This is a genomic window from Stenotrophomonas sp. SMYL86, from assembly GCF_036320025.1.
In the GTDB taxonomy this organism is placed as follows: Bacteria; Pseudomonadota; Gammaproteobacteria; order Xanthomonadales; family Xanthomonadaceae; genus Stenotrophomonas; species Stenotrophomonas maltophilia_A.
On sequence record NZ_JAWIRU010000016.1, the window covers coordinates 1 to 56,149 of the forward strand.

49 protein-coding genes, 1 tRNA gene and 1 pseudogene (1 of these 51 cut by a window edge) are annotated in these 56,149 nt (G+C 67.8%); 24 read left to right on the forward strand and 27 right to left on the reverse strand.

Annotated features, from left to right (window positions below; genetic code table 11):
- Window positions 1–88: 88 nt before the first annotated feature.
- On the reverse strand, window positions 89–553 hold the full coding sequence (locus V3B64_RS16060) for a hypothetical protein (protein ID WP_014038879.1): 465 nt from the start codon (window positions 551–553) through the stop codon (window positions 89–91).
- 184 nt (window positions 554–737) lie between these two features.
- On the opposite strand from V3B64_RS16060, the gene V3B64_RS16065 reads away from it, so the two are divergent.
- The 4 genes from V3B64_RS16065 (at window position 738) to V3B64_RS16080 (ending at window position 3,337) form a co-directional block, all read left to right on the forward strand.
- On the forward strand, window positions 738–986 hold the full coding sequence (locus V3B64_RS16065; RefSeq protein ID WP_006475755.1) for a hypothetical protein: 249 nt from the start codon (window positions 738–740) through the stop codon (window positions 984–986).
- 122 nt (window positions 987–1,108) lie between these two features.
- Window positions 1,109–2,026 carry a bestrophin family ion channel gene (locus tag V3B64_RS16070; protein ID WP_121504166.1) on the forward strand — a complete coding sequence of 306 codons (918 nt, stop codon included), beginning with the start codon at window positions 1,109–1,111 and terminating at the stop codon, window positions 2,024–2,026.
- Between the two features lie 19 nt (window positions 2,027–2,045).
- Window positions 2,046–3,035, forward strand: a complete 990-nt coding sequence (gene hemB / locus V3B64_RS16075; protein WP_032129123.1) for a porphobilinogen synthase — start codon at window positions 2,046–2,048, stop codon at window positions 3,033–3,035.
- 32 nt (window positions 3,036–3,067) lie between these two features.
- A complete protein-coding gene (locus tag V3B64_RS16080; RefSeq protein ID WP_049400875.1) occupies window positions 3,068–3,337 on the forward strand; it encodes a hypothetical protein in 270 nt (89 codons plus the stop codon).
- A 150-nt stretch (window positions 3,338–3,487) separates the two neighbouring features.
- Here V3B64_RS16080 and V3B64_RS16085 read toward each other — a convergent pair whose 3' ends face one another.
- On the reverse strand, window positions 3,488–4,360 hold the full coding sequence (locus V3B64_RS16085; protein ID WP_329914466.1) for a hypothetical protein: 873 nt from the start codon (window positions 4,358–4,360) through the stop codon (window positions 3,488–3,490).
- Between the two features lie 48 nt (window positions 4,361–4,408).
- Between V3B64_RS16085 and aroE the strand changes: the two genes are divergently transcribed.
- The 3 genes from aroE to dinG all read left to right on the forward strand — a co-directional run bounded on the left by aroE (window position 4,409) and on the right by dinG (window position 7,881).
- Complete coding sequence (gene aroE / locus V3B64_RS16090) at window positions 4,409–5,254, forward strand: shikimate dehydrogenase (RefSeq protein WP_071228545.1); 846 nt, start codon at window positions 4,409–4,411, stop codon at window positions 5,252–5,254.
- A 3-nt stretch (window positions 5,255–5,257) separates the two neighbouring features.
- The gene (locus tag V3B64_RS16095) at window positions 5,258–5,611 is read left to right on the forward strand and encodes a hypothetical protein (RefSeq protein WP_279912895.1); all 354 of its coding nucleotides are present in this window, start codon (window positions 5,258–5,260) and stop codon (window positions 5,609–5,611) included.
- A 167-nt stretch (window positions 5,612–5,778) separates the two neighbouring features.
- Entirely contained in the window at window positions 5,779–7,881 is a 2,103-nt protein-coding gene (gene dinG / locus V3B64_RS16100; protein ID WP_094001302.1) for an ATP-dependent DNA helicase DinG, read from the forward strand.
- 154 nt (window positions 7,882–8,035) lie between these two features.
- On the opposite strand, the gene V3B64_RS16105 is transcribed toward dinG, so the two are convergent.
- Window positions 8,036–8,653, reverse strand: a complete 618-nt coding sequence (locus V3B64_RS16105) for a hypothetical protein (RefSeq protein WP_329914467.1) — start codon at window positions 8,651–8,653, stop codon at window positions 8,036–8,038.
- A gap of 138 nt (window positions 8,654–8,791) precedes the next feature.
- Complete coding sequence (gene ilvD / locus V3B64_RS16110) at window positions 8,792–10,630, reverse strand: dihydroxy-acid dehydratase (RefSeq protein WP_121504169.1); 1,839 nt, start codon at window positions 10,628–10,630, stop codon at window positions 8,792–8,794.
- A 312-nt stretch (window positions 10,631–10,942) separates the two neighbouring features.
- Here ilvD and V3B64_RS16115 point away from each other — a divergent pair, with 312 nt between their 5' ends.
- Together V3B64_RS16115 and V3B64_RS16120 are read left to right on the forward strand one after the other, a co-directional pair.
- The gene (locus V3B64_RS16115) at window positions 10,943–11,515 is read left to right on the forward strand and encodes a DUF1190 domain-containing protein (protein ID WP_014038869.1); all 573 of its coding nucleotides are present in this window, start codon (window positions 10,943–10,945) and stop codon (window positions 11,513–11,515) included.
- Between the two features lie 7 nt (window positions 11,516–11,522).
- The gene (locus V3B64_RS16120) at window positions 11,523–12,701 is read left to right on the forward strand and encodes a glutathionylspermidine synthase family protein (RefSeq protein ID WP_049400870.1); all 1,179 of its coding nucleotides are present in this window, start codon (window positions 11,523–11,525) and stop codon (window positions 12,699–12,701) included.
- Between the two features lie 676 nt (window positions 12,702–13,377).
- On the opposite strand, the gene V3B64_RS16125 is transcribed toward V3B64_RS16120, so the two are convergent.
- From V3B64_RS16125 to V3B64_RS16165, 9 genes are all read right to left on the reverse strand, one after another.
- Window positions 13,378–14,676, reverse strand: coding sequence for a DUF58 domain-containing protein (locus V3B64_RS16125; RefSeq protein ID WP_329914468.1), 1,299 nt, complete (start codon window positions 14,674–14,676; stop codon window positions 13,378–13,380).
- Window positions 14,673–15,659: a MoxR family ATPase gene (locus tag V3B64_RS16130; protein WP_005411535.1), complete on the reverse strand. Its 987-nt coding sequence runs from the start codon at window positions 15,657–15,659 to the stop codon at window positions 14,673–14,675. Before V3B64_RS16130 ends, V3B64_RS16125 begins: the two co-directional genes overlap by 4 nt.
- Window positions 15,656–16,840, reverse strand: a complete 1,185-nt coding sequence (locus V3B64_RS16135) for a DUF4350 domain-containing protein (protein WP_329914469.1) — start codon at window positions 16,838–16,840, stop codon at window positions 15,656–15,658. The genes V3B64_RS16130 and V3B64_RS16135 overlap by 4 nt, the downstream gene beginning before the upstream one ends.
- Entirely contained in the window at window positions 16,837–18,453 is a 1,617-nt protein-coding gene (locus V3B64_RS16140) for a DUF4129 domain-containing protein (RefSeq protein WP_329914470.1), read from the reverse strand. Before V3B64_RS16140 ends, V3B64_RS16135 begins: the two co-directional genes overlap by 4 nt.
- Window positions 18,443–19,435 carry a stage II sporulation protein M gene (locus tag V3B64_RS16145; protein ID WP_032129115.1) on the reverse strand — a complete coding sequence of 331 codons (993 nt, stop codon included), beginning with the start codon at window positions 19,433–19,435 and terminating at the stop codon, window positions 18,443–18,445. The genes V3B64_RS16140 and V3B64_RS16145 overlap by 11 nt, the downstream gene beginning before the upstream one ends.
- Window positions 19,432–20,121, reverse strand: coding sequence for an RDD family protein (locus tag V3B64_RS16150; RefSeq protein ID WP_049400866.1), 690 nt, complete (start codon window positions 20,119–20,121; stop codon window positions 19,432–19,434). The genes V3B64_RS16145 and V3B64_RS16150 overlap by 4 nt, the downstream gene beginning before the upstream one ends.
- Before the next feature lie 123 nt (window positions 20,122–20,244).
- Complete coding sequence (locus V3B64_RS16155) at window positions 20,245–20,775, reverse strand: gamma carbonic anhydrase family protein (protein ID WP_329914471.1); 531 nt, start codon at window positions 20,773–20,775, stop codon at window positions 20,245–20,247.
- 167 nt (window positions 20,776–20,942) lie between these two features.
- The gene (gene mnmG / locus V3B64_RS16160; RefSeq protein WP_121504174.1) at window positions 20,943–22,832 is read right to left on the reverse strand and encodes a tRNA uridine-5-carboxymethylaminomethyl(34) synthesis enzyme MnmG; all 1,890 of its coding nucleotides are present in this window, start codon (window positions 22,830–22,832) and stop codon (window positions 20,943–20,945) included.
- Window positions 22,833–23,382: 550 nt separating this feature from the next.
- Window positions 23,383–23,868 carry a hypothetical protein gene (locus V3B64_RS16165; protein WP_019337023.1) on the reverse strand — a complete coding sequence of 162 codons (486 nt, stop codon included), beginning with the start codon at window positions 23,866–23,868 and terminating at the stop codon, window positions 23,383–23,385.
- Window positions 23,869–24,027: 159 nt separating this feature from the next.
- On the opposite strand from V3B64_RS16165, the gene V3B64_RS16170 reads away from it, so the two are divergent.
- Together V3B64_RS16170 and V3B64_RS16175 are read left to right on the forward strand one after the other, a co-directional pair.
- On the forward strand, window positions 24,028–24,990 hold the full coding sequence (locus tag V3B64_RS16170; RefSeq protein WP_329914472.1) for a pyridoxal-phosphate dependent enzyme: 963 nt from the start codon (window positions 24,028–24,030) through the stop codon (window positions 24,988–24,990).
- Complete coding sequence (locus tag V3B64_RS16175; protein ID WP_032127185.1) at window positions 24,975–25,619, forward strand: YdcF family protein; 645 nt, start codon at window positions 24,975–24,977, stop codon at window positions 25,617–25,619. Before V3B64_RS16170 ends, V3B64_RS16175 begins: the two co-directional genes overlap by 16 nt.
- A 205-nt stretch (window positions 25,620–25,824) precedes the next feature.
- On the opposite strand, the gene bioC is transcribed toward V3B64_RS16175, so the two are convergent.
- The 5 genes from bioC to bioB all read right to left on the reverse strand — a co-directional run bounded on the left by bioC (window position 25,825) and on the right by bioB (window position 30,662).
- A complete protein-coding gene (gene bioC / locus V3B64_RS16180) occupies window positions 25,825–26,709 on the reverse strand; it encodes a malonyl-ACP O-methyltransferase BioC (protein WP_049400863.1) in 885 nt (294 codons plus the stop codon).
- A 12-nt stretch (window positions 26,710–26,721) separates the two neighbouring features.
- Window positions 26,722–27,501, reverse strand: a complete 780-nt coding sequence (locus V3B64_RS16185) for an SDR family oxidoreductase (protein ID WP_329914473.1) — start codon at window positions 27,499–27,501, stop codon at window positions 26,722–26,724.
- Between the two features lie 29 nt (window positions 27,502–27,530).
- Window positions 27,531–28,310 carry a pimeloyl-ACP methyl ester esterase BioH gene (gene bioH, locus V3B64_RS16190; RefSeq protein ID WP_329914474.1) on the reverse strand — a complete coding sequence of 260 codons (780 nt, stop codon included), beginning with the start codon at window positions 28,308–28,310 and terminating at the stop codon, window positions 27,531–27,533.
- 17 nt (window positions 28,311–28,327) lie between these two features.
- A complete protein-coding gene (bioF, locus tag V3B64_RS16195) occupies window positions 28,328–29,551 on the reverse strand; it encodes an 8-amino-7-oxononanoate synthase (RefSeq protein WP_329914475.1) in 1,224 nt (407 codons plus the stop codon).
- 67 nt (window positions 29,552–29,618) lie between these two features.
- On the reverse strand, window positions 29,619–30,662 hold the full coding sequence (gene bioB, locus V3B64_RS16200; RefSeq protein WP_049412416.1) for a biotin synthase BioB: 1,044 nt from the start codon (window positions 30,660–30,662) through the stop codon (window positions 29,619–29,621).
- 131 nt (window positions 30,663–30,793) lie between these two features.
- Here bioB and V3B64_RS16205 point away from each other — a divergent pair, with 131 nt between their 5' ends.
- The 6 genes and pseudogenes from V3B64_RS16205 to V3B64_RS16230 all read left to right on the forward strand — a co-directional run bounded on the left by V3B64_RS16205 (window position 30,794) and on the right by V3B64_RS16230 (window position 35,256).
- Complete coding sequence (locus V3B64_RS16205; RefSeq protein WP_201117595.1) at window positions 30,794–31,366, forward strand: hypothetical protein; 573 nt, start codon at window positions 30,794–30,796, stop codon at window positions 31,364–31,366.
- On the forward strand, window positions 31,363–31,932 hold the full coding sequence (locus V3B64_RS16210) for an HAD family hydrolase (protein WP_329914476.1): 570 nt from the start codon (window positions 31,363–31,365) through the stop codon (window positions 31,930–31,932). The genes V3B64_RS16205 and V3B64_RS16210 overlap by 4 nt, the downstream gene beginning before the upstream one ends.
- Before the next feature lie 119 nt (window positions 31,933–32,051).
- Window positions 32,052–33,399: pseudogene (locus tag V3B64_RS16215) on the forward strand (chloride channel protein).
- A gap of 84 nt (window positions 33,400–33,483) precedes the next feature.
- A complete protein-coding gene (locus V3B64_RS16220; protein ID WP_329893912.1) occupies window positions 33,484–34,179 on the forward strand; it encodes a ComF family protein in 696 nt (231 codons plus the stop codon).
- A 58-nt stretch (window positions 34,180–34,237) separates the two neighbouring features.
- Window positions 34,238–34,789, forward strand: coding sequence for an HdeD family acid-resistance protein (locus tag V3B64_RS16225; RefSeq protein WP_049461697.1), 552 nt, complete (start codon window positions 34,238–34,240; stop codon window positions 34,787–34,789).
- Window positions 34,786–35,256: a hypothetical protein gene (locus V3B64_RS16230; protein ID WP_329914477.1), complete on the forward strand. Its 471-nt coding sequence runs from the start codon at window positions 34,786–34,788 to the stop codon at window positions 35,254–35,256. The genes V3B64_RS16225 and V3B64_RS16230 overlap by 4 nt, the downstream gene beginning before the upstream one ends.
- A gap of 51 nt (window positions 35,257–35,307) precedes the next feature.
- Here V3B64_RS16230 and V3B64_RS16235 read toward each other — a convergent pair whose 3' ends face one another.
- The 6 genes from V3B64_RS16235 to V3B64_RS16260 form a co-directional block, all read right to left on the reverse strand.
- Window positions 35,308–37,086 (reverse strand): MFS transporter, encoded by a 1,779-nt coding sequence (locus V3B64_RS16235; RefSeq protein ID WP_329914478.1) that lies wholly within the window; start codon window positions 37,084–37,086, stop codon window positions 35,308–35,310.
- A gap of 168 nt (window positions 37,087–37,254) precedes the next feature.
- The gene (gene nagA / locus V3B64_RS16240; RefSeq protein WP_329914479.1) at window positions 37,255–38,382 is read right to left on the reverse strand and encodes an N-acetylglucosamine-6-phosphate deacetylase; all 1,128 of its coding nucleotides are present in this window, start codon (window positions 38,380–38,382) and stop codon (window positions 37,255–37,257) included.
- Entirely contained in the window at window positions 38,379–39,155 is a 777-nt protein-coding gene (locus V3B64_RS16245) for a DeoR family transcriptional regulator (protein WP_014038836.1), read from the reverse strand. Before V3B64_RS16245 ends, nagA begins: the two co-directional genes overlap by 4 nt.
- Before the next feature lie 33 nt (window positions 39,156–39,188).
- On the reverse strand, window positions 39,189–40,523 hold the full coding sequence (locus tag V3B64_RS16250) for a D-tagatose-bisphosphate aldolase, class II, non-catalytic subunit (RefSeq protein ID WP_329914480.1): 1,335 nt from the start codon (window positions 40,521–40,523) through the stop codon (window positions 39,189–39,191).
- Between the two features lie 16 nt (window positions 40,524–40,539).
- Complete coding sequence (locus V3B64_RS16255; RefSeq protein WP_065723643.1) at window positions 40,540–41,478, reverse strand: ROK family protein; 939 nt, start codon at window positions 41,476–41,478, stop codon at window positions 40,540–40,542.
- Entirely contained in the window at window positions 41,471–42,625 is a 1,155-nt protein-coding gene (locus V3B64_RS16260) for an SIS domain-containing protein (RefSeq protein WP_329914481.1), read from the reverse strand. Before V3B64_RS16260 ends, V3B64_RS16255 begins: the two co-directional genes overlap by 8 nt.
- Window positions 42,626–42,947: 322 nt before the next feature.
- Between V3B64_RS16260 and V3B64_RS16265 the strand changes: the two genes are divergently transcribed.
- The 4 genes from V3B64_RS16265 (at window position 42,948) to V3B64_RS16280 (ending at window position 51,692) form a co-directional block, all read left to right on the forward strand.
- Entirely contained in the window at window positions 42,948–46,307 is a 3,360-nt protein-coding gene (locus V3B64_RS16265) for a TIM-barrel domain-containing protein (protein ID WP_329914482.1), read from the forward strand.
- 133 nt (window positions 46,308–46,440) lie between these two features.
- On the forward strand, window positions 46,441–49,416 hold the full coding sequence (locus V3B64_RS16270) for a TonB-dependent receptor (RefSeq protein WP_329914483.1): 2,976 nt from the start codon (window positions 46,441–46,443) through the stop codon (window positions 49,414–49,416).
- Window positions 49,417–49,481: 65 nt separating this feature from the next.
- A complete protein-coding gene (locus V3B64_RS16275; RefSeq protein WP_106469419.1) occupies window positions 49,482–50,837 on the forward strand; it encodes a Gfo/Idh/MocA family oxidoreductase in 1,356 nt (451 codons plus the stop codon).
- Between the two features lie 147 nt (window positions 50,838–50,984).
- Complete coding sequence (locus V3B64_RS16280) at window positions 50,985–51,692, forward strand: DKNYY domain-containing protein (RefSeq protein ID WP_329914484.1); 708 nt, start codon at window positions 50,985–50,987, stop codon at window positions 51,690–51,692.
- Between the two features lie 12 nt (window positions 51,693–51,704).
- Here the strand turns inward: V3B64_RS16280 and V3B64_RS16285 are convergent, their stop codons facing one another.
- The 3 genes from V3B64_RS16285 to V3B64_RS16295 form a co-directional block, all read right to left on the reverse strand.
- Window positions 51,705–52,118 (reverse strand): DUF5615 family PIN-like protein, encoded by a 414-nt coding sequence (locus V3B64_RS16285; RefSeq protein WP_032127087.1) that lies wholly within the window; start codon window positions 52,116–52,118, stop codon window positions 51,705–51,707.
- A complete protein-coding gene (locus V3B64_RS16290) occupies window positions 52,115–52,819 on the reverse strand; it encodes a DUF433 domain-containing protein (RefSeq protein ID WP_329914485.1) in 705 nt (234 codons plus the stop codon). Before V3B64_RS16290 ends, V3B64_RS16285 begins: the two co-directional genes overlap by 4 nt.
- Window positions 52,820–52,956: 137 nt before the next feature.
- A tRNA-Arg gene (locus V3B64_RS16295) sits at window positions 52,957–53,033 on the reverse strand.
- A gap of 149 nt (window positions 53,034–53,182) precedes the next feature.
- Between V3B64_RS16295 and ubiA the strand changes: the two genes are divergently transcribed.
- The 3 genes from ubiA to V3B64_RS16310 form a co-directional block, all read left to right on the forward strand.
- Window positions 53,183–54,076 carry a 4-hydroxybenzoate octaprenyltransferase gene (gene ubiA / locus V3B64_RS16300; protein WP_329914486.1) on the forward strand — a complete coding sequence of 298 codons (894 nt, stop codon included), beginning with the start codon at window positions 53,183–53,185 and terminating at the stop codon, window positions 54,074–54,076.
- A gap of 372 nt (window positions 54,077–54,448) precedes the next feature.
- The gene (locus V3B64_RS16305) at window positions 54,449–55,873 is read left to right on the forward strand and encodes a TIGR00366 family protein (RefSeq protein WP_176510700.1); all 1,425 of its coding nucleotides are present in this window, start codon (window positions 54,449–54,451) and stop codon (window positions 55,871–55,873) included.
- 272 nt (window positions 55,874–56,145) lie between these two features.
- Window positions 56,146–56,149: the start of a hypothetical protein gene (locus tag V3B64_RS16310; protein ID WP_010482135.1), read on the forward strand. 158 nt of this gene lie beyond the right edge of the window; the window shows 4 of its 162 coding nt (coding positions 1–4); it begins with the start codon at window positions 56,146–56,148; its stop codon lies beyond the right edge, outside the window.

The window sequence follows — 56,149 nt, forward strand, 5'->3', positions numbered from 1 at the left end:
CGGCCGCTGGCCGGCATTTCCCTTGGGCAGAGAGGATTCCTGAGGTTGCCGGCCAGCGGCCGGCACTACCGGCGGTGACCCTCTCGGGTCACCGCTGCGGTTGCGGCGTAATCACCTGTGTCGGCAACCGCGCGGGCGGTGCCGGATTCGGCACCCAGATCGCGACGCCGGCGGCGCGCTTCTGCGTGGTCGGAATCCCGATGCCGACGCCGCCACCGACGTGCGAACCGAACGTGCCGGCGCCGACCGACATGCCCACCGGCGAGCCACTGCTGCCCACGCCCATCAACACCACGCCATTGGCGCCGAGCGCGGCGGCCTCACGCTTCAGGCGTGCCACGGCGGCATCGGTCTGGCCCTGGGTGCCGAAGCCGACGGCGGACGCCGATTCCAACTGGGCGATTTCCTGTGAACCGGCCGGTGGCGTCGAATAGATCTGCACCAGCGCCGGATCGATCGGTGCGCGGGCGCGGCCCAGCATCACCTTGGAGGTACTGGCACAGCCAGCGGCGACCAGCAGGATGGCCGCCAACGCGGCCCAACGGATGTTCATGGCACGACCCCTGTAGGACTGGTTGCGATCATCGGCGGGCCACTCTGAATCGGCGCCAACACCCGGGCCAGGGCACGCACGACAGCACGCTAGCACGGGGCGGGTGACAGCCCCGCCAATGGCAGTAGGCGGCGGCAGCGGGAACGTCTATGGTTGGGGCAGGAACCAACTGCGGGAGAGCGGCATGGGTGTGATCAGTCTGTTGTGGGGCGTACTGGCGCTGTTGTGGATGATCCTGGCGCTGATTCCACTGCTGGGCTGGGGCAACTGGTTCCTGATCCCGTTCGCTGCGGTGGGCGCGGTCATCGCCGCGCTCGGCATCCTGTTCACCCATCCGAGCAAGCGTGGCCGGGCCTGGGCCGGGCTGGTGCTGAACGGCATCGTGGTGGTGGTCGGCATCCTGCGCCTTGGCCTGGGTGGCGGCGTGATCTGAGCCCGCACCCGGGTGCGACAGGGCGTCGCAGGCGCACGGTCCATGGCCGGGCAGGGGCGTACAATGGATGGCTGCGCGAGCCCCCCGCGTGCCTGTGAATCCGCGCCCGGCGCGGCAGCCCCATGATCATCCGACCCCGTCCCCACGGCTGGCAACTGCTCTACATCCTGCGCGGCTCGATCGTCAAAGCGATCGCGCCCAAGGTGCTGGCCATCCTGATCCTGTCCATTGCGGTGGCCGCAGTGGTGGAACTGGCGCCACCGACCGGCATCGAGCGTGTCTCGGTCACGCCGTTCACCCTGCTCGGCCTGGTGCTGTCGATCTTCCTCAGCTTCCGCAACAGCGCCTGCTACGAGCGCTGGTGGGAAGGCCGCAAGCTGTGGGGCCAGCTGGTCTACGAATCGCGCTCGCTGGCCCGCCAGGTGAACCTGCTGCTGGCCGATGACACCGGCCGCCGCCGCCGCATCGCCTACCTCACCACCGCCTTCGCCCATGCACTGGCCGGTCGCCTGCGCGGGCGCATCGTGGCGCTGATGGCCCTGCCGTGGCTGGACAAGCGCCAGCGCGAACAACTCGGGCAGCGCGAGAACGTGCCCGACGCGCTGCTCTCGATGATCGCTGGGGAACTGGCGCAGGCCCTGCGCGCCGGTGACCTCGACCCGATCCTCTACACCCAGATGGAAGAGCGCCTGCATGCGATGTCGTCGATCCAGGCCGGCTGCGAGCGCATCCTGACCACACCGCTGCCGTTCGCCTACACCCTGCTGCTGCACCGCTGCGCGTGGATGTTCTGCGTGCTGCTGCCGTTCGGCCTGGCCAGTTCACTGGGCTGGGGCACGCCGGTGCTGTCGGCGGTGCTGGCCTATGCCTTCTTCGGTCTGGACCAGCTGGGCGAAGAAATGGAAGACCCGTTCGGCCTGGAGCCGAACGACCTGCCGCTGGACGCGCTGGTGCGCACGATCGAGATCGACCAGCTCGACGCGCTCGGCGAACGCCCCTTGCCCGAACCCCTGCTGCCGCAGGGTTACCTGTTGCAATAGCCACTCCTCGGAGCCTGCCATGTCCCACCCGCTTTACCGCCCGCGCCGCATGCGCCATGACGAGTTCTCGCGCCGCCTGATGCGCGAGAACACGCTGACCACCGACGACCTGATCTACCCGGTGTTCGTGCACGAACTGGCCGGCCGCACCGCAGTGCCGTCGATGCCGGGCGTGGAGCGTCTGTCCATCGAAGAGCTGCTGAAGGTGGCCGAAGAGGCGCTGGAGCTGGGTATTCCGGTGATCGACCTGTTCCCGGTGATCGACCCCTCGCTGAAGTCGCTGGACGCGTCGGCGGCGTGGGCCGAAGACGGCCTGGCGCAGCGTGCGATCCGCGCGCTGAAGTCGCGATTCCCGGAACTGGGGGTGATGACCGACGTGGCGCTGGACCCGTACACCACCCACGGCCAGGACGGCATCATCGACGACAAGGGCTATGTGCTGAACGACATCACCGTCGAGGCGCTGGTCAAGCAGTCGGTATCGCACGCCGAGGCCGGTGTGGACATCGTCTCGCCGTCGGACATGATGGACGGCCGCATCGGCGCGATCCGTCGTGCGCTGGATGCCGACAACCACATCAACGTGCGCATCATGGCGTACTCGGCCAAGTACGCCTCGGCGTTCTACGGTCCGTTCCGCGATGCGGTGGGCAGCGCCGCCAGCCTCGGCAAGGCCGACAAGAAGACCTACCAGATGGACCCTGCCAACGGCGACGAGGCCCTGCGCGAGATCGCGCTGGACCTGGAAGAGGGCGCCGACATGGTGATGGTCAAGCCGGGCATGCCGTACCTGGACCTGGTGCGCCGGGTGAAGGAAAAATTCGGCGTGCCGACCTTCGCCTATCAGGTGAGTGGCGAGTACGCGATGATGAAGGCCGCCTTCGCCAACGGCTGGCTGGACGAACGCGCCTGCGTGCTGGAGTCGCTGCTGGGCTTCAAGCGGGCCGGCGCCGATGGCGTGCTGACCTATTTCGCGCCGCAGGTGGCGCGATGGCTGCGCGAGCGCTGACAATAGCGCCACGATAGACGGAGGATTACGCGATGGGACCCGAACTGGGATGGATGCAATGGCTGATCTGGGGCATCGGTACGCTGGTGTTCGGCGCCATCATCGTCGGTGTCTTCATCGCGGCCTGGCGGGCCGGCAAGCGCCCGCCGGAGCAGCTCTCCGCCGCCCGCCATGTCGCCCGTGAGCAGGCCCTGCCGGACAGCGTGCAGGCCGAACTGGCCGCGTTGAACCAGCGCAAGGACAATGGCCAGCTGAGCGAGATCGAGTACGAGCAGCAGCGCGCCAAGGTGTTGTCGCGCTGACGGGTGGGTGCCAACCTTGGTTGGCACTTTCCCGCATGCCAACCAAGGTTGGCATCTACCAAACGGCCATCCACGCACGGCGTGGATCTACCGCACGCACCTGGTGCCTCCATCGCCCGGGTAGCCGCCAACCTTGGTTGGCGTTTGCCGTCACCGTGCGCCCGGCACGCACCCGGCCACCGCCGCCACCTTCGGCACGGCAAACCGGTACACATCCACGCCCCCGGCACGCGGTGCCTTCGCCGCACTGCTGGCGACCATCATCTCGCCGGGCTTGGCGTTGTCGATCACCGGCGCGCCGGTCCAGCCGCTGGCCTGGTTGAACGACAGCCCCAATGGCTGCAGCGCCGCACCGGTCCACGCACAGCCGCTGCTCCACACCTGCGTGGTCGTGCCGTTGCCGCGGCTGAACACCACGGCGCCGTCATGCCCCAGCCAGTCGCCGTCGGTCTCGTCGTCGGCGCTGTTCAACGCGCTCAGTGCGCTGGCCGGGCCACGCAGTCCCTGCGCATCCAGCGTCGCCACGAACAGGTCCCAGCCGGCGCCACGGCCCTGCTGGCGGGCAAACAACAGCTGCCTGCCATCCGCGCTCAGGGCCGGCCCGCGCTCTTCCCGGCGGCCCGCGTCGCCCGCCAGCAGCTGCGCGGTACCCAGTTGGCCATCGGTGGCGAGAGCGGCCCGATACAGCGCCAGCTTGCCCTCGCGGCCGGCCGCGAACAGCAGCCAGCGGCCGTCGCGGCTGAAGTAGGGATCACGGACCTCACCGGCCACGCCTACCGGCAAGGCCTGCGCCTGCTGCCAGCGGCCGTCCACCACGCGCGCCTCCCACAGGCCCCAACCGGCCTCGCCACGGCGGGCGAAAACGATGCGCTGGCCATCGGCGCTGATCGTGGCGCGGCCCTCGTCGGCACGGGTCGAGACTACGCCCATGCCTTCGATGCCGTACTCGTTCAACGCCATCGCCACGGGGGCAGAGAGTAGACTGGCGGCAAGCACCAGCAGGGGCGGGGTGATGCGCATCATCCGGGTCCGTGCACGAAAGAGCATCAGTCTAGCCAGCTTGAGGATTCCATGACCGACCGTTACGCCGTCTTCGGACACCCCGTTGCCCACTCGAAGTCGCCGCAGATCCACGCGACGTTCGGTCGCCAGGAAGGCATCGCGGTGGATTACCGCGCGATCGACCTGGCCCCGGATGCGTTCCTGGCCGGCCTGGAAGCCTTCGCCGCCGACGGCGGTGTCGGTGCCAACGTCACCTCGCCGCACAAGGAAGCCGCATTCTCGGTGTGCACCACGCTGACTGCACGTGCGCGCCGCGCCGGCTCGGTCAACACGCTGCTGCGCAAGGGCGACCGCTGGCATGGCGACACCACCGACGGCATCGGCCTGGTGCGTGACCTGACCGACCGCCATGGCCTGGACCTGCGTGGCCGCCGCATGCTGCTGATCGGTGCCGGCGGCTCCGCGCGCAGCGTCGCTCCGGCCTTCCTCGATGCTGGAATCACCGAGCTGGTGGTGGTCAACCGCACGCCGGAACGCGCCGATGAACTGATCGACGCGATGGGCGAACCGGGCCGCGCGATCAGCCGCTACTGGGAAGACCTGCGCGAGCTGGGCGACTTCGAACTGATCGTCAATGCCACCTCGGCCGGCCGCGACCGCGACGTTGAGTTCAAGCTGCCGCTGTCGCTGGTCAACTCGATGACCACCGCCGTCGACCTGAACTACGGCGAGGCCGCCATCGCCTTCCTGGCCTGGGCGCGCGCAGCGAACTGCCGCAATACCGTGGATGGCCTGGGCATGCTGGTCGAGCAGGCCGCCGAGAGCTTCCTGCAGTGGCACGGTGTGCGTCCGCAGACCGACGAGGTCTACCAGACGCTGCGGCAGGGCTCGGCCGTGCTGGCCGGCGAGGACTGATCGATGGACAACACGACCCTGATGGTGACGGTGCTGAGCATCGTGGGCGTGCGCCTGCCGGTGCTGATCGCACTGTGCGTGGGCCTGGTCTGGGTGGTCGGCGCACCGCGCGATGCCACCCGTACCGGCGCCCTGGTCGGTCTGGTGCTGTTGCTGCTGTCCAGCCTCGGCGGCATGGCCGCCGGCATCCTGCCGATGTGGTTGATCAACAGCGGCAACTTCGACGCCATCTCGGGCATGAGTGCCATCCTTGGCGTGCTGCACTTCGCGCTGGCGATGGTCGAGGCCATCGGCGTGGTGCTGCTGGTGTGGGCGCTGGTGCGCCTGCTGCGTACCCGTTCGATCCCGGCGTCCTGACCGGTCGCGCCGGGCCATGCCCGGCGTATCTGGCCCTTGGGTGGTCCGCCCATCGGACCGTGACCGCCGCCTGGCGTCGTCGCTGGCCCGTTCAGGGTGCCAGCGACGGTGAACGCAGCCGGCCATGCGACAATGACCGGCCTGATCCAGCCACGGTACTTCCCGGCGTGACCGAAACCGTCGCCGCTCCGCGCACGCTTGATGACACCTTGAAGGACGCGATCCGCAAGGCGTACACGACGCTGCAGGCCAATACCCCCGGCTTCTCCACCCGTCGCTCGCAGAGCCAGATGATCGGCGTGGTATCGCGTGCGCTGTCGAAAAGCGGTGGCGTCGGCGTGGTCGAAGCGCCCACCGGCGTCGGCAAGAGCCTGGGCTACCTCACCGCAGGCGTACCGATCGCGCTGGCCAGCAAGAAGAAGCTGGTGATCAGCACCGGTACCGTGGCGCTGCAGTCGCAGCTGGTCGAGCGCGATATCCCGAACTTCCTCAAGGCCACCGGCCTGGAAGCGACCGTGGCGCTGGCCAAGGGCCGTACCCGCTACCTGTGCACGCGCAACGCCGCCGAGGCGCAGGGCGAGGGCTCGCAGGGCGGCATGTTCGAGGATGACGCGCCGCTGTTCGACCGGCCGCTGGCGCCGATCGAGATGGACATCGCCAAGCGCCTGACCGATGCCTTCACCGGCGGCAGCTGGGATGGCGACATCGACAACGCGCCGGAGACCATCAGCCCCGGCCTGCGCAGCCGCATCACCACGCCGGCTTCGGGCTGTGCCGGGCGCCGCTGTGCCTATTCGGCGCAGTGCGCGGTGCTGCGTTCGCGCAATACGGTGCGCGACGCACAGATCGTGGTCACCAACCACGCGCTGCTGCTGTCGGCACTGTCGATCGGTGACAGCGACAACGGCCAGCCGTTGATCGCGCCGCCGTCGGACATGCTGCTGGTGCTGGACGAAGGCCATCACATCGGCAACGTGGCGATCGACCAGGGTGCGGCCAGCCTCGCGCTGGATGAGATGGCCAAGCGTACCGGCCGCCTGCAGATCCTGATCGCCGGTGCCTACCGTGCGGTCGACAAGGACCGCCTCGGCAACCTGCTGCCCAACGAAGCGATCGAGGTGGCCAGCAACGTCGCCAAGCAACTGCGCGCGTTCCGCGACCACATCGAACGGGTGTGGATGCCGGCGCCGGCCGACGAAGAGCCGATGTGGCGCGCGGCCAATGGGCGCCTGCCCGACGCCTGGCGCGAGCCGATCGAAGCGCTGGCCGACGACACCCGCAGCCTCTACAACTGGGCGCATGCCGCCACCGCGCAGGTCGCCAAGGGCAAGCCGGACGATGCCGCGCGCGAGCGCCTGCAGCGCAACCTGGGCATGGCGCTGGAGATGATCGAGCAGCAGTACAACCTGTGGCAGGCGTGGCGCCGCGAGGACAAGGACGGCGCGCCGCCGATGGCGCGCTGGGTCACCGCCACCCGCGACGGCGACCTGGTGCTGCATGGCTCACCGGTGTCGGCCGCGCACGTGCTGCGCAAGCTGCTGTGGGATGAAGTGGATTCGGTGGTGATGACCTCGGCGACGCTGACCGGCGGTGGCGACTTCCAGTCGCTGGCGATCGACAACGGCATTCCGGAAGAGGCCGAGATGGTCTCGCTGTCGTCGCCGTTCGACCTGCCCAACCAGGCCGAGCTGATCGTGCCGAAGTTCCCGGTCACCCCGGACGACCGCGAAGGCCACCCGCGCGAAGTGGCGCGCTACCTCGACACCGAACTGGACTGGGCCAAGGGCTCGATGGTGTTGTTCACCTCGCGCTGGAAGATGGAGAAGGTGGCCGGGCTGATGTCGGCCGCGCGCCGAAAGCAGGTGTTGGTGCAGGGCGAGATGTCCAAGACCCGGCTGATCGACGAGCACCTGCGGCGCGTGGCGGCAGGCGAAGGCTCGGTGCTGTTTGGGCTGAATTCGTTCGGCGAAGGCCTCGACCTGCCCGGTGAGGCCTGCACCACGGTGGTAATCACCCAGGTGCCGTTCGCGGTGCCGACCGATCCGCAGACCGCCACGCTCAGTGAATGGTTCGAGGGGCGTGGGCTCAACGCCTTCAATCTGATCGCGATTCCGCACGCGCTGCGCACGCTGACCCAGTTCGCCGGCCGCCTGATCCGCACCTCCACCGACACCGGCCGCGTGGTGATCCTCGATTCGCGGCTGCTGACCCGCCGCTACGGCAAGCGCATCATCGACGCGCTGCCACCGTTCAAGCGCGTGATCGGCTGACCGGTAGCAAAAAGGGGACGGAGGGAATTAAGTCGTTTATGGCAAAAACGACTTAATTCCCTCCGTCCCCTTTTTTTTTGCGAGCACTGTACAGATGCCGGCCAGGGGCCGGCACTACCGCACGGGCTGACGATCGGACAGCGGCGCTTGGTGGTTACCGGGTGCCTGTTTCAGGCGTCCGGCAGCCTGGCCCATAGGCCTCCATGTAGGGTTTGCCGAAGCAGCGCAGTAATCCATCAAGCACATCCAGGTTCGGTGGCCACGGCATCTGCACCTGCTGCCCGCCCTCGGTGGTGAAGTGGTAGCGACCGTCCTTGATGTTCTCCGCCATCGCGGTGGGCGTCGGTATCGCGACCAGCCTCGCACGAGCCTTTTCCAGGGCGCTGCGGTCCTGGCGCAGGAACGCCACCATGCCGTCCACGTAGGCATTCCAGTAACCCGGGTCGCCCGCGTTCACGGGTTTGTGGCTGCGTTCCATCAGTGTGATCGCCTGCGCGGTCTGCCCCAGCTCCGCGCGCAGCTGGCCCTCGTGCCAGGTGATGATGACGTTGCCTTCTGCCTTGGGCAGAGCGCCGTAGGCGGACAGCAGGTCGGCCGCTTCGCGGGTACAGCCACGGTCGGCCAGCGGGCGCCAGCCACCTGCCAGATCCTGATCGAATCGGCCAGGTTCCATCGCCAGCATCGCGGCACGGTCGTAGCTGCAGTCCGGGGCTTTGGGCGGTTCGGCTGACGTGCCCATGGCAGCGGCCAGCGCTAAGGAAAGCAACATCATCTCAACCTCCGTGTTGGTGACTTCCTGGACCACCATAACGGATCAGGAGGGGTAGCGCCGGCCGCTGGCCGGCAACCTCATTGATGTGGGGCGTCGCAGTGCAGATGCCGGCCAGCGGCCGGCACTACCGCACGGGGGTCAATCGCCGAGCAGCGCGGTGTTGCGTACGGCACCCTTGTCAGCGCTGGTGGCCAGCAGCGCGTAAGCCTTCAGCGCGCTGGTGACCTTGCGCGGGCGGGGTGCGCGCGGCTTCCAGCCGCGGGCATCGGCGTCGGCGCGGCGCTGGGCCAGCGTGGCCTCGTCCAGCAGCAGGTCGATGCGGCGGGCCGGGATGTCGATGCGGATGCGGTCGCCGTTTTCCACCAGGCCGATGACACCGCCGCTGGCGGCTTCCGGCGACACGTGGCCGATCGACAGGCCCGAGGTTCCGCCGGAAAAGCGGCCATCGGTGAGCAGCGCACATTGCTTGCCCAGCCCCTTCGATTTCAGGTAGCTGGTCGGGTACAGCATCTCCTGCATGCCGGGGCCGCCTTTCGGGCCTTCGTAGCGGATCACCACCACGTCACCCGGCTGCACTTCGTCGGCGAGGATGCCGGCGACGGCGGCGTCCTGGCTTTCGTAGACGCGCGCGGGGCCTTCGAACATGTGGATCGACTCGTCCACGCCGGCGGTCTTCACCACGCAGCCATCCACGGCCAGGTTGCCGCGCAGCACGGCGAGGCCGCCTTCCAGCGAATACGCGTGCTGCAGCGAGCGGATGCAGCCTTCGGCGCGGTCCACGTCCAGGCTCGGCCAGCGCGTGGCCTGGCTGAAGGCCTCCTGGGTGGGGATGCCGGCCGGGCCGGCCTTGAAGAAGGCATGCAGGGTGTCGTTGTCACTGCGCACCACGTCCCAGCGTTCCAGCGCGTCGGCCAGGCTGGTGCTGTGCACGGTCGGCACCGTGGTATCGAGCAGGCCGGCGCGGTCCAGTTCACCGAGGATGCCGAACACGCCGCCGGCGCGGTGCACGTCCTCGATGTGGTACTTCGGCGTGTTCGGCGCCACCTTGCACAGCTGCGGTACGCGCCGCGACAGCGCGTCGATGTGGGTCAGGTCGAAGTCGACCTCCGCTTCCTGCGCGGCAGCCAGCAGATGCAGGATGGTGTTGGTGGAACCGCCCATGGCGATGTCCAGGGTCATCGCGTTGGCGAACGCGGCCTGGGTGGCGATGCCGCGCGGCAGCGCGCTCGGGTCTTCGCCGCCATACCAGCGGTGGCAGAGTTCGACGATCAGGCGGCCGGCGCGGCGGAACAGCGCCTCGCGGTCGGCATGGGTGGCCAGCGTGGTGCCATTGCCCGGCAGCGACAGGCCCAGCGCTTCGGTCAGGCAGTTCATCGAGTTGGCGGTGAACATGCCCGAGCAGGAGCCGCAGGTGGGGCAGGCGCTGCGCTCGAACGCCGCCACCTTCTCGTCGGAGGCGCTGTCATCGGCGGCCACCACCATCGCATCGACCAGGTCCAGCTTGTGCTCGGACAGCTTGGTCTTGCCCGCTTCCATCGGCCCGCCGGAGACGAACACCACCGGGATGTTGAGGCGCAGCGCGGCCATCAGCATGCCGGGGGTGATCTTGTCGCAGTTGCTGATGCACACCAGCGCGTCGGCGCAGTGCGCGTTGACCATGTACTCCACGGCGTCGGCGATGATCTCGCGGCTGGGCAGCGAATACAGCATGCCGTCGTGGCCCATCGCGATGCCGTCGTCCACGGCGATGGTGTTGAATTCCTTGGCGACGCCGCCGACCTGTTCGATCTCGCGCGCGACCAGCTGGCCGAGGTCCTTGAGGTGCACGTGGCCGGGCACGAACTGGGTGAAGGAGTTGGCGATGGCGATGATCGGCTTGTGGAAGTCGCCGTCCTTCATGCCGGTGGCACGCCACAGGGCGCGGGCGCCGGCCATGTTGCGGCCGGCGGTGGAGGTGCGGGAGCGGTATTCAGGCATGGCTGGCGGAACGGGCGGGCCGTACAACGTGGGGGTCAGCCGATCATGGCCAATTTTTTCGGTTGCTGCTGCAACCACCCGTTTTCGGTAGATGCCGACCTTGGTCGGCGCCGTGCCGTGTGTGCCAACCAAGGTTGGCACCTGCCAGAGCGGTGCGCCGCCCGGGGTCGGATCCCATCGCGGCGCGATGGGCTCTGACCCCAATGCCCGACGAAAATGAAAGTCCGTTCATCTTTCGGACTTTGCCGATTCCGGTTGCTGGTCCGGATTTGGCATCATTGGGGCATTGATCCGTCGACAGGGCATGAGGCCATGAAACGTTCCCGCACCACCGCGCTGCTGCTGATGAGCGCTGCGCCGCTGCTGTTCACCGCCTGCCAGAAGGAGCCGGAGGTGAAGGTGCAGGAAGGCCTGTACACCTCGGTGGAGGCCTGCACCGAGGCCACCGGCGATCCGTCGTCGTGCCGCAATGCCTTCGCCGAAGCGCAGAAGCAGGCCGCCGATGCGGCGCCGAAGTACGCCAGCAAGGAAGCCTGCGAGAAGGACTACAAGCCGGAACAGTGCGTGCAGCAGCACACCTCGGCCGGTACCTCGTTCATCGGCCCGATGATGATGGGCTTCTTCATGTCGCAGATGCTGAGCAACCGCGGCGGCCTGGCGCCGCAGGCGCCGGCGGCGTCGCCGGCCTACCAGGACAAGAGCGCTGGTTGGGCGCGTCCGGCACCGGGCGGCAGCGGCGGCCTGAACACCGCCAGCGGCATCGGCGCCGGCAAGGCGGGCCTGGCGCCGGTCACCAGCGAACCGAACCGTGCGGTCACCGCCAGCCGTGGTGGCTTCGGCAACACCAGCGCACGCCGCAGCACCAGCGGCAGCTACGGCGGCTGATCGACCCATGCAGCGTATCCGGATTGCCGAGCGTGCCCAGTGGCGGGCACGCGCGGAAGAGGCGGGTTTCCGCTTCCACACCATCGACGGCCAGCCGTACTGGGATGAAAGCGCGTATTACGCTTTCACCCTGCGCCAGATCGAGCAGGACATCGAAGATCCCAGCGCCGAGCTGCACCAGATGGCGCTGGACCTGGTCGGCGATGTCATCGGCAGCGAACGCCTGATGGACCAGCTGGCGATTCCGTCGCATTACCGCGACTGGATCGCCGACAGCTGGCGCCAGCGCCAGCCGCATCTGTACGGTCGCCTGGACCTGGCCTACGACGGTACCGGCCCGGCCAAGCTGTACGAGTTGAACTACGACACGCCGACCTCGCTGTTCGAGGCCAGCTTCTTCCAGTGGCAGTGGTTGGAGGACCAGCGCAACGCCGGTCGCCTGCCGCAGCATGCCGACCAGTTCAACGCAATCCACGAAGCGCTGGTCGAACGCTTCGGCGAACTGGCCACGCAGTTGCCGCCGCCGCTGTATTTCAGCGCCGTGGGCAGTTCGGAAGAAGACCGCGGCACCGTGGAGTACCTGCGCGACTGTGCGTCGCAGGCCGGCCTGCATGGCCAGGCCATCGCCATCGAGGATATCGGTCTGTCCGAGGATGGACGCTTCACCGCGCTGGACGATTCGGTGATCGGCACGCTGTTCAAGCTGTACCCACTGGAAGACCTGATGGCCGAGGAGTTCGGCCGCGCGCTGCCCGGCTCGGGCGTGCAGCTGCTGGAGCCGGCGTGGAAGGCGGTGCTGAGCAACAAGGGCATCCTGCCGCTGCTGTGGCAGCGCAACGTGGGCCATCCGAACCTGCTGGAAGCGCATTTCGATGACGGCAGCACGCTGGCCTCGGGCTGGGTGCGCAAGCCGCTGTTCTCGCGCGAAGGCGCCAACATCGAGATGCACCTGGCCGATGGCAGCACCCAACGCAGCGACGGTCCCTACGACGGCCCGGCGATCATCCAGCGTGCGCATCCGCTGACCCGCTTCGAAGGCGGCTACCCGCTGATCGGCAGCTGGGTGGTGGGTGACCACGCCTGCGGCATCGGCATCCGCGAGGACGACAGCGCGATCACCCGCGACAGCGCGCGCTTCGTGCCGCACGCGATCGTTGATGAGGCGCCGACGCGGATCTACGTCTGATGACGGTGCGGCGCCCCCGGGCCGGCGTGGGCAACCGACGCCGGTCGTAGAACAACCGCTGTGGGTAGTGGCCGACCTTGGTCGGCGCCGTTGATTCCGTGCCAACCAAGGTTGGCACCTACCAGAGCGATGCGTTGGTTGTTGCAGGGGTAGTGCCGGCCGCTGGCCGGCAACCGCTGTGGGTAGAGGCCGACCTTGGTCGGCGCCGCTGATTCCGTGCCAACCAAGGTTGGCACCTACCAGAGCGATACGTTGGTTGTTGCAGGGGTAGTACCGGCCGCTGGCCGGCAATCGCCGTTGGTAGAGGCCGACCTTGGTCGTCGCTGTGGGTTCGTGCCAACCAAGGTTGGCACCTACCAGAGCGATGCGTTGGTTGTTGCAGGGGTAGTGCCGGCCGCTGGCCGGCAATCGCCGTTGGTAGATGCCGACCTTGGTCGGCGCTGTGGGTTTGTGCCAACCAAGGTTGGCACCTACCAGAGCGATGCGTCGGCTGTTGCAGGGGTAGTGCCGGCCGCTGGCCGGCAATCGCCGTTGGTAGAGGCCGACCTTGGTCGTCGCTGTGGGTTCGTGCCAACCAAGGTTGGCACCTACCAGAGCGATGCGTCGGTTGTTACAGGGGTAGTGCCGGCCGCTGGCCGGCAACCGTTGTTGGCTCCCACCAGATCGATCGCTGGTATCAGAGCAGCCCTTCGCGCTTCACCGCCAGGTAGCGTTCCACCAGCGCACCGGGCAGGGCATCGGCGGTTACGTCCAGCACCATCACCTTCTCGCTGCGCAGCGCCTCATGCGCCTTCGCGCGCTGCTGCAGGTACAGCGCCGCTGCACCGGCCTGGGTGGCGTCTTCCAGTGTCTGCACTTCGCTGTCCAGCACGCCGTCCAGCTCACGCTCGCGCAGGCTGGCCACGCATACCAGGTGGCGCTGCTGCAGCAGGCGCACCGCCGCCAGCAGGTCTTCGATGTCTTCGTCGCGCACATTGCTGACCAGCATCACCAGCGCACGCCGGCGCTGGCGCAGCGACACTTCGGTGGCGGCGGCCAGGTAGTCGGTGGCCACCGCGCGTGGCTGCAGGTCGTAGCTGGCGCGCAGCAGGTGCTCGACGGTGCCCATGCCGCGCTGCGGCGCCACCCAACGGCGCTCGCCACCGGTGGCGAACAGGCCGGCGGCGTCGCCCTGGCGCAGCGCCAGGTAGGCCACCACCAGCGAGGCGTTCAAGGCATGGTCGAAGTGCGAGAGCCCGCCTTCGCTGGCCAGCATGCGCCGACCGCTGTCGAGCATCAGCAGCAGCTGCTGGTTCTTCTCGTCCTGGTATTCGCGCGAGATCAGCTTGCGCGCACGCGCGGTGGCCTTCCAGTCGAGCTGGCGCAGGCTGTCGCCGATGCGGTACTCGCGCATCTGGTGGAAGTCGGTGCCTTCGCCGCGGCGGCGCTTCACGTGTGCACCGACCAGCCGCGAGGCCTGGTCGGCACTGAACAGGGCAAAGCGGGTGAGCGGCACGAAGTTCGGATAGACCCGCACGTCCAGTGCGGGCGGCAGCGTGCGTTGCTGCCACCACAGCCGCCACGGCGAACGCATGCGCAGATGCACGCCTTCGAAGCGGAAATGCCCACGCTGCAGCGGCTGCAGGTGATAGTGGAGGGTGGAAGCACTGCCCGCCTGCAGGCGCACGCGCTGCGGCAGCGATTCCAGTGGCCAGCCGCCGGGCACCAGGTCGAACACCTGCACCGTCATCGGTGCGTCCGCTTGCAGCCGCAGTGCAGCCTCGCGGCGCACGCCCAGTGCCAGTGCTTCGGGCAGTTCGCGCTGCACCTGCGGCGACGGACGCCGCGACTGGCGCCACAGATCCATCAGCGCCGGCACGGCAATCGCCAGCGCCGCCAGCGCCCAGCTCCAGCGCGGCAGCAACCCGCCCAGCACCAGGCCGCCCAGGACAGCCCAGGCCAGCAGCAACGCCAGCAGCAGCGGGGCCGGCCTCATCGGCGCGGCGCTTCCACCTTGGCCAGCAGCGCGCCCAGCACGTCGTCGGCGTCCTGGCCTTCGATCTGCAGTTCCGGGGCCAGCGCGATGCGGTGGCGCAGCGCCGGGCGTGCGATGTCGCGCACATCATCCGGAGTGACGAAATCACGACCGGCCAGCACCGCCTGCGCGCGCGAGGCACGCACCAGCGCGATGCTGCCACGCGGGCCAGCGCCGACCGCGATACCCGGCCACTGCCTTGTGGCTGCCACAATCCGCACCGCGTAGTCGATCACTTCGTCGTCGACGGTGATCGCCGCAGTGGCGCGCTGCAGTTCCAGCAGCTCACCAGCACCGAGCACGCGTGGCACCTGGCTCAGGTCGAAATCGCTGGCGGCACGGCCGCTGGTGATCGCGGTCACCATGCGCTTCTCGTCCTCCAGCTGCGGGTAGTCGATCAGCACCTTCAGCAGGAAGCGGTCCAGCTGTGCTTCCGGCAACGGGTAGGTGCCTTCCTGTTCCAGCGGGTTCTGCGTGGCCAGCGCCATGAACGGCGGCGCGAGGGTGAAGGCCTTGCCTTCGATGGTCACCTGGCCTTCCTGCATCACTTCCAGCAGCGCCGACTGGGTCTTGGCGGGTGCACGGTTGATCTCGTCGGCCAGCAGCAGGTTGGTGAACACCGGGCCGCGGCGGATCTTGAAGCTCTCGCTCTTCGGGTCGTACACCGCGTGGCCACTGACGTCGCTGGGCATCAGGTCGGGGGTGAACTGTACACGCCCGTAATCCAGCTCCAGGGCCTGTGCCAGTGCGCGCACCAGCAGGGTCTTGCCCAGCCCGGGCACGCCCTCGATCAGCACGTGACCACCGGCAAGCAGCGCCACCAGGATCTGGTCCAGCACATCGGCCTGGCCGATGAAGGCGTGGCCGACGGCATCGCGGATGGCATCGACGCGTTCGATCAGGCGGGCGTTGGCGGCCGCCGGCAGCTCGGGGACTTCGGTCATAGCAGGGATCTCATCTGGAGCAGCAAGCGGATGCGCTCGCGCAGGGCGGAGGAATCGTGCGGCGGTGGGGGCGTGAGTGCGCTGGCGACGCGGCCCTGCGGCCACTTCAGCAGCTCGGCGATGGCCTGATCGCGCGGCGCACCATCCAATGCGGCGGCAATCGGTGCGCGCAGGCGCAGGCGGTGCAGGAACAGGGCGAGCACGGCCTCGTACAGGCGTATGCCGTGACCGAAGCGCAGCAGCAGTTCGCCACTGGCACGCACGTGCTCCAGCAGTGAACGACGTTCCAGCACCGGCGACGGCAGCAGGCTGCCGAAGCGCTGTGAACGGCCCCACAGCCAGCCCAGCAGGGCCAGCAGCAACGGCACCCACAACGGCCAGCCCTGATAGAACATGCGCGACCACAGCGACGGCGGGCGGCTGGCATAGACCAGCCAGACCGCACCCTTGCCATAGTTCGGATCGAGCAGGTAGCGGGTCAGGTCGCGATGCGACGCGTCGTGCAGGCCGTCGCTGGCCCCGCCACCTGCCGACGCCAGGCGCGCTGCCGGTGAGTCCACTTCGCTGCGCATGAACTCCATGTCGGCCAGCACGCTCACTCTGCCCTGGCCGTGGCGCAGGCGCGCGAACACCAGGTCGCGATCAGTGCCCCAGCGGCGTTCGGCCTGCGCACTGGCCGCAAACCCCAGGGTGAAGCGGCGGCCACCACAGAATTCGACGTGGCCAGGATCGTCGTCGACATGGAAGGCCTGGCAGTCGCTGCGCTGGAACAGGCTGTCCACGCCCAGCCGGTCCAGCAGGGGGCCCTGTGTGCTGCCGGCATCGTCCTCGGCCGGCGGCGGTGTACGTACCAGCAGGTGACCACCACCGTCGACCCAGTCCAGCAGTGCGCGGGCGACGGGCGGCGGCAGTTCGCTGCTGTCCTGCAGCAGCACCACCGTGTCGTGGCGCCCCAGCGTCATCTGCTGCAACTCCAGCCGCGGTCGCGAATGCACGTCGATGCCATCGGCGCGCAGGGCCTGGCCGAGCACGTACAGCGGGTTGTAGGCGGCCTCGCCCTGTGGCGGCAGCCGGATCGTCTCGGTCACCCGCTCGTGCGTGCGCAGGTAGAGGATGGTCAGCGGTACGCCGAACAGCACCAGCGCACCGAGCAGCAGCGACCAGAACAGGCGCGGACTCATGCCTGCCACCCGTACTGCTGGCGCAGGGTATCGGCCAATGCATCGAAATCGGCGCGGCTGGGCAGGCGGCCACCGTAGGCGGCGTACTGCCACATGCGCACGATGCGCGCGAACAGGTCACGGTCGCTGGCCTGGGGCATGCGTCGCGATGCGCGCAGGCATTGCGCTTCGGTGGCACCGGGTGGAAGCGCGATACCGCTGCGCTCGCCCACCGTGCGCACGCTGGCGCGGTACAGCAGGGCCAGCGCCTGCCGCGGCCGGCCCTGGTCCCAGAGCAGGCCGGCCTGGGTGGCCACGTCCGGCGGCAGCACCACCGGCAACTCCACCTGCTCCTCCAGCACCTTCGGTGCAGCGTCGGCCTTGCGCCGGCCACTGCCACGCAGCCACGGCAGCCACAGCCGCGCGGTCAGCAGCAGCACCAGCAGCAGGATGCCGAGCAGGCCCCAAAGGCCCCATTCGGCCAGCCGTGCCAGCCAGGCGATGCCGTCCTTGCGCGCTTTGCGTTCACCTTTGCTGTTGGTGTCACGCTGCAGCTGCTTGTCTTCCTTCTTTTTTTCCTCGGCCTGCTCGATCGGCTTCCAGCGGGTGACCTGGCGGGTCGGGCGCTGCAGCGGGTCTTCATAGGCGCGGTTCACTGCCTGACGGAAACCGGCGGTGTCCACCGGCGCTGTACCGAAGATCATTGCCGGCGTATTGGCGGGGTCGTTGGCCGCGGTGGCCGGTTCTTCCGCACTGTCTTCGTCCTCTTCGGCATCGCCGGCCTGCTCCGCGACCGTCTGCGCGTCCTGCGCATGCACCGGTGCGGACACCAGCGGCAGTGCCAGCCACAGCAGCAGCGCCAGCGTCGATGCTGCCGGCAGCAGCCGCTCGCGCAGGCGGCGCAGGGCGATTTCGACGTCCCAGGCTTCCATCTGCGTTCGACGGTTCAGGTACAGGCCAAAGCCCGCACCGACGAAGAACGGGCCGATCAGCACCGAGGCCAGCCAGCACGCCAGGTTGAAGCCCAGCCGTGCCCATGCCGGCGTGTCCTTGCCAATCATGTCCCACGCCGCACGCCACGATTCGGACATCAGCTCCAGTGGCATGAACATGAACACCGCACCGATCGCGCCGGATACCAACACGGCTTCGAACGCCAGGCAGGTCACCGTCAGTACCAGTGCCGCGCCCGCTGCGCCGGCTGCCACCGCACGACGGCGTGGGCCGCGCTGGCCCGGTGTGTTGCCTTCCAGCAGGTTCACCGGCAGGCACAGGCTGCGCAGCACGCTGAAGCGACGCCAGCCCAGGTAGCCCCAGAAACCGGTGTTGCCCCAGTGGCGCTGCGCGCGCAGCGCGGCCAGCGTGCCGACCGGCTCACCGAATATGCCGCGCGACAGCACGTACAGCGGCGCGCGTTCGAACAGCGGCTTGCACCACCACATCGCCAGCCAGGCCCAGCCGAAGGCATCCAGCCACCAGCCCAGCGCGTTGAAGATCACGAACAGCGGTGCACTGGCCAGCAGCCAGCTGCCCCACAGCGCACGCGCGTGACGGCGGGACAGGGCGGTGCCCAGCTCCATCGCTTCCCAGCCACTGCGGGCGCGCAGCGCCACGTCCAGGCGGTCAATGCGCATGGCCGCCCCCACGTCCGCCGCGCCACAGCCACAGCAGCACGCCGGCCCACAACACACCGGCCACGCTGAACTTGCCCCACGCCGGTACTTCGGCAAGCGAGGACCAGAAGGCTTCGATGAAGGCGGCCACCAGCAGCATGAAGGCGACGCCGAGGCACAGCCGTGCGCCGATGCGGCCGCCTTCGACCAGTGCATCCAGGCGGCTGCGCCGACCCGGTGCCAGCAGCTTCATGCCCAGCTGCAGACCGGCACCGCCGGCGATCACGATCGCGGTCAGCTCGAAGGCACCGTGGCCGACCACGAAGCGCCAGAACGGGTCGCCATGGCCGATGTGCTGCAGGTGACCGGCCACCGAACCGATGATCACGCCGTTGAACAACAGCACCAGCAGCGTGCCCAGCCCAGCCAGCAGCCCGCTGGCGAAGGTGCGCAGGGCGATGCTGATGTTGTTCATGATGTAGTGGCCGAACATCATCCAGTCGGTGCCGCTGTCACGCCCCAGGCGCTCGGCGGCGGGATCGTACATGCGCTCCATCTCGGCGATCTGGCGGTTGTCCATCAGCATGTGGATCAGGTCCGGATAGACCTGCACCAGCACGAAGCAGGCCACCGCCGGCAGCGCGAACATCGCCAGCGCCACCCACATGCTGCGCGCCTGGCTGCGCACCAGCAGCGGGAAATCGGCCACCAGGAACTCCAGGGCACCCCGCCAGCGCGTCGGCGGCGTGCGGTACAGCACGCTGTGGCCCTGCTGCATGAGCTGCTGCAGGCGCTGCACCAGCTGCGGGCTGTAGCCGCGTTCGCGGGCCAGCGCCAGTTGCTGGCACAGCCGCCGGTAGCGCTGCGGGAAGGTGGTGTCATCCAGTGCCAGGCCGCTGGCCTTGCGGCGCGTGCGGCGTGAGGCACCGGCACGCAGCAGCAGCCACTGCTCCAGGTCCTGCCATTCCTGCTGGTAGCGGGCGACGAACTGTTCCTGCTTCATCGCCGCCCCAGCAGCCAGTTGGCCATCGCATACAGGCGCAGCACCCCGACCTGGCCATGGGTGCCGGTCAGTGGCTCGGCAATACCGGCCAGCTCCTGCTGGCGCGCCGCCGACAACCGTGGCGCGCGCTCGGCGAAGGCCATCAACGCAGCCTGTTCCTCTGGTCGCAGCGGCTGTGGCGGGGCCAGCACGCTGTCGATGGTCGGCGGCGGTGGCAGGTACAGCGCGGGTGCGTGCACCACCACGGTGCCCGCCACCAGGTCGCCAAGGCGGCGGCCATGCGGATCGAACAGGCTGCTGATCAGGCCCAGCGCATAGCCGAACGGCAGCATGTCCACCGTGCGCAGCAGGTTGCGGGTGATCGCCGCCATCCAGCCTACCGGCGCGCCATCGCGGGACAGCACGCGCAGCCCCAGCGCACGCTTGCCCAGCGTGCGCCCCCACAACGCTTCGCAGACGATCGGGTAGGCCCAGTAGACCAGGAACATCAGCACCAGGTAGAGGCCGGAGCCGAACTTGTCCAGCAGCGCCAGCGGAATGGACACCAGCACCAGTGCCGCGATGCGCACGCCGAGATCGACCAGCCAGGCCATCGCCCGCGGTACCGGGCCGGCGGCAGGCAACTGCAGCGGCACACCCTCCGGCGTCACCACCTCGCGGTAGGTATCGAGCATCGGTGCGGCCATCAGCGCGATGGCCTTCGTTGTGGGCGCCGGAGTCCTCTCCGGCGGGCAGCCACAGGCATGGGGGTCTCGACAGGTCCTGGTCGGGCCAAGACTTTAGCAGAGCCGCATGGCAGCGTCGGGGGCTCAGCCCCGGTATTCGTCCTTCAGCCGCACGTAGTGGTCGGCCGAGTAATGCAGCGCCTCGATCTCCTTGTCACTGAGCGTGCGTGCCGGTCGTGCAGGGTTGCCGACCCACAGCTCGCCTTCGCCCACCACCTTGCCGGGGCCGATCACCGCACCGGCGCCGACGAAGCCATGGCGCTCCACGCGGGTGCCATCGAGGATGCAGGCGCCCATGCCGATCAGGCTGTAATCGCCGATCGTGCAGGCATGGATGATGCAGCCGTGGCCAACGGTCACGCCTTCGCCGATCAGGGTCGGGTAGCCGGCCTTGTTGTACGGGCTGTGGTGGCTGACGTGGATGATGGTGCCGTCCTGCACGTTGGTGCGTGCACCGATGCGCACATGGTTGACGTCGCCGCGGATGACCGTGCCCGGCCATACCGACACGTCATCGGCCAGCTCCACGTCGCCGATGATGGTGCAGGCCGGATCGATGTACACGCGTTCGCCGAGGACGGGCATCTTGTCGCGGAAGGGGCGCAGCGGGTTCATCGAAGTCTCCGGAAATCAGGGCGTTCACGACGATGATACGCGCTCGGCCAATGGCGACCCCGCCGACACCTGCAACTGCCGGGATGCTTCATGCATCCGTGTCGACCAAGGTCGACACCTACCAGAGCTGGTAGCGCCGGGCCATGCCCGGCGAGCGAAGCGGTGCGTTACGCCACGCGTCCCCGGCGTGCGCGCTCCAGGTGCACCAGCAGCAGCGAGATCGCTGCCGGGGTCATGCCCGGAATGCGCTGTGCCTGGCCGATGGTCTGCGGGCGTACGCGCTCCAGCTTCTGCAGCGCTTCGGCCGACAGCCCGCGCACCGTCGCGTAATCGAAGGCTTCAGCGATCGGCGTGGCTTCGTGCCGCTGCTGGCGCTCGATCTCCTCGCGCTGGCGGTCCAGGTAGCCGGCGTACTTCACGCCGATCTCCACCTGCTCGGCAACCTTGCCATCGGCCACCGCCGGGCCCAGCGAGGGCACCTGCATCAGCTTGGCGTAATCCAGCTCGGGGCGCTTGATCAGGTCCAGCACGTTGGTCTCGCGACTGACCGCCACGCCCAGCGTCTCGTTCACTTCGCGGCCCAGTGCATTGGCCGGGGTTGCCCACAGCGCACCCAGGCGTGCGCGCTCGGCAGCGACGGCGGCCTGCTTGGTCTCGAACGCGCTCCAGCGGCGATCATCCACCAGGCCCATTTCGCGGCCGGTCGGGGTCAGGCGCTGGTCGGCATTGTCCTCGCGCAGCTGCAGGCGGTACTCGGCGCGGCTGGTGAACATGCGGTACGGCTCGTTGGTGCCGTGGGTGATCAGGTCATCCACCAGCACGCCCAGGTAGGCCTCGTCGCGACGCGGGCACCAGCCGTCCAGCCCGCGCACCTGGCGTGCGGCGTTGAGGCCAGCCAGCAGGCCCTGCGCGGCGGCCTCTTCGTAGCCAGTGGTGCCGTTGATCTGGCCAGCGAAGAACAGGCCGTTGACCAGCTTGGTCTCCAGCGAGGCCTTCAGCCCGCGCGGGTCGAAGAAGTCGTACTCGATCGCGTAGCCGGGGCGGGTGATGTGTGCGTTCTCGAAGCCACGGATGCTGCGCACCATCTCCAGCTGCACGTCGAACGGCAGCGAGGTGGAGATGCCGTTGGGGTAGATCTCGACGATGCCCAGGCCTTCGGGTTCGACGAAGATCTGGTGGCTGGCCTTCTCGGCGAAGCGCACCACCTTGTCCTCGATGGACGGGCAGTAGCGCGGGCCGATGCCTTCGATCTGGCCGCTGTACAGCGGCGAACGGTGCAGCGCGTCGCGGATGATCTGGTGGGTCTGTTCGGTGGTGTGGGTGATCCAGCAGCTGACCTGCTGCGGATGCTCGTCCACCGAGCCGAGGAAGGACATCACCGGCCGCGGCGTATCGCCGGGCTGCTCGTCCATCACGCTGTAGTCCAGCGAGCGGCCGTCGATGCGCGGTGGCGTACCGGTCTTCAGGCGGTCCACCTGGAACGGGCGCTCGCGCAGCCGCGCGGCCAGCGTGGTGGCCGGCGGGTCGCCCATGCGACCGGCGGCGTACTGGGTCGGCCCGACATGGATCTTGCCGGCCAGAAAGGTGCCGGCGGTCAGCACCACCGCTTCGGCATCGAAGCGCAGCCCGGTCTGGGTGATGACCCCGCGCACGGCGTCGCCTTCGATGACCAGGTCGTCCACGGCGGCCTGGAACACGGTCAGGTTGGCCTGGCCTTCGACGATGGCGCGGATCGCCATGCGGTACAGGTTGCGGTCGGCCTGGCAGCGGGTGGCGCGCACGGCCGGGCCCTTGGAGGCATTGAGCGTGCGCCACTGGATGCCGGCGCGGTCGGCGGCATGCGCCATCGCACCACCGAGGGCGTCGATCTCCTTGACCAGGTGGCCCTTGCCGATGCCGCCGATGGCCGGGTTGCAGCTCATCGCACCCACCGTTTCGATGTTGTGGGTCAGCAGCAGGGTGCGCACGCCGGTGCGGGCCGCGGCCAGCGCGGCTTCGGTGCCGGCGTGGCCACCGCCGATGACGATGACGTCGTAACGATGGAAGGACGGGTTCATGGGGGGCTGTTCAGCTGGGGGCGGGCGCGGACCGGGGGCGGCGCCGGGGTGGCGATTTTAGCGCCATTCGGGGCCGGGACGTCGGTGCCGGCCGGCCGGCGTCGAAATCAGCCCTAAAGTTGGCAGGATTTTTGCAGATAACCCAATAGCACCCACCGTGGCTGGCGCCGTAGGCGCCCGTGACCGGAATTGGAACAGGGGCCGGTACAGGCGCACGGTGGGGGAGCAGAGGGCCGGCAGTCGGGGGACTGTCCGGCCCTGTTTTTTTGCGGCTGTCGGGAAGGCGCCATCCACGCATGGCGTGGAGCTACTGACGCTGGGGCCCTCGGCGGTTGGCGACCCAACAAAACAAACGGCCCCGCATTGCGGGGCCGTCTGTTTTCAGAGGTGCCGACATCCGACAGGGCCGGAACAGGGGGGATCCAGATGTTCCTGTCGGATATCGACGTAGAGCTTTTTGCGGCGGCCCGTGTCGTTTTTGTCACTTTGTGACGCGGGCCGTCACTGTCCGCGTAGATTGCGGCTTAGACCGTGTGAAATGCAAGACGGTTCAGCGCTCAACTGTGCGCTGCGTCGCACGATCCATGTTGCGCCAGGGGGAACCGTTCATCCTCGGCGCACTCGGTGCCGGTGCCGGACGGGCCTGCGGCGGGGGCGCCGACGGCTGGGCGTTCGATTGCGGCGGGCGGCGCATGGAGTCCATGTTCCGCCACGGCGAACCCCCGTTGTACGACGGACGCGACGGCGGCGGCGGACGGTGCTCGCCGCCATTGCCCGGACGCGGCGGCGGGCGGTGGTTGTGCGGCGGACGGTAGATCGGGCGCGAGTAATACGGGTTGCCGTAGCCGCCGTAGTAGCCGCCATAGCCACCGTAGTAGGGGCCGTAGTTGTAGGGATAGCCGGCCGGGTAGCGGTATTCCACCGACGGCGCACCGTGGTAGTAGCTGCCGCTGCGGCCGCCGCCGACATAGTCGTAGGTGGTGCAGCCGGTCAGGGCCAGCAACAGGCCACCGGCAAGCATCAGGCGCATTTTCATGGTGGGTCCCCCCAGAGGACGGGTGTGCAGTCAGCTTCGGGCGCAAGCGTTGAATCGGCCCTTAATTCCGTCGGCCAGGATGAATGGAGGCGTAGGGCTGCATGCTGGCATGACCTGTGTCCCGGTCGCCAGCGCGGGGGCATACGTTAATCTTGCGTCATGAGCGATTCACTGTTGCCCCGCGCCGACGACGTCCTGCTTGCTGCCGCGAGGATCGCCCCGCATGCCAGCGTGACCCCGGTGCTGCGCTCGCACACGCTCGATGCGCTGGCCGGGGCACAGCTGGCGTTCAAGGCCGAGCACCTGCAGCGTGGTGGTGCGTTCAAGTTCCGCGGTGCCTGCAACGCGGTGTGGTCGCTGGAGGCTGATTCCGCCAGTGCCGGCGTGGTCACCCACTCCTCTGGCAATCACGGCGCCGCCCTGGCGCTGGCCGCACGTACCCGGGGCATTCCCTGTCACGTGGTGGTGCCGGAAGGTGCGGTGGCGGCCAAGCTGGCCAATATTGCGCGCCATGGCGCCACGCTCTGGCACTGCCCGCCGACCATTGCCGACCGTGAGGCCACCTGCGCCAAGGTGCAGGCCGACACCGGCGCGACCCTGGTGCATCCCTATACGAATCCGGCGGTGATGGCCGGGCAGGGCACCGCCGCCCTGGAACTGCTGCACAGCGACGGCCCGTTCGACGTGCTGGTGGTGCCGGTGGGCGGCGGCGGCCTCGCCAGCGGCACTGCGCTGGCGCTGCAGCTCGCCAGCCCGCAGACCCGTCTGGTGCTGGCCGAGCCGGCCGGTGCCGACGATACCGCGCGCTCGCTGGCCGCCGGCGAGCGCCAGGACGCGTTCACCCCGGACACGATCTGCGATGGCCTGCGTACCCTGATCGGCGCGCCCAATTTCGAATTGCTGCGCGCGGCCGGTGCCGAGGTGATCGTGGTCGATGACGCGGCGACGATGGCCGCGATGCGCCTGCTGTGGGAGGTGCTCAAGCAGGTGGTCGAGCCGTCCTCGGCCACCGTGCTGGCTGCGGTGCTGGCGCAGCCGCAACGTTTCGCCGGACTGCGCGTGGGCCTGGTGCTGTCCGGCGGCAACGTCGACCTGCCAGCGCTGCGCTGGGGCGCGCCGTGAGCCGCGACCGGCAGCGGCCTCGCACCGGCCTGCTGGGCTGGCTGTGGCGGCTGTTTGTCCTGCTGGTGATCTGGCTGCTGGGCGTGACTGCCTGGATCGTCTGGGTCGGCGAGCGTGACCAGGCCGCCAAGGCCGACGCCATCATCGTGCTGGGTGCGGCCGCCTATGACGCCAAACCGTCACCGGTGTTCGAAGAGCGTATCCGGCATGGGCTGGACCTGTACGAGGCCCAGTACGCGCCGCTGCTGATCTTCACCGGCGGCTACGGTGGCACCGGTGCGCGTTTTTCCGAATCGCAGGTGGCGCGGCGTTATGCGCTGAAACATGGCGTGCCGGACGATGCGATCCTGATCGAAACCGCCTCGCGCAATACCGTGCAGAACCTGGTTGAAGCCAAGCGGCTGATGGACCAGCGCGACCTGCACCGGGTGATCATCGTCAGCGATCCGCTGCACATGGCGCGCGCGCTGCGCCTGAGCAAGGCGCTGGGCATCGATGCGCTGGCCTCGTCCACGCCCAGCACGCGCTTCCGCAGCTTCCACACCAGCTGGCGCTTCCTGGTGCAGGAAATCTATTTCTTCCACCGTGACCTGGTGCGCCCGCCGCTGAGTTCGCCGGCCAATACCTGAGGCGGAAGCCTGCATTTGGGTGGGTGCCGACCTTGGTCGGCACACTGCTGGCGGCACCGCGATCTGATGGGGTGTGCCAACCAAGGTTGGCACCTACCGGAGCGATTCGCGTGCGGAGTGGCATGCGGTAGTGCCGGCCGCTGGTCGGCAGATGCCCAGCATGGAATCGTGAGGTTGCCCGCCAGCGGCCGGCACTACCGGACGATCAGGTCTGCTTGCGCCGGATCGGAATTGCCGACACCGGCACCGAGGCCACGTCATGCCCGCCTTCGCGGATCGGTGCGCCCGGGTCCGGTGCCCAGGCGTGCGCATAGATCACTTCCCAGCTGCTGGGCAGCTTGCCGTCGGCACGGCGCATCGGTTCATACGCCGCTGCCGCAGCGGCGAAACGGCCACGCCCGGTCAGCGTGTGGCGTCGGTCCACCCGTGCATTGGTCGCGCCCATCGCACGCAGTTCGCGCATCAGTGACGGCAGATCGTCGTAGGTCAGGGTGAACAGGTCGCGGTCCAGCACCGGGTCGCGGAAGCCGGCCATCATCAGCGCATCGCCGAATTGCGCGATCTGCGCGAAGCGGCTCACGTGCGGGCGGTCATCGGCGGCGGCGAATGCCTCGTTGAGTTCGATCAGGGTTTCCGGGCCGAAGGTGGAACACACCAGCAGGCCACCTGGCTTGAGCACACGGCGGAACCCGGCAAACACCGCCGGCAGGTCGTCCACCCACTGCAGGCACAGGTTGCTGAAGATCACGTCCACGCTGTTGTCGGCCAGCGGCAGCGCGGCGGCATCACCGCACAGGCGCTGGAACGGCTTCCACCAGCCGGCCTGGCGCTTGGCCTGGTCCAGCATCGGCAGCGCCACGTCCAGCGCGATCACCTGCGCCTTCGGCCAGCGCTTCTTCATCAACGCGCTGGCATGGCCGGTGCCGGCACCAATGTCCAGCACCACCTCGGGCTTGCGTGCCTCCAGGTAGTCCAGCGATTCGATCAGCCGCGACTGCACTTCGCGCTGCAGGGCGGCGGCGGCGTCGTAGCTGTTGGCGGCACGGGCGAACGCGCGGCGGACGTGGCGGGCATCGAAATGGGACGGCATTGCGAAAGTCTCTTAGAACGTACCGGGGTAGGCGCCGCCATCGATCAGCAGGTTCTGCCCGGTGAGGTAACCGGCCTGTGCGCTGCAAAGGAACGCGCAGGCGGCGCCGAATTCATCCGGCGTGCCGAAGCGGCCGGCGGGGATCTGCTGGCGGCGGCGTTCGGCCACTTCGTCGGCGTCGCCGTCCTTGCCCGCACTGTGGGCGAAGTTGGCGCGCAGGCGGTCGGTGTCGAACTGGCCGGGCAGCAGGTTGTTGATGGTGACGTTGTGGGCCACGGTGCGGCGCGACAGGCCGGCGACGAAACCGGTCAGGCCACTGCGCGCGCCGTTGGACAGCGCCAGGATATCGATCGGGGCTTTCACCGCCGACGAGGTGATGTTGACGATACGGCCGAAGCCGCGCTCGATCATCGCGTCGACGGTGGCGCGGATCAGCGCGATCGGCGCCAGCATGTTGGCGTCCAGCGCGGCAATCCAGTCGTCGCGCTCGAAGGTGCGGAAATCACCGGGCGGCGGGCCACCGGCGTTGTTGACCAGGATGTCCACCTGCGGGCATGCGGCCAGCGCCGCGACGCGGCCGGCTTCGGTGGTGACGTCGGCGGCGACCGCGCGCACCTCGGCGGCACCGGCCAGCGCGCGCAGCTCTTCAGCGGCGGCCTGCAGGGCGGCTTCACCGCGGGCCACGATCACCACGTTGACGCCTTCACGCACCAGCGCACGCGCGCAGCCCAGGCCCAGCCCCTTGCTTGCGCCGCAGACCAGTGCCCAGCGGCCATTGATACCCAGATCCATGCGTCAATCCTGCGGAATTCGGAAGGCGCTCATTGTCCGCCATCGGCCGGTGACAGGCCGGCAACGAAGTGTTGCAGGGCGGCGGCGACCTCGTCGGCATGGCCGAGGAAGGGCGCATGGCCGCCGTGGGCGATGGTCAGCGCCTGCCCGCCCGGGGCCAGTGCCGCGGCGGCCTGCATCGCCGCCGGAGACACCAGCCGGTCGCGTTGGCCGGCGATCCACAGGCTGGGTTTACCCAGCGTCGGCAGTGCGCCGCGCAGGTCGGTGCTTTCCAGCAGGCGCAGGCCCTCCAGCAGCGCGCGTTCGGTGGGTGCACCGCGCTCGACCAGGCGCTGGCGCAGCGTGCGCAGCTCCTCGCGGGCGTGCGCCGAGCCCATCACGTCCAGCGCCAGGAAGCGTTCCAGCGTGCCGCCGAAGTCGGTCGCCAGCTCGCGCCCGAACTGCTCGAACACGGCCGGTTCCACCGCGTCCGGCCAGTCTTCGCCACGCACGAAGCGCGGCGTGGCCGCGATCATCGCCAGCCCGCGCACCTTTGGCAGCGTCGCGGCAGCATGCAGCGCGAACAGGCCGCCCAGCGACCAGCCGCACCACACCGCCGGCGGCGTGGCCGCAGCAATGGCATTGACCACGAACGGCAGGCGCAGCGGCGTGGTGTCCTCGCGGCTGTGGCCATGGCCGGGCAGGTCTACCAGGTGCAGGGTGAACTGGTCCGCCAGGCGCTGCACCAGTGGTGCGAACACACCGCCCTGCAGGGCCCAGCCGTGGATCAGAACCAGGTCCGGCCCACGGCCGGTCACTTCAATATGCATGGGGAACTACACGGAACTCAGGCAAAAGCGGGCAGCGGCGGTGGCGCGGCTTCACGCACGGCCAGGGTCACGCGATCGCGCGCGCTGGCGATGGCCTCCACCAGGCCACGCACCTGTTCCGGCGTATGCAGCGCGGACAGGGTGACGCGCAAGCGTGCCTTGCCTTCCGGCACCGTCGGTGGGCGGATTGCGCCGACCAGCCAGCCGGCCTGTTCCAGCGTCGTGGACATCGCAACGGCGGTATGGTCATCGCCGCACAGCAGCGGCTGGATCGGCGTTTCCGAAGCCATCAGGTCCAGCCCATGGCGACGCGCTTCGCTGCGGAACAGCGCGATCAGGTCGGTCAGCTTGGTGCGGCGCCAGTGGTCGCGACGCGCCAGGCGCACTGCTTCCAGTGCAGCAGCGGCCATCGCTGGCGGCACCGCAGTGGTGTAGATGTACGGGCGTGCGGTCTCGGCCAGGTGCTCGATCAGGTCGTCACGGCCCAGCACCAGTGCACCGGAACCGCCCAGTGCCTTGCCCAGCGTGACCAGTTGCAGCGGTACGTCGTCCACGCCCAGCCCGGCGGCGGCCACGGCACCACGGCCATCACCGACCACGCCCACGCCGTGCGCGTCATCGACGTAGAACAGCGCCTGCTGCAGGCGTGCCACAAGCGACAAAGCGCGCAGCGGTGCGATGTCGCCATCCATGCTGAAGACACCATCGGTGGCCAGCATCGCCGCGCCATCGGGCGCGTGCTTGAGTTGACGCATCGCGCCTTCCGCATCCAGATGCGGATAGCGGCGCAGGCGTGCACCGGCCAACCGCGTCGCATCGAGCAGGCTGGCGTGGTTGAGCTTGTCCTGTACGCAGACATCGTTCTCTTCGCTCAGCAATGCCTGCTGCACCGCCAGGTTGGCGGCGAAGCCACTGCCGAACAGCAGCGCACGCGGATAGCCCAGCCACTCGGCTACTTCGCGTTCCAGCGCTTCGTGCAGGACGTGGTGGCCGCAGACCAGGTGCGAGGCACCGGCGCCAGCGCCTTCGCGCGCGGCGGCGTCCTGCAGCGCATTGACCACGCTGAACTGCTGGGCCAGGCCCAGGTAATCATTGCTGCAGAAGCCGGTCAGCCACTGGCCGTCCACTTCCAGGCGCACGCCATCACGACGGCTGACCGTGCGTCGAGGGCGGCGACGGCCTTGGGCATCGCGCAGGGCGCGTTGGGCGTGGAGGCGGGCAGTCAGGTCGGGGCGGGCCATGGTGGCTGAATGCGACGACGGGGCGGCTAGGGTAGCGCGTTGCCGCGACGCCTGCTTGCGGCCCGTCTCAGGCCGCGTGAGCGCAGCCACAGCCGGGCGTATCGGCACTGATATCGGCGTGCACGGTGCCGCCGTGGTCGTGGCCCTCTGCATCTACCTGCACCGCCATCGGTTGCAGGCCCAGGCGTGCGAACAAGGCCAGGTCGCGTTCGCTTTCCGGGTTGCCCGTGGTCAGCAGCTTGTCGCCATAGAAGATCGAATTGGCACCGGCCAGGAAGCACAGCGCCTGCAGTTCGTCGCTCATCGCCTCGCGCCCGGCGGACAACCGCACCATCGAGCGCGGCATGGCGATGCGCGCCACCGCGATCATGCGCACGAACTCGAACGGATCCAGCTCGGCACTGCCATGCAGCGGCGTGCCCGCCACCTGCACCAGCTTGTTGATCGGCACCGAATCGGGATGTGCCGGCAGCGTGGCCAGCGCCAGCAGCAGGCCGACGCGCTGCGCGCGCGTCTCGCCCATGCCGACGATGCCGCCGCAGCAGGTCTTCAGGCCGGCATCGCGCACGTGCTCCAGCGTATCCAGGCGGTCCTGGTACTGGCGCGTGTGGATGATCGAATCGTAGTAGTCCGGCGCGGTGTCGAGGTTGTGGTTGTAGTAGTCCAGGCCGGCGTCCTTCAGCGCACGCGCCTGCTCGCCACTGAGCATGCCCAGCGTGGCGCAGGTCTCCAGGCCCAGCGCCTTCACCCCGGCGATCATCGCCGCCACCTTCGGAATGTCGCGGTCCTTCGGCGAACGCCACGCGGCACCCATGCAGAAGCGCGACGCACCGGCGGCCTTGGCCTGGCGTGCCTTGGCCAGCACCGCATCGGTCTCCATCAGCTTCTGCGCGTTCACCCCGGTGCTGTAGCGCTGCGCCTGCGGGCAGTACGCGCAGTCTTCCGGGCAGCCGCCGGTCTTCACCGACAGCAACGTGGAGACCTGCACCTGCGAGGGGTCGAAATGCTCGCGATGGACCGCTGCGGCGCGGAACAGCAGCTCGGGGAACGGCAGATCGAACAGCGCCTGCAGTTCGTCGTGTTGCCAGTCGTGGCGGATGGCAGCAGCCATGGCGGGACCTTGGGTACGAGTGGAGCGAGGGCGGCAGTGTGGGTGGGTGTGCCTGGGCTGTCAACCATTGTTGATTTAAATTGGTTTACGGAGTTCGTGCCTAGAATGGGGCCCCAACGCAAAGGACGGCCATGAACGCTGCATCGATCACGCGCGCTGCGGTTGCCGTAGTGGCCCTTGCCCTGGGACTGGCAGCAGCGGCTGCCTGCGCGGCCGAGCCGACTGCTGCGGAGATTGACGAAAACTCCCGCGTCCGTGAGGCGATCTTCCGTGGCGAGCAGGGCGGCCCGCAGCTCACTGATTACCCTGTGGCGAAGGTCTACTGCGGACCTGCCGCTGCGCTGGACATGAGTACGCATGAGGCGCGCATGTTCAAGACGCGGATGTCCGCCGCATTGAAGGACGGCAAGATCGAGTTCGCCGGCGAGTACACCGTGGCCGGCTGGGGTTGCGGCACGGGGTGCTTCTCGCAGACCTTCATCAGCCTGCGCACCGGCAAGCCGCTGCCGCAGAGCCTGGGTGGGGAACTCGGCCCGAACATCGTCAGGATCGATCCGCACAGCGCGCTGGTGGTGGCCGAAGGCACCGAGTACGACAGCAACTACGACAGGACCGGTCACTACGCCTACTTCTATGTGCTGGAAGGGCATGCGTTGAAGCTGATCCGGAAGGTAGCGGTGCCGGAGGCTTTGGAAGAGGAATGAGTATGAAACCGGATGTAATGCCGCCAGGTGGAAAACTGCTGGTACTCGACCTGGACGAGACGTTGGTGCACGCAAGCGAGCGCGAACTGGAGCGGCCGGCGGACTTCCGCCTTGTCGGCTACCACGTCTACCTGCGGCCTCACCTGCAGGCGTTCCTCGACTATGCCTTCGCCCACTTCACGGTGGGGGTGTGGACGTCTTCCGGGCAGTTGTATGCGGAGCCGCTGGTGGCCCGCCTGATGCCGGGCCGCCCGCTCGCATTCCTGTGGTCCGCGCAGCGATGCAGCACGGCGCGCGACTGGGACACTGGCGGCTATGCGTCGCAGAAGCGGCTGGGCAAGCTGAAGCGACACGGCTTCCGGTTGGAGCAGATGATCGGTATCGACGACACGCCCAGCAAGTACGCCAGAAACTACGGAAACCTGGTCGAGGTGCGCGAGTTCACCGGCGATGTGAGCGATGATGAGTTGGCACATCTGCCGCTCTATCTGGAATGGCTGCGGCAGCAGCCCAACGTGCGCAGCGTGGAAAAGCGCCGGTGGCGGGAGCGATTGCCCGCCCAGTAGTGCACGCACGCGGCAGGCTGCCGGGAGGATCCATGGCCGGGCATTTCACCGCATCCTGCAAGGCCTTCAGCCACAGTAGCCGCTGTCCGTCTTCCTCCGCAGCGTCCAGACTGCCCTGCATGACCGATCTCCATCGCCTCCGCGGCCGCATCACCGCGCTGGTTCTCAGCGAGGCCTGGCGCCGCCGTGCCGCGCTCTGGGGTGGCGCTGTGGCCGTGGCGCTGGTGGCCATCCTGTTTGCCAAGGCCAGTGACGCCGCCTTTCATGTATTCCAGCGGATCACAACGCACTCGCCGTGGTGGGCTCTGCTGCTCACGCCCGGCATCTTCGCGCTGCTGGCGTGGCTCACTTCCGGCGTGCTGAAGCCCACGCGGGGCAGCGGCATTCCGCAGGTCATCGCCGCGTTGGACAAGCCGGATGAGTCGTTCCGCAGGACCAATCTTTCGCCCGCGGTCTCGGCCGGCAAGCTGCTGCTGGCCTCGTTGTCGCTGCTCGGCGGCGCGTCCGTTGGCCGTGAAGGCCCGACGGTGCATGTGGGCGCCAGCCTGATGTACCTGTTCGGCCGCTGGTTCGGCTTCAAGGACCCGCGCGAGCTCTCGCACTTCCTGCTGGCCGGTGGTGCTGCCGGCATTGCGGCGGCGTTCAACACACCGCTGGCGGGTATCGTCTTCGCCATCGAAGAGCTCAGCGGCCGCTTCGAGCATCGCTTCTCCGGCACCCTGCTGACCGCGGTGATCGTCGGTGGCGTGGTGTCGCTGGGCCTGCTGGGCAACTACACCTACTTCGGTCATGTGAGCGCACGCCTGCCGCTGGGCCAGGGCTGGCTGGCGATCCTGCTGTGCGGCGTGGTGGCGGGCTTGCTGGGAGGCCTGTTCGCGCGTGCGGTGCTGGCCAGTGCGGCGGGTCGCCCGCGTTGGCTGGGCCAGCTGCGGCAGCGGCATCCCGTTCTGCTGGCTGCAGGCTGCAGGCTGTGGGCTGGTGGTGGTGGCGCTGGCTTTGACGTTCGGTGAAGGCGCGTTCGGCACCGGCTACGAGCAGGCGCGCAGTCTGGTGCAGGGGCAGGCGATGGTCGGTCACGAGTTCGGGTTGATGAAGCTGCTCGCGAACCTGGCGTGCTATGTGGCGGGCATCCCCGGTGGCCTGTTCTCGCCGGCGCTGGCGGTCGGTGCCGGACTGGGCCACAACCTGGCGGTCCTGATGCCGGGCGTGGACCCGCGCGCGTTCGTGCTGTTGGGCATGTGCGCCTATCTGACCGGCGTCACCCAGGCACCGCTGACTTCGGCGGTGATCTCGCTGGAGCTGACCGACAGTGGTGATCTGCTGCTGCCGATCCTGGCCACGGTGCTGATCGCGCGCGGCGTGTCCGGGTTGGTGTGCCGCGTGCCGATCTATCGTGGTCTGGCGGAGGTGTTGATGATGCCCGCCGTGGCGCCGTCGGATGCCGGGGATCGCGAACGCGCGCCCTGAAGGGCGCGCGGTAACAGATAGCGCTGACACTGCAGCACGCGGTCCGCTGATGGTGAAGCTGACGCAGCGATGGAAGGCTGGCGCATGCGCATCAACTTCCTGCACGCGGCAAGCACTGTCCCTCACGCGCTGCTTCGCGTTCTGCTGCCATTGCGTTGCCTGGTCTGCAACGGCCCCGGCCACGATGGGCTGGATCTGTGCGCCGCGTGCTATGCGGAACTTCCGTGGTCGGGCCGCGCCTGCCTGCGCTGCGCATTGCCGCTGCCCGACAACGCCCTGATCGTCTGCGGCAGCTGCCGCGAGGAAGCGCCACCGCAGGCCGCTACCCATGCCAGCCTGTTGTACCTGCCGCCGGTCGACCAGCTGCTGGTGCGCTACAAGTTCCATCAGGATCTCGCCGCGGGTCGCCTGCTGGCGCAGTTGATGCAGCGCGCACCGCCGCCGTGGTCATGCCTACCGCTGGTGCCGGTACCGCTGCACCGGCGCCGCCTGCGCCAGCGCGGCTACAACCAGGCCGCCGAACTGTGCCGCCTGCTGCCGATGCCGGTCTGGCAGGGGCTGTACCGGCGGCGGCATACCGCGCCGCAGTCTGAGCGTACGGCCGAACAGCGCAGGGAAAACCTGTTCGATGCGTTCGATGTACGTGGTCCGGTGCCGCCGCGACTGACCGTGGTGGACGATGTGATGACCACCGGCAGCACGGTGATGGAGGTTGCGGAGACGCTGCGGTGGGTGGGAGCGGACGAGGTGCGGGTATGGGTCTGCGCGCGGGCGCCGTGATCGCCCTCTTCATCCACAGGGGCTAGGATGAGCCCGGTTCCGGATCGAAGGAGTGGCCATGAATTCCCCCCTGTCTCCCTTGTTGTCGGCGGTTGGTCGTAGCTGGTGGATCCTGCTGCTGTATGGGCTGGTTGCGCTGGGCTTCGGCATCGTCGCCATCGGCTGGCCGCTGTCTGCAGCCATGGCATTGGCATGGACGCTGGGTGTGATGGCCATCGTTGAAGGTGTCATCAGCCTGTTCGCACTGGTCAGCGGCGGCAGCGGTGCCTCGCGTGGCTGGCTGGCGCTGTATGCCATCGCCTCGCTGGGTTTCGGCATCCTGGCGGTGATCAATCCGCTGGCCACCGCCAGCGTGCTGGTGCTGTTTCTGGCAGCGTGGCTGCTGGTGGCCGGCATCTATCGCATCGTGTTCGCGATCCGCGTGCGCAAGCAGATCCAGGGCGAGTGGCTGCTGATCCTCAGTGGCGTGCTGGCGGTGGTGCTGGGCGTCCTGTTCGCGGCCAACCCGTATGCGGGCGTGGCGGTGACCACGCTGTGGATCGGCATCGGCAGCCTGCTGTACGGGCTGTTGCAGGTGCTGGTGGCGTTCAAGCTGCGGAAGCTGAAGTGAGGGCTGCGCTTCCCCTGTTGCTGGGCATGGCGTTGACCCTGACCGGATGCATGCCGGGCGCCACACCCGGTGTCTTGGCAGGCAAGGATCATGCGCCACGCCCCGGCGTGGACGTGCGCCTGAGTGCGGTCGATGCGGCGGGCAAAGGTACGCCGGCGCAGTGGCAGGGCGAGACCCTGGCGCTGCGCGAGCCCCCGATTGCCGGCAGCGCGGATATTGCCGATGTGCGCTATGTGCTGGATGAAGGCAAGCAGCCGGGCCTGCAGATCCGCTATCGGCCGGAGGCGCATCAGCGCATCCACGATGGCACCGCGGCACTGGTCGGCCAGCGTGCGGCGATCAGCGTGGATGGCCGCGTGCTGATGGTGGCGACGGTGCAGGGGCCGTTCGGCGAATCGATGATGCTGAGCGGCTTGTCCAGCGTTGCCGAAGCGCGGGAGCTGGCCAAGCACATCACTGGCGAATGACGGGCGCGCCATGAACCCGCGCTGCGCGCGGAGGTCGACCAAAGTCGACCGCTACCGGGCGAAGCGGGCCTCGATCTCTTCCAGCGACTTGCCCTTGGTCTCCGGCAGCCAGAACGCGGCCACCAGGAAGAACACGAAGGTGCACGCCGCCCAGAACACGAACATGCTGGCGTAGCCATAGTGGCCCACCGTGGGCAGGAAGATCGCGGCGATAGTGGTCGACACGAACTGGTTGATCAGCAGCGCGATGCTCATGCCGTTGGAGCGGATGCGGTTCGGCATCAGCTCGGACAGCGCGAGCCACACGCAGACGCCGGGCCCGACCGCGAAGAACGCGACGAACACCAGGATGCAGGCGGCCACGGCCCAGCCGTGCGCCGGTGGCGGCACCGGGCCGATGCGCGCCTGCTCGATGCGCAGCGGAGCCTGCGCGGCCTTGGCCGGGTCGGCGAACGGATTCAGGTGCAGTTTGCGGAAGAACGCGCCGATCACGCTGTCCGGCTGCACGGTGCCAGCACGCTCGATGCGCAGCTCGCGGTCGGTCAGGTTGTCGCTGCGCAGGGCGCGCACATTGGTGAAGTCGCCGTAGGCGTAGGAGACGGTCAGCTGCATCGGTCGGCCCTGGCTGTCGATGCCATTGCTCAGGCGCTGCCACTGCGCATCATCCAGCACCAGCTGCAGGCCGTCGCCGCTGACCGCCGCCTGCAGCTGCGGCTGCACGTCGGTGCGGCCGCGTTCGGCCTGGAAGAAGAGGGTGGCGGCGGCCAGCAGGGCCACGCAGATGCCGCCACTGCCGAGCATCAGCAGGAACTTGCGGCCCTTGCGGTCGACCAGCAGCAGCGCGACCACGGTCATCACCGCATTGAGCAGCTTGATCGCCACATCGGCACCATTGGCCACCGAGCCGGACAGGCCGGCCTGGTTGAGGATGTTCACCGCGTAGGCCAGCACCGAGTTGATGCCGGTGGCCTGGGTGCAGGCCAGCACTACGCAGGCGAGCAGGAACGGCACCACGTAGCGGCGGCTGAGCAGCGGGTCGCGCTTGCCGCTGCCGCTGCTAGATTCCGGTGCCTGGATCTGTGCAAGCGTCGGCTCCACCTCCGAAGCGGGCAGCACGCGCTGCAGGCTGCGGCGCGCGTCATCGATGCGGCCGCGGCGCACCAGCCAGCGCGGTGACTCGGACAGCCAGAAGATGCCGGCGCAGAACAGCAGACCCGGCGCCAGGCAGGTCCAGAAGATGGTGCGCCAGGCGTGGTCCTTCACCGCAAACAGCTCCTGCGCCTGCTGCGCGACCGGCAGTGAGCGCACGGCTTCGGCGGCGGCATCCACGGCGTGGGCGTGGTACAGGCCGATCAGTGCCGCCAGCACCAGGCCGATGGTCAGCAGCAGCTGGAACATCGCCGCGCCACGCCCGCGTCGTTCGGGGCTGAGCACTTCGGCCAGGTACAGCGGAATCACCACGCCGATCAGGCCGCCACTGATGCCCTGCAGCAGCCGGCCGAGCAGCAGGGGCGTGTAGCCGGAGGCCAGTGCCATGATCGGGATCGAGGCGGTGAACAGCAGGCCGGCCAGCAGCATCGCACCGCGGCGGCCGATCAGGTCGGCGACCATGCCGGCGAACAGCGAGGACAGCACGCTGCCCAGCAGCACTGCCGCGACGACGAAGCCGAGCTGCTGGCTGCTGAGCTGCCAGGCGTGGCTGGCAGTCGCTTCAAGATAGGGCAGGGCGCCGGCGATGATGCCGATGTCGATGCCGTACAGCAGGCCACCGAGGCCGCCGATGAAGAGCAGGTAGCGTACGGGCCAGCGCGGAGCAGTGCTTGCGGTCATCGGCAGTTCCTGTGGTAGCGCCGGGCTATGCCCGGCGACGGTTCGTCGCAGATTGCTTTCTGTAGAGTCGAGCCATGCTCGACTGCTCTTCGTTCCGATATCGAGGTTCCCTGCACCGCGCGTTGCGCGGTGAGTCGAGCATGGCTCGACTCTACAAAAACGCAGATATCAGGCGTTTGCGGCGTTCAAATCAACTACGCGCCCGCCCACCACCACCTGCTGCAGGCGCAGTTCGGCGTCCAGCACCACCAGATCGGCGCGGGCGTCGGGCGCGATGCGGCCGCGATCGCCCAGGCCCAGGTAATCGGCCGGGAAGGTGGAAACACGTTGCGAGGCATCGGCCAGGTCCAGGCCCACACGCACCAGGTTGCGCAGCGCTTGGTCCATGGTCAGTGCACTACCTGCCAGCGAACCGGTAGCGAGGCGCACGCAGCCGCCACACTTGTGCACGCGCTGCTCGCCCAACGCGTACTCGCCGTCGGGCATGCCGGTGGCGGCAGTGGCGTCGGTCACCGCGTACAGGCGCGGAATCGCGCGCGCGGCCAGCCGGATCACGCCGGGGTGGATGTGCTGCAGGTCGGGAATGATCTCGGCGTACTGCGCATGTGCCAACGCCGCCGCTGCAATGCCCGGGCGATAGTGATCGACGCCGGTCATGCCGTTGAACAGGTGGGTGAAGCCGGAGGCACCGGCCTGCAGCGCGGCCACGCCTTCCTCATAGGTACCGGCGCTGTGGCCGAGCTGTACGCGGATGCCCATCGCCGAGAGCGCGGGAATCAGCGCGGTGTGCTCACCGATTTCCGGGGCCAGCGTCATCACCCGGATCGGTGCCAGCGCATGCAGCTGCTGCACCAGTGCCAGCGTCGCCTCGATCGTGCGGTTGGGCTGCGCACCCAGACGCTGCGGGCTGATGAACGGTCCTTCCAGATGCACACCGACGATGCTGGCGGCGTCGGCATCGGGTGTCGCCATGGTGGCGGCCACGCCCTGCAGCGCGTGCTCGATCTCGTCGAGCCCGGCGGTCATGGTGGTCGCCAGCAACGTGGTGGTACCGAAGCGCAGATGGGTGCGGGCGATGGTTCGCGCCACGTCGCCGCCCTGCATCAGGTCCACGCCGGCCGCGCCATGCACATGCAGGTCGATGAAGCCGGGCAGGATCACCGGGAGCTGCAGGTCGTCAGCGCCGCTGTGGTCATCCACCTGCAGCTGGCGCACCTGCGAATCGAAGTGGACGTGGCCACGCCGCCAACCCAGCGGAGTGAGGATGCGGCCATGCAGGGATCGGCTGTCGGTCATGCGGTGGGCTCGGCGATGATCACTTCGATGCCCAGCCGCTGCAGCCCCTCACGGGTTGCGTCGTCAATGCCGGCGTCGGTGATGATGGCGTGGATCTGATCCAGCAGGGCGATGCGATGCAGGCTGACGCGGCCGAATTTGGAGGCGTCGGTCAGCACCACGATACGGCGCGCACGCTCGACCATGCGATGGTTGAGGCGGGCTTCGGCTTCATCGTGGGTGGTCAGGCCGAACTGCAGGTCCAGGCCATCCACGCCCAGGAACAGGGTGTCGAAGCTGTACGAGTTGAGGCTGGCCTCGGCCTGGCTGCCCTGCAGTGACAGCGACTGCTGGCGCAGCAGCCCACCGGTCAGCAGCACGGTGATGCCGGCGGCATTGGCCAGTTCCCAGGCGATGTTCAGGCCGTTGGTCATCACCGTCACGTCGCGATGCGCGCGCAGGTGGCGGGCCAGGGTCATCGTGGTCGAGCCGGAATCGATGATGATGTTGTCGCCGGGCTGTACCAGGCGCGCAGCGCGCGCACCGATCGATTCCTTCAGCGGCAGGTTCAGCGCGTCCTTCTCGTGGATGTCCTGTTCCTGCGGCGGCGTGCGCACCAGGGTGGCACCGCCGTGGGTGCGGTTGGCCAGGCCCTGCGACTCGAAGTGGGTCAGGTCGGCACGGATGGTCACCGCCGACACGCCGAAGCGCTCGACCAGATCGGCCACCTGCACCGAGCCGTGCTCGATCAGCAGCTGCAGGATCTGTTGCCGGCGGGAGCGGGTGTTGCGCATGGCCATTCTCGGTTTCGCGGGAAAAGGTAAAGATTAGCCGTTCGCAGCAACGCCGGCAGCCGAGCCCGCGTTCTGCGTGCGGGGGCCGGCCGGGTTGGCGCTGCAGGCGCGGGCGTATTCGCCCAGGCACAGGCCGATACGGTGCTGCACCAGGGCGGTGGGGGTGTTGGCCAGGCGGCCCTCGCGCACGGCGCGGTACTGCTCCGGCAGGTACTGGCTGAGCAGCACCAGCGGCGGCGCATGCTGCTCCAGGTTGGCGAACAGGGTCTGCACCGCCTGCACCAGCGCCGGCTCGCCCCAGTAGTAGCGGCAGCGGTCGCTGAAGGAGTAACTGCGCAGCAGGCGCAGCGCCGCCTCATCGCCCTGGTAATAGGACTGCCAGTACTTCGGCTGCGCCACCATCACCTCGTCCAGCACCTGCGGCAGGCGCGAGCACTGTGCGGCCGGCAGCAGCTCGGCCTCGATCGCGGCCAGCGCGAACAGCGCTTCGCGGTAGGCGAAGGTGGCCGCCGGGCCGACCTTGAGGATGGCGAAGTGATCGCGCACCAGTGCATGCAGGCCGCTTTCGCGCTGGTAGTCGGTGGAATGCGCTTCGAACACGATGCGCGGCTGCTGTTCGAGGAAGCCGGCCAGCGTGCTGGCGGCGGTCGCGTCGTACTCGTGCACGCTGCTGTGGTCGAAGTCCACGCCCGGCTGCACCACCATCGCGATCACGCGCTGCCACGCGTCGCGCAGCTGCGGCGTGTCGAACGCCTGATGGTGGATGGCCAGGGTCTGTGCGGCGGCGGCCGGCGTGGTTACCTGCAGGCCTTCGGCCAGCGAGGCTTCGCCACCGGGAATCGGCACTTCGGTACCGATCACGTAGACCGGCGGCGGCAGGCCGTGCTCGGCGGCGGTACGTTCGGCGATCTCGGCCAGCTCGGCCGAACGCGCGGCGACGATGGCATCGGGCAGCGGCACCGGGTCATCGGCGCAGGACATGCTGCAGTCCAGGTGGATCTTGTGGAAGCCGGCGGCGACGTAGGCCTCGATCAGCACGCGCGCGTGGGTCATCGCTTCGGCGGCCGGGCGCTTCTGCCAGGCATTCGGGCCGAGGTGGTCACCGCCCAGGATCAGCCGTTCGCGCGGGAAGCCTTCCTCATCGGCCAGCGTGCCCACGTAATCGCGGTACTGCGGCGGGGTCATGCCGGTGTAACCGCCGAACTGGTCGACCTGGTTGGAGGTGGCCTCGATCAGCAGCACGGTGCCGTGTGCCAGCGCCACGTGCATGGCCGCGCGCAGCACCTGCTCGTTGCTGCAGCAGACGCTGTACAGGCCGACGTTGGCACCGGCGCGGTGGGAGGCAAGCAGGGTCTGCAACGGGGACATGGTCAGGCTCCGGACATCAGGAAAACGAGGGTTGGCAGGCGAGCAGGGCAGCACCACGTGCGCCACCGGCATCGCCGAAGCGTGGCGGCACGATCGGTGGCACCTGCACACCCTTGAACAGATGGGCGGCGATGGCGTCGGGCAGTTGCTGGTACAGCGGCGCGTACTGCGAAAGACCGCCGCCGAGCACGATCACGTGCGGGTCCAGCGCCAGCACCAGCGCGGCCAGGCTGTGGCCGAGCAGGTCGCGATGGATGTCCAGCGCCTTGCGTGCGCGGGCATCGCCGGCTTCGGCCAGCGCGATCACCGCGCTGGCGTCGGCGGCGCTGCCACCGAGATGGCGTTCGATCATCGCCACGCCACTGCCGGACACATAGCGCTCCACGCAGCCCTGCAGGCCACAGGCGCAGTCGATCAGCGGCAGGCCGTGGCGCTGCAGCAGATGACCGGGCACGCTCCAGTGGCCCCATTCGCCGGCCAGCCCGTTGAAACCGGACAGCAGGCGGCCGTGCAGGCAGAAACCACCGCCCGCGCCTGTGCCGAGGATGGCGCCGAACATGCTCGGATAGCCGTCGGCGGCACCGCCGTGTGCTTCCGACAGGGCAAAACACTGCAGGTCGTTGCCGAAATGCAGCGGCCGCTGCAGGCGCGCCTGCAGGTCGGCGGCCACGCTGTGGCCGGTCAACGCCGGCACGTTCGCGCTGAGCTGGCGGCCGCTGCGGCGGTCGCGCACGCCGGGCAGGGCGATGCCGATCGCCGCATCACTGCGGCCCAGCGCGGCATCGGCCTCGGCGACCAGGGTCACCACCGCCTGCAGGAAACCGTCGTAGTCGCCCTGCGGCGTGGCCACGCGGCGGCGCCAGGTGACCTGCATCGCCGCATCGCACGCCACCAGCTCGATCTTGGTGCCGCCGATGTCGATGCCGTAGCAGGCGTGGGCGATCAGCTCAGCCATGGTGGATGGTGACGCCCTTGACCACGCGGTTGACGGTGCCATCCGGGAACGGATTGTCCGGGGTCAGGCCGAGTGCGGCCGAGCGCTGCAGCGCGAACAGCTGCGCAAAGCCCAGCCACACCGGTGCCAGCCACGGATCATCCAGTGCCGGTACGGTGAGGGTGTACTCGTCGTCCGCACCGATGTCCGAATGCGGGCCGATCGCCAGTACCTGGCCGGCCACGCCATCGCGGCGCAGTTCTTCCAGCAGGTCCTGTTCGTAGCGGCGCGCCAACGGCTGCACGCTGCGCAGCACCACCACCAGGGTGTCGCCGTCCAGCGTCGACTTCGGGCCATGGCGGAAGCCCAGCGGCGTATTGGCCAGCGCCAGCACGCGGCCGGCGGTCAGTTCCAGCACCTTCAGCGCACACTCGCGTGCCAGCGCTTCCAGCGGGCCGCTGCCGAGGTAGATGATGCGGTTGAACGGGCGCTGTGCCAGCGCGGCCACCGGTGCATCCCACTGTGCCTGGCCTTCGCGGGCCAACGCGGCGATCTGCTTCAGGCGCGCCACGCGCGCATCCCACGGCGAACGATCGAACACGGTTAGCGCGGCCAGCAGCATGCAGGTCAGGCTGCTGGTCATGGCGAAGGCACGGTCGCAGCTGGCCGAGGGCATCAGCAGGGTGCAGGTATCGGCACGGCCGGCGCCACGTCGGGCCAGTTCGCCATCGGCATTGCAGGTGATGTCGAGGAAGCGCGCGTCGTCCACGTCGCTGCGCACGCGGTCGACTGCCGCCACGCTCTCCGGGCTGGAGCCGCTGCGGCCGAACGAGACCAGCAGGGTCGGGCGGTCGCGCTGCAGGTACAGCGCCGGGTGGGTCAGCAGGCTGGTGGTGTGCACCACGCGCACATCGGCTGGCCACTGCGCGTTGATCGCATCGGCCACCATCTCGGCAATGAAGCCGGAGCTGCCGGCGCCGGTGAACAGCACGCGCTGGTTGGGATCGTTGAGGCTGTCGCCAAGGAAGGCCTGCAGGCGGTCGCGGGCACGCGACAGGTCCTGTGCGAGGGCGTCCCACAGCGCGGGCTGCTGGGCGATTTCGGTAGCGGTATCGGCTCCGCCAAGGCGCTGCCAGGCGGACACATCGGAAAGCAGGGTGACGTCCATTCGGAGGTTCCAGTTGGGCCAGCGCACCATCTGTGTTTTCTTTCGAAATGTCAAACATCGAAAGTAAAAAGAAAGAAAATGGGGTGATGACTTTTCCCGCCGTGGAGTGCTCCGAAAAACGAAAGAACGAGCCGAATTCCGTATCGCACAATGCTTAACAGGCGCCTGCAAGCGCTTACACAAAGTATTGCGGCGCAACAACTTTCGTTTCAGTGGAATATATCTTCCTTTTTCCTTTCAATTTGTTGACATCTTTCGAATCGCTGCCCTAGAGTCGGCCCAATCGCTTTCGAAACGCCCGGTGAACGGGTTGGGAGTCCGCGTGGAAATCTGCGTTCGTCGCTCGCCGCTGATGCTGGCCCTGTTGCCGGCATTGATGCTGGCGTCCATGCCGGCCCGGGCCGAGCCCGTCGGCAACCTGCGTTCGGTCAGCGCCAGCGCCAGCCGTGACGGCGTGCAGGGCTGGGATCTGCAGACCGACAAGGGCGCGCGCATCCGCATCGAACTGCCGGCCACCGACATCATCCGCGTGCAGGCCGGCCGCAACGGCACGCTGACCGGCGCCGGCGACAAGGCCGCACCGATCGTGTTGCCGCAGCCCAAGGTGAACGTACAGGCGCAGCTGGAAGAAGACGCGCAGGAAATCCGCGTGCGTACCGATGCACTGGTGCTGCATGTGCAGCGGCAGCCGTTGCGCCTGCGCCTGGAGCGCCTGGACAACGGCCAGCCCACCGCCTTGTGGCAGGAACTGCAGCCGCTGGACCTGGATGCCACGCAGAGCGTGCAGGTGCTGTCCTCGCAGGCTGACGAAGGCTACTTCGGTGGTGGCCAGCAGAATGGCCGCTACCAGTTCAAGGGACGCGAGCTGGATGTGTCCTATTCCGGCGGCTGGGAAGAGGGCGACCGCCCCAGCCCGGCACCGATGCTGCTGAGCAGCCGTGGCTGGGGCATGCTGCGCAATACCTGGAGCGATGGCAGCTACGATCTGCGCGAGACCGACCAGGCCACGCTGCTGCACCGCGAAGACCGCTTCGATGCGTACTACTTCGTCGGCGCCGACCTGCCGAAACTGATCGAGCGCTACACCCAGCTGACCGGCCGCCCCAACATGGTGGCGCGCTGGGCGCTGTCCTACGGCGATGCCGATTGCTACAACGACGGCGACAACAGCAAGAAGCCCGGCACCGTGCCCGAAGGCTGGAGCGACGGCCCGACCGGCACCACCCCGGATGTGATCGACAGCGTGGCCAAGCAGTACCGCGCCCACGACATGCCCGGTGGCTGGATTCTGCCCAATGATGGTTACGGCTGCGGTTACAAGCAGTTGCCGGAAACGGTGAAGGGCCTGGCCAAGTACGGCTTCCGCACCGGCCTGTGGACCGAGAACGGCGTCGACAAGATCGCCTGGGAAGTGGGCAAGGCCGGCAGCCGCGTGCAGAAGCTGGACGTGGCCTGGACCGGCAAGGGCTACCAGTTCGCGATGGACGCCAATCGCCAGGCCTTCAACGGCATCCTCGATAACTCCGATTCGCGCCCGTTCCTGTGGACGGTGATGGGCTGGGCCGGCATCCAGCGCTATGCGGTGGCATGGACCGGCGACCAGAGCAGCAGCTGGGATTACATCCGCTGGCACGTGCCGACCCTGGTCGGGTCGGGCCTGTCCGGCATGGCCTATGCCAGCGGCGATGTCGATGCGATCTTCGGCGGCAGCGCCGAGACCTTCACCCGCGACCTGCAGTGGAAGGCGTTCACGCCGGTGCTAATGGGCATGAGCGGCTGGTCGTCGAACGCGCGCAAGCACCCGTGGTGGTACGACGAGCCCTACCGCAGCATCAACCGCGATTACCTGAAGTTGAAGATGCGCCTGACCCCGTACATGTACGGGCTGGTGCACGAGGCTGCGCAGACCGGTGCACCGCCGGTGCGTGGCCTGATGTGGGACAACCCGCGCGATCCGCATGCGCAGGATGAAACCTACAAGTACCAGTTCCTGCTCGGCCGCGACCTGCTGGTGGCACCGGTGTATCGCAGCCAGGCCGCAAGCCGTGGCTGGCGCCGCGACATCCACCTGCCTGCCGGCGGCTGGATCGACTACTGGGATGGCCGCCGCGTGCAGGCCGCCGCCGATGGCCGCCAGCTCGACCGCCAGGTGGACCTGGCCACGCTGCCGGTGTTCGTGCGTGCCGGTGCGATCCTGCCGATGTACCCGTCGATGCTGTTCGACGGCGAGAAGCCGCTGGATGAAGTGACGTTCGACCTGTACCCGCAGGGCGAGTCGCAGTACACGCTGTACGAAGACGACGGCAACACCCGCCGCTACCAGCAGGGCGAATCGAGCACGCAGCAGATCCGCGTGCAGGCGCCGGCGCAGGGCAGCGGCCCGGTGCAGGTGCAGATTGATGCCGTGCAGGGCCAGTACAACGGCCAGCTGGCGCAGCGTCGTTATGGCCTGCGCGTGCTCAGCCGCCAGGCGCCGCGCGCGGTGCAGGCCGGTGGTCGCGCGCTGCCGGCGTTGGCCGATGCCGCTGCGTTCAACAACGCCAGTGAAGGCTGGTACTTCGATGCCAAGGAGCGTCGTGGCACCGTGCATGTGCGCACCGCCGCTCAGGACATCCGCCAGCCGCTGCAGTTGCAGCTGGACTTCGCGGTGGCTGCCGCGGCCGCCGACGATGCCTATCCGGCCGCGCCGGTGCTGGGCCGCGAACTGCCGGCCGACAGCCTGCTGGTGGTGAATCGCCCGGCCGAAGAACCCGGCCATGCGCTGGAGAATGCCTTCGATGATGATCCGGGCACCTGGTTCCGCAGCGTGCGCAACCAGGCCGTGCGCACCGGTGCGCACGAGTGGGTGATCGGCTTCGGCGAGCGCAGGATGATCGACGGCATCGACATCGCGCCGCGCAACGACAAGAACTGGAAGCACGGCCAGGTACGCGACTACGAGGTGTACCTGGGTGACAGCAATGGCGAGTGGGGCGAGCCGATCGCCCGTGGCCGCCTGCAGCTGAAGGAAGGCCTGCAGCGCATCGACTTCCCGGCCCACGCGGGTCGCCTGCTGCGTTTCCGCGTGCTGAGCGTGCAGAACCCCGAAGGCGACGGCGCCAGCAGCACCGACCCGATGGTGACCGCCGCACAGGGCACCGCCCGCGCCTTCGATGCATTGCAGCCGCGCGATGTCGGCCCGATCGCCTTGTCCACCTTCCACATTCTTGAACACCAGGAACCGGAGCGACCGGCCCGGCAGCGCTATCTCTCCGAGCTGCCGGTGCCGGCCGCGCTGGCCAGCCAGGTGCGCACCGACCAGTCGTTCCGTGGCGACGCCGGCATGCGCATGAACGGCCTGCAGTTCCGTCGTGGCCTGGGCGTCGGCGCCAACAGCCGCATCGACCTGCGTCTGCAGGGAGGCTGGCACCTGCTGCGCGCCGACCTCGGCATCGACGACGCCTGCCGCACTGCCGGTGGCCTGCAGTTCCAGGTCTGGGGTGACAACCGCCTGCTGTACGACAGCGGCCTGGTGAAGGCGCCCGGCGTGGTCAAGCCGGAGCTGGACATCCGTGGCCTTTCCACCCTGAGCCTGCGCACGCTGGGTGCGCAGGGCAGCCAACCCGCCCAGGTCTGTGCCAACTGGGCCAACGCCGTGCTGATCGGCCAGGAGGGCGACTCCGCCAGCATCGTCGCCCCATGACCCCTACGTAACACCGCTCCTCCCCCCGCCCATTCCGACTACGGCCCTCATGGCCGTGGCCCGGGAGCGTTTTGCCCGCCGAACGCCCACGCGCTCACTTTTTGCGCCGCACCCCTGCCAGGAGAGAACCCCGATGTTGCCCGCACGCCACCACCGCCCCCCCTGTCGTTCGATCGCTCCGCTGTCGCTGGCCATTGCCGGCGTGCTGTTGTCGGTCGCCGTTCCTGCCTTCGCCCAGGAGAGCAAGGACAAGGCCACCGACCTGGCCCGCATCGAGGTCACCGGCTCCAACATCCGCCGCACCGACGTTGAAACCGCGTCGCCGGTGCAGGTGATCAGCAAGCAGGACATCCAGAACATGGGTGCGCGCACGCTGCTGCAGGTGCTCGACAACCTGCCGGCCGCTCGCCCGGCGCAGCAGGACGCGCGTTCGCTGTTCACCGGCTCCGATGGTGCCTCGCAGGCCAACCTGCGTGGCCTCGGCGCACAGGGCACGCTGGTGCTGCTGAACGGTCGTCGCCTGTCGTACTACGGTGCGCCGGCCGGCTTCCAGACCCAGTTCGTCAACATCGATGCGATTCCGGCTGCGGCCATCGAGCGCATGGAAGTGCTGACCGACGGCGCCTCGGCGGTGTACGGCACCGACGCAGTGGCCGGCGTGATCAACGTGATCACCAAGCGCAACTTCCAGGGTGCCGAAGTCAGCTTCACCAACGACACCTCCTCGCGCATCGACTCCTACGGCGAGCGCCAGGCCAGCATCACCGCCGGCTTCGGCGATCTGGCCGAAAACCGCTTCAACATCTACGGCGCGGTGAACATGTACCGCCGCGACGCGATTCCGCTGAGCGACTTCTACGACAAGCGGCCCGACCAGTACTACGTCAACAACCCGAACTACCTCAACAACCTGCGCCTGGGCGTGGGCAGCAAGCCGGGCGAGTTCAACCCGGGCAGCTACTTCGCCTTCGATCCGGTCACCGGCCGCCGCGTGCAGGAAGCTGCGCCGGGCTGCAAGAACGTGCTGACCAGTGAAGCGGCCGGTCCGCGTTGCGTCTGGGAAACCTGGATGAACAACGAGATCGATGCCGGCGCCAAGTCCGAGCGCAACACCGCCTACCTCAACGGCACCTTCCTGGTGGGTGACAGCACCGAGATCTTCGCCGAGGCGACCTACACCGACATCGACCTGCGCGCCAACGGCGGTACGCCGCGCACCTACGGCACCACCACCGGCAACCCGACCAGCTGGTTCTCGCGCAACACCGGCAACACCGTCAACCAGTTCCTGTACCCGTTCCTGGGCCCGAACAACGAGTACAACCACGCCAGCCCGCAGATGAAGGCGATGATGGGCGGTGTGGTCGGCCTGAACTACCTGCTGCAGGATGCCGGCCCGAACTACTTCGGCCAGCGCAACACCGACAAGAGCTACCGCGTGCTGGCCGGTGCGCGTGGCAACCGGGGTGACTGGAACTGGGAGACCGCGTTCGCCAGCGCCGGTACGCACTCCACCACGTACCAGACGATCAACGTCAACATCAAGGGCTTCGAGAAGGCGTTCGGCCCGTACTCGATCGATCCGGGCACCGGCCGCGTGATCATCTCTGATCACCCGGCGTACAAGTTCGGCGAGATCAGTGAAGCCAACGCCGCATTGATCCGTGAAGCGTTCCCGACCTTCGACATCCAGTCGTGGACCCGCCTGCACACCCTGGACGGCAAGATCGAAGGCCCGCTGTTCCAGCTGCCGGCAGGTGAAATGCGCGCCGCGTTCGGCTTCAACGCCAGCCGCGAAACCTTCTACACCCCGGGCAACGCCGATGCAGCCAATGGCCTGATCTCCCAACAGGGTGGCTCCTGGTTCGACGGCAAGCGCAACACCTACGCGCTGTTCGCCGAGACCGTGGCGCCGATCACCGACAAGCTGGAACTGGATGCGGCGGTGCGCGTGGACAAGTACCCGAACTTCAGCGCCAACGTCGCGCCGAAGATCGGCTTCAAGTACCAGGCGTTCGATCAGCTGATGCTGCGCGGTACCTACTCGACCGGTTTCCGTGCACCGAGCCTGGCCGAATCCGGCAACGGCGGCGTGTTCGCGCAGCTCGGCGGTTACCGTGACGAGCTGCGCTGCAACGAGACCAACGCCATCGCCAACCTGCTGCTGAAGTCGCAGCGGCCGGGCGATGTCGATCTGGGCAAGACCATGCTGAACGTCGATTGCAGTCGCACCGTGGCACGCATGACCCAGCCGAACAAGGACCTGAAGCCGGAGAAGGCGAAGATCGCCACCCTCGGCTTCGTCTACGAGCCGGCAACCTGGCTGTCGGTGTCGGCCGACTACTGGTTCATCTACCGCGACAATGAAATCGTCGCACCGGACTACCGCCGCATGGAAGACATCATCTCCTCGTCGCGTTCGCCGATCACCGACAGCGACCGGGCCAACCTGGCGCAGCTGGCGGCGATGTGTGCCGACCCGGCCAGCGGCGTGAGCTGCCCGTCGGTGCTGCCGGGCTACTCCGCCGGCAACGTGGCCAGCGTGGTGGGCCAGTACAAGAACCGTGGCAAGACCCTGATCGACGGCTTCGACATCGATGCGCGCAGCCGCTTCTCGCTGGGGGACTGGGGCAACCTGAACATCGGCCTGGCTGCCACCATCGCCAACCGCAACCGCTTCTACATGGACGAAGCGAGCGGCTGGTACTACGGCGACGTGGTGGGCTACTACAACAACCCGCGCCTGCGTGCCACGCTCAACGCCGACTGGACCTACAAGCAGGTCACCACCAGCATGTTCGTCAACTATGTGGGCGGCACCAAGTGGGCCACCGACCAGGTCGACGAAAAGAGCAACAACAAGGAAACCTGCACCGGCGGCTACCTGGCCCTGCAGAAGAGCAAGTGCGACGGTGCACCGTCGTGGTGGACCGCCAACATGAGCGTCACCTGGCGCCCGGATGATGCGTGGAATCTGAGCTTCACGGTCAAGAACCTGTTCAACCGCCTGCCGTTCTACGATCCGAACAGCTTCCTGGGTGACTCCAGTGACTACGCAACGATCTTCGGTCGTGGTTACAGTGTGACTGTCGGTTACCGGTTCAAGTAATTCCGTTTGCGTGACCTGGCGTGCCGGCTGCGGCCGGCACGCTGCCAAGAGGAGAGATGTTTGCCATGAAGCGTAGGGAATTCATCGCGGCCAGCGCCGCTGTCGCCGCCAGCAGCCTGCTGCCGCAGACCCCGGCCTGGGCACGCGGGCGCAAGGTGCGCCTGGCCATGATCGGTACCGGCATGCGTGGCCTGGTGCTGCTGAAGGAACTGGTGCGCCGCGACGACGTCGAGGTGGTCGCCGTCTGCGATATCGAGCCGATCATGCTCGGCCGTGCCGTGGAGATGGTCAGCAAGGCCGGCAAGCCGGCACCGAAGACCTACGGCCAGGATCGCGACACCAATGCCTGGAAGCGCCTGCTGGAACAGAAGGGCATCGATGGCGTGATCATCGCCACACCGTGGGAGTACCACGCGCCGATGGCGATTGCCGCGATGCAGGCCGGCGTGGCAGTGGGCTGTGAAGTAGTGGCCGGCATCACCCTGCAGGACCACTGGGACGTGTTGAAGACCCAGTTGAGTACCGGCACGCCCTACATGCTGCTGGAGAACGTCTGCTACCGCCGCGACGTGATGGCCGCGCTGCAGATGGTGCGCCAGGGCCTGTTCGGCGAACTGGTACACCTGCAGGCCGGCTACCAGCACGACCTGCGCGGCGTGAAGTTCAATTCCGGTGACCCGAACCAGCCGTATGACAGCGGCGTTGAGTTCGGTCCCAAGGGCTGGAGCGAAGCCCGCTGGCGCACCGAGCATTCGGTGGAGCGCAATGGCGAGCTCTACCCCAGCCACGGCATCGGCCCGTGCGCGATGTACACCGGCATCAACCGTGGCAACCGCTTCACCCACATCAACGCCTTCGCGACCAAGGCGCGTGGCCTGCACGAATACACCGTGGCCAAGAGTGGCGGCACCACGCATCCCAGCACCAAGGTGAAGTTCAAGCTGGGCGATATCGTGACCACCACGCTGGCCTGCGAGAATGGCGAGACCATCCTGCTGCAGCACGACACCTCGCTGCCGCGCCCGTACTCGATGGGCTTCCGCGTGCAGGGCACCAAGGGCCTGTGGATGGATGTGAACCATTCGATCCACATCGAAGGCCGCAGCCCGCCGCACCAGTGGGAAGAGTTCAAGAAGTACCAGGACGAGTACGAGCACCCGCTGTGGAAGCAGAATGCCGAGACCGCTGCCAGCGCTGGTCATGGTGGCATGGACTGGTTCGTCATCCATGCGTTCGTGGAAGCGCTGAAGGCCAAGGCGCCGATGCCGATCGACATCTATGACGCGGTGACCTGGAGTGCGATCACGCCGCTGAGCGAGCAGTCGATCGCCAACAGCTTCCAGACCCTGGAGTTCCCGGACTTTACTGCTGGTGCGTGGAAGCAGCGCAAGCCTATCTTTGCGTTTGACGGCAAGTATTGATTCGCTCTTGTAGAGTCGAGCCATGCTCGACTGTTTTGAACACAACGCCGGGCCATGCCCGGCGTTGCTGTTGTAGAGCAGAGCCCACGCTCGGCTGCTTCTCCTACCACTTACACTAAGGCCCCACCACTGGCGGAGGCCCAGACCGTGCCATGGCAGAAGATCAGTGACCTGCCGGACCAGCGTTTCATCGGTCCGTATGGCATCGAATTCTGGCGTATCCACGAGGGCCAGGTGTTCCACCAGGGCCGGCTGCTGCGCAAGGCCGACGTGGCCAGTTTCGAGTTCATCCCCGCGCACTATTTCATCGCGCGCGATGCGCACGCGGTCTACCATGCTTGGACCCGGCAGACCTCCATCGACCGCGACAGCTTTCGTCAATGTGGCGCGTACTGGTTGGACAACCACGCCGTCTACTTCGAGCACGAGACCTCGCTGAAGGCGATGGCCGAGGCAGATTGCACGACGTTCCGCGATCTAGGAGGCGGCTACGGTGCCGATGACCATGGCGGCTGGTACTGCGGCCGGCGGATGAAGCACTGCCGGCGCGGCGACCTGCTGCAGACAATCCCGCAGGACCCGCTGTACGCCGTTGATGACAGCAACGTCTACTGCGACGGGAAGCCGCTGCCCACGGTGGATCGTGCGCGCTGGCGGCTGCTGGATGGACACTTCTCGAGCGATGGAAGCCGTATCTACTATCTGGAACGGAAGCTGCCGCGCGTGGACGTGGCGTCGTGGCGTCTGTTGCAGGGGAGCTGGTCGCGGGACCATGAACACCTGTTCCATATGTTCATGATCGAGACCGACCCAACACTGCGTGCACAGCATGGTTTCAGGGCTGATGAGGGTTGACGCTCGAGGCGGTTACCGCGAAACCTTGATCTGCGTCAGCCTTCCCCCGGATGCCCTGGCATGCGGTACCCGGAACATTGCACCAGGTTGCACGAGGTCGGCCTGCTGCATCATCTTGGGCCACCACTCCAGAAGCCGCGCTGCGCGCTCGTAGTGGTTGAACGTGCTCCAACCCTTGGCCAGAACGAATACGGTCAGGCCGAGGCGTGCGATCGCCTCGCGCTCTGCGGGCTTGCGATGATGATGATCCTGGGTAACGTGTACACGGATGCCTCGCTGGGTGGCCGCGTCGAAGAGCTCCAGGTCAGTAGTGCCGGGCTTCACGAACTCCCTTACGTGGAAGACTTCGTGTTCGTCCGTTCCTGCAATGGCGTCGATGGCCCGGGCCAGCGCGGGCGGAAGATTCTCATCAATCTGCGCCTTCAAGGCGCGGCTCGATTCTCGAACTGCAGTGCTTTCTTCACTGCAGTCAGAGGCAGGTCATAGAGCCTGGCCACGCGACGCTCGTCGCCACCTTCGGCGCGCAGCGCCTCGACAATGGCGATGGTAGGAACGCCCGATTCGGAAAGGATGGGCTGACCAAAACTGCGCTGTGGATCAAATACCACGGCGCGGGAGCCCTTCAGTGGGAACCATCGTTCGGCACGATCATAGATGCCCAGTTCGACGCCGTCGCGCAGTGAAGGTGCGATGACCTTGCGCATCACGTCCTGGCGCTTCACCACATCCACCAGTGCGGCATCGCCGCTGTCGCCCACGAGCTCCATGAAAATGCGGCGCCCATCGGTCTTGAAGCTGGTGCTGGTGAAGGGATACTCCTTACCGAGCCGCTCGTTCAGCTCGACAATGGTTCGCCGCACCAGGTTGAGTGGCACGCCACATGCGACGAATGTGCGGACGAAGCGCAGCTCGATCAGATCGCGAAAGCCAATGCCGTCGATCTCTGAATCGGCCCATTGCGACTTCCACAGGGGAGGGTGGGCTTCCGGATTCCCGTGCTTCCGGCCCTGGTAGCCCTTCAGCCACCGGCGCAGTTCCGACGAGCTGCCGCCGATGAAGCGCGCAGCATCGGCGTAGGAATAGAGACCGACGCCGAGGCTGTCCTGTGCTGGCAAGGCGATACCCATGGCAGCGAGTCTACTCAATCCAAATGGATCTGGAGTGCAGACCCGCATTCTGCGCCTTGCGGGACTCATAAGCTGAGAACGGGGACATGCGCGGGTGAATCTGCCCGGTGATTGGCAGGTCGAAGCCGACAAGGAGATGGCGCGCCCGGAGGGATTCGAACCCCCGACCAATGGCTTCGGAAGCCACTACTCTATCCGGCTGAGCTACGGGCGCGTTGTAGAACCGCCGCGCCACCGACCAGTGCCGGGGCGGGCATCGCAGCGCCATGAGGCGGTGCGGGACCGGCATTCTATCCAGTTTCGCCGAACAAATCTCCCCCCATGGGCAAAGCCCTGCCAGAGGGGCAGGAGTATCCTATCGCCATGGCTGATACCCCCCTTATTTCGCCGCAGTCGCCGGCGACGCCGCGTTGGCGGCATTACTGGAGTCTGATGCGCGCTGATCGCCCGATCGGCACGTTGCTGCTGCTGTGGCCCACCTGGTGGGCGTTGTGGCTGGCTGCGGGCGGCCTGCCGCCGCTATGGACGCTGTTCGTGTTCACTGCCGGCGTGTGGCTGACCCGTTCGGCCGGTTGCGTCATCAACGACTACGCCGACCGCTGGCTCGACCCGCATGTGGAGCGCACCAAGGCCCGTCCGCTGGCCACCGGCGCAATCAGCGGCCGTGCCGCGCTGGCACTGTTCGCGGTGCTGATGCTGGTGGCCTTCGGCCTGGTGCTGACCCTGAACGGGCTGACCATCGGCCTGAGCTTCATCGGCGTGTTCCTGGCCGCCAGCTACCCGTACCTGAAGCGCTATACCCATCTGCCGCAGGTCTACCTGGGCATGTCGTTCGGCTGGGGCATCCCGATGGCGTTCGCCGCCGTGCAGGGCGAGGTGCCGCTGCTGGGCTGGCTGCTGTATGCCGGCAACATCCTGTGGTCCACCGCCTACGACACCTGGTACGCCATGGTCGACCGCGAGGACGACCTGAAGATGGGCTCGCACTCCACCGCGATCCTGTTTGGTGACCTCGACCTGGTCATCCAGGGCGTGCTGTACGCGCTGTTCCTGGCCACCATGGCGCTGGTCGGCGTGCGCGGCGGGCTGGGTGGGTACTACCTGGCCGGCGTGGCGGTGGCCACCGTTCTGGTGGTGTACGAGTTCTGGATCTGCCGAAACCGCGAGCGCGGCCCGTGCTTCAAGGCGTTCCTGCACAACAACTGGGTGGGCGCCGCGCTGTTCGCCGGCATTGCCGTGGACCTGGCACTGCGTTGACGATTGGATCTGGTAGAGCCGGCCGCTGGCCGGCTGCACCCGTATGCGGTCCCGAGGTTGCCGGCCAGCGGCCGGCACTACCAGCCTCTGCCACCTACGACGATCCTTGAGTTTGGTAGAGCCGGTCGCTGGCCGGCTCCACCCGTGTGCGATCCCGAGGTTGCCGGCCAGCGGCCGGCACTACCGCCTTCCACCACCTGGGATGATGCTTGGATCTGGTAGAGCCGGCCGCTGGCCGGCTGCACCCGTGCGCGATCCCGAGGTTGCCGGCCAGCGGCCGGCACTACCATTCCGCCACCTACGACCAATAGGTGGCTGACAGCCTGCACCTCACCGCCCAGAATCGGTCCATCGAACCTGGGAGGGTAGGCGATGGCCTCGACGGCAGCAGTACAGGACGGCTGGATGGCGCGCGCTGCGCTGCGCTCGGCCGCCTGGGCGGAAAAGTGGTTCCCCGATGCGTACGTGTTCGCGGTGCTGGGCGTGGTCATCGTCGCGCTGGCCGCGATGGGCTTCGGCTCGACCCCGCAGGCCACTGCAAGCGCCTTCGGTGATGGCTTCTGGAGCCTGATTCCCTTCACCATGCAGATGGCCTTCGTGGTCATCGGTGGCTACGCCGTGGCCACTGCACCGGTGGTCGCACGCTTCATCGATTTCCTCGCCCGTGTGCCGCGCACCGGCCGTGGTGCGGTGGTGTACGTGGGCCTGGTCAGCATGCTGGCCTCGCTGCTCAGCTGGGGCTTCTCGCTGGTGTTCGGCGGCCTGCTGGTGCGCGCGTTGGCGCGCCGTACCGAACTGCGCATGGACTACCGCGCGGCCGGTGCTTCGGCCTATCTCGGTCTGGGTGCGGTGTGGGCGATGGGGCTGAGTTCCTCGGCCGCGCAGCTGCAGGCCAACCCGGCCAGCATGCCGCCGGGGCTGGTCGAGATCACCGGCGTTCTGCCGTTCACCGAAACCATCTTCCTGTGGCAGTCGATCGCGCTGACCTCGGTGCTGATCCTGGTTTCGCTGCTGATCGCCTGGCTGACCGCACCGGCTGCCGGCAGTGCGCGTACCGCTGAGGATTTCCCGGGCGCCGCGCAGGCCGAGCCGGAACCACTGCAGCGCCGCACGCGCCCGGGCGAGTGGCTGGAATACAGCCCGCTGCTGACCGTACTGCTCTCGTTGCTGGCGTTCGGCTGGCTGTTCAACGAGTTCGCCAACAAGCCGGTGGTCACCGCCATCGCCAACCTCAATACCTATAACTTCATGTTCATTTCGCTGGGTCTGCTGCTGCACTGGCGGCCGCGCAGCTTCCTCAACGCGGTGGCCAAGGCGGTGCCCAGCACCACCGGCGTGTTGATCCAGTTCCCGCTGTACGGTGGCATCGCGATGATCCTCACCCATGCTGCTGGCGGCGACGGGCAGACACTGGCGCACCGCCTGTCGAGCCTGTTCGTGCACGTGGCCAGCACCGATACCTTCGCGCTGGTGATGGGCGTCTATTCGGCGGTGCTGGGCTTCTTCGTGCCCTCCGGCGGTGGCAAGTGGATCATCGAGGCGCCGTACGTGATGCAGGCCGCCAATGAACTGAAGGCACACCTCGGCTGGGCGGTGCAGGTCTACAACGCGGCCGAAGCGCTGCCGAACCTGATCAACCCGTTCTGGATGCTGCCGCTGCTGGGCGTGCTGGGCCTGAAGGCACGCGACATCGTGGGCTTCACCTTCATCCAGCTGCTGGTGCACATTCCGCTGGTGCTGGGCCTGCTGTGGCTGCTGGGCATGACCCTGGCGTATGTGCCGCCGGTGATGCCCTGAATGCAGGGTTGGCTTCCCTGCGTGAGCCGGGAAGCCAGCCTCGTTCAGCGCGTGTTTCCGGCGGCGAACGCCATGAATGCGTGCAGGCTGACGAAGGCATGAGCACATGCCGAACCCGCATGAATTCTTCAGACGCTTGTGCCGCAGGGGCTTCTGCGCGTTCATTCACAGGCGTACACACAGATGTAGCCGCCCACCCACGCGTGATTAACCATTCGCTGCAGACGATGGCCACGTCCACCGCATTCCGCGAGTGGCTTTGGAGATCGGACATGG

What these genes read in the sequence shown, in the direction of transcription:
- V3B64_RS16210 (WP_329914476.1), top strand. Translation starts at nt 31,363, where the DNA reads ATGAGTATGAAACCGGATGTAATGCCGCCAGGTGGAAAACTGCTGGTA.
- mnmG (WP_121504174.1), bottom strand. Translation starts at nt 22,832, where the DNA reads ATGAACCCGTCCTTCCATCGTTACGACGTCATCGTCATCGGCGGTGGC.
- V3B64_RS16105 (WP_329914467.1), bottom strand. Translation starts at nt 8,653, where the DNA reads ATGATGTTGCTTTCCTTAGCGCTGGCCGCTGCCATGGGCACGTCAGCC.
- V3B64_RS16185 (WP_329914473.1), bottom strand. Translation starts at nt 27,501, where the DNA reads ATGGATCTGGGTATCAATGGCCGCTGGGCACTGGTCTGCGGCGCAAGC.
- V3B64_RS16120 (WP_049400870.1), top strand. Translation starts at nt 11,523, where the DNA reads ATGCAGCGTATCCGGATTGCCGAGCGTGCCCAGTGGCGGGCACGCGCG.
- V3B64_RS16065 (WP_006475755.1), top strand. Translation starts at nt 738, where the DNA reads ATGGGTGTGATCAGTCTGTTGTGGGGCGTACTGGCGCTGTTGTGGATG.
- V3B64_RS16135 (WP_329914469.1), bottom strand. Translation starts at nt 16,840, where the DNA reads ATGAGTCCGCGCCTGTTCTGGTCGCTGCTGCTCGGTGCGCTGGTGCTG.
- V3B64_RS16115 (WP_014038869.1), top strand. Translation starts at nt 10,943, where the DNA reads ATGAAACGTTCCCGCACCACCGCGCTGCTGCTGATGAGCGCTGCGCCG.
- ilvD (WP_121504169.1), bottom strand. Translation starts at nt 10,630, where the DNA reads ATGCCTGAATACCGCTCCCGCACCTCCACCGCCGGCCGCAACATGGCC.
- V3B64_RS16070 (WP_121504166.1), top strand. Translation starts at nt 1,109, where the DNA reads ATGATCATCCGACCCCGTCCCCACGGCTGGCAACTGCTCTACATCCTG.
- V3B64_RS16085 (WP_329914466.1), bottom strand. Translation starts at nt 4,360, where the DNA reads ATGATGCGCATCACCCCGCCCCTGCTGGTGCTTGCCGCCAGTCTACTC.
- V3B64_RS16140 (WP_329914470.1), bottom strand. Translation starts at nt 18,453, where the DNA reads ATGCGCATTGACCGCCTGGACGTGGCGCTGCGCGCCCGCAGTGGCTGG.
- V3B64_RS16225 (WP_049461697.1), top strand. Translation starts at nt 34,238, where the DNA reads ATGAATTCCCCCCTGTCTCCCTTGTTGTCGGCGGTTGGTCGTAGCTGG.
- V3B64_RS16080 (WP_049400875.1), top strand. Translation starts at nt 3,068, where the DNA reads ATGGGACCCGAACTGGGATGGATGCAATGGCTGATCTGGGGCATCGGT.
- V3B64_RS16250 (WP_329914480.1), bottom strand. Translation starts at nt 40,523, where the DNA reads ATGTCCCCGTTGCAGACCCTGCTTGCCTCCCACCGCGCCGGTGCCAAC.
- ubiA (WP_329914486.1), top strand. Translation starts at nt 53,183, where the DNA reads ATGGCTGATACCCCCCTTATTTCGCCGCAGTCGCCGGCGACGCCGCGT.
- V3B64_RS16170 (WP_329914472.1), top strand. Translation starts at nt 24,028, where the DNA reads ATGAGCGATTCACTGTTGCCCCGCGCCGACGACGTCCTGCTTGCTGCC.
- V3B64_RS16275 (WP_106469419.1), top strand. Translation starts at nt 49,482, where the DNA reads ATGAAGCGTAGGGAATTCATCGCGGCCAGCGCCGCTGTCGCCGCCAGC.
- V3B64_RS16220 (WP_329893912.1), top strand. Translation starts at nt 33,484, where the DNA reads ATGCGCATCAACTTCCTGCACGCGGCAAGCACTGTCCCTCACGCGCTG.
- V3B64_RS16260 (WP_329914481.1), bottom strand. Translation starts at nt 42,625, where the DNA reads ATGGACGTCACCCTGCTTTCCGATGTGTCCGCCTGGCAGCGCCTTGGC.
- V3B64_RS16235 (WP_329914478.1), bottom strand. Translation starts at nt 37,086, where the DNA reads ATGACCGCAAGCACTGCTCCGCGCTGGCCCGTACGCTACCTGCTCTTC.
- V3B64_RS16060 (WP_014038879.1), bottom strand. Translation starts at nt 553, where the DNA reads ATGAACATCCGTTGGGCCGCGTTGGCGGCCATCCTGCTGGTCGCCGCT.
- V3B64_RS16125 (WP_329914468.1), bottom strand. Translation starts at nt 14,676, where the DNA reads ATGAGGCCGGCCCCGCTGCTGCTGGCGTTGCTGCTGGCCTGGGCTGTC.
- hemB (WP_032129123.1), top strand. Translation starts at nt 2,046, where the DNA reads ATGTCCCACCCGCTTTACCGCCCGCGCCGCATGCGCCATGACGAGTTC.
- V3B64_RS16270 (WP_329914483.1), top strand. Translation starts at nt 46,441, where the DNA reads ATGTTGCCCGCACGCCACCACCGCCCCCCCTGTCGTTCGATCGCTCCG.
- V3B64_RS16145 (WP_032129115.1), bottom strand. Translation starts at nt 19,435, where the DNA reads ATGAAGCAGGAACAGTTCGTCGCCCGCTACCAGCAGGAATGGCAGGAC.
- V3B64_RS16290 (WP_329914485.1), bottom strand. Translation starts at nt 52,819, where the DNA reads ATGGGTATCGCCTTGCCAGCACAGGACAGCCTCGGCGTCGGTCTCTAT.
- bioF (WP_329914475.1), bottom strand. Translation starts at nt 29,551, where the DNA reads ATGGCCCGCCCCGACCTGACTGCCCGCCTCCACGCCCAACGCGCCCTG.
- bioB (WP_049412416.1), bottom strand. Translation starts at nt 30,662, where the DNA reads ATGGCTGCTGCCATCCGCCACGACTGGCAACACGACGAACTGCAGGCG.
- V3B64_RS16255 (WP_065723643.1), bottom strand. Translation starts at nt 41,478, where the DNA reads ATGGCTGAGCTGATCGCCCACGCCTGCTACGGCATCGACATCGGCGGC.
- V3B64_RS16155 (WP_329914471.1), bottom strand. Translation starts at nt 20,775, where the DNA reads ATGAACCCGCTGCGCCCCTTCCGCGACAAGATGCCCGTCCTCGGCGAA.
- V3B64_RS16245 (WP_014038836.1), bottom strand. Translation starts at nt 39,155, where the DNA reads ATGCGCAACACCCGCTCCCGCCGGCAACAGATCCTGCAGCTGCTGATC.
- V3B64_RS16205 (WP_201117595.1), top strand. Translation starts at nt 30,794, where the DNA reads ATGAACGCTGCATCGATCACGCGCGCTGCGGTTGCCGTAGTGGCCCTT.
- nagA (WP_329914479.1), bottom strand. Translation starts at nt 38,382, where the DNA reads ATGACCGACAGCCGATCCCTGCATGGCCGCATCCTCACTCCGCTGGGT.
- bioH (WP_329914474.1), bottom strand. Translation starts at nt 28,310, where the DNA reads ATGCATATTGAAGTGACCGGCCGTGGGCCGGACCTGGTTCTGATCCAC.
- aroE (WP_071228545.1), top strand. Translation starts at nt 4,409, where the DNA reads ATGACCGACCGTTACGCCGTCTTCGGACACCCCGTTGCCCACTCGAAG.
- V3B64_RS16305 (WP_176510700.1), top strand. Translation starts at nt 54,449, where the DNA reads ATGGCCTCGACGGCAGCAGTACAGGACGGCTGGATGGCGCGCGCTGCG.
- V3B64_RS16165 (WP_019337023.1), bottom strand. Translation starts at nt 23,868, where the DNA reads ATGAAAATGCGCCTGATGCTTGCCGGTGGCCTGTTGCTGGCCCTGACC.
- V3B64_RS16150 (WP_049400866.1), bottom strand. Translation starts at nt 20,121, where the DNA reads ATGGCCGCACCGATGCTCGATACCTACCGCGAGGTGGTGACGCCGGAG.
- V3B64_RS16095 (WP_279912895.1), top strand. Translation starts at nt 5,258, where the DNA reads ATGGACAACACGACCCTGATGGTGACGGTGCTGAGCATCGTGGGCGTG.
- bioC (WP_049400863.1), bottom strand. Translation starts at nt 26,709, where the DNA reads ATGCCGTCCCATTTCGATGCCCGCCACGTCCGCCGCGCGTTCGCCCGT.
- V3B64_RS16130 (WP_005411535.1), bottom strand. Translation starts at nt 15,659, where the DNA reads ATGACCGAAGTCCCCGAGCTGCCGGCGGCCGCCAACGCCCGCCTGATC.